General features: G+C 71.3%; 56 protein-coding genes, 4 tRNA genes and 1 other RNA gene (2 of these 61 only partly in view). 33 read left to right on the forward strand and 28 right to left on the reverse strand.

Annotation, left to right across the window (positions count from 1 at the left end; genetic code table 11):
• The 6 genes from ICC28_RS26615 to ICC28_RS26640 all read left to right on the forward strand — a co-directional run.
• On the forward strand, nt 1–45 hold the 3' end of the coding sequence (locus tag ICC28_RS26615) for a hypothetical protein (RefSeq protein WP_188291251.1). 306 nt of this gene lie to the left of the window's left edge; 45 of the gene's 351 nt are visible here — the last part of the coding sequence; its start codon lies off the left edge, out of view; the stop codon is at nt 43–45.
• Entirely contained in the window at nt 42–275 is a 234-nt protein-coding gene (locus ICC28_RS26620; RefSeq protein ID WP_188291389.1) for a hypothetical protein, read from the forward strand. Before ICC28_RS26615 ends, ICC28_RS26620 begins: the two co-directional genes overlap by 4 nt.
• 274 nt (nt 276–549) lie before the next feature.
• Complete coding sequence (gene tgmA / locus ICC28_RS26625) at nt 550–822, forward strand: putative ATP-grasp-modified RiPP (RefSeq protein ID WP_282701066.1); 273 nt, start codon at nt 550–552, stop codon at nt 820–822.
• Between the two features lie 11 nt (nt 823–833).
• Nucleotides 834–1,793: an ATP-grasp ribosomal peptide maturase gene (gene tgmB, locus ICC28_RS26630; RefSeq protein WP_188291252.1), complete on the forward strand. Its 960-nt coding sequence runs from the start codon at nt 834–836 to the stop codon at nt 1,791–1,793.
• Complete coding sequence (gene tgmC / locus ICC28_RS26635) at nt 1,786–2,907, forward strand: ATP-grasp peptide maturase system methyltransferase (RefSeq protein WP_188291253.1); 1,122 nt, start codon at nt 1,786–1,788, stop codon at nt 2,905–2,907. Before tgmB ends, tgmC begins: the two co-directional genes overlap by 8 nt.
• 126 nt (nt 2,908–3,033) lie before the next feature.
• Nucleotides 3,034–3,468 (forward strand): hypothetical protein, encoded by a 435-nt coding sequence (locus tag ICC28_RS26640; protein WP_188291254.1) that lies wholly within the window; start codon nt 3,034–3,036, stop codon nt 3,466–3,468.
• A gap of 48 nt (nt 3,469–3,516) precedes the next feature.
• Here the strand turns inward: ICC28_RS26640 and ICC28_RS26645 are convergent, their stop codons facing one another.
• A complete protein-coding gene (locus ICC28_RS26645) occupies nt 3,517–4,863 on the reverse strand; it encodes a PHB depolymerase family esterase (RefSeq protein ID WP_188291255.1) in 1,347 nt (448 codons plus the stop codon).
• 248 nt (nt 4,864–5,111) lie between these two features.
• Nucleotides 5,112–5,696, reverse strand: a complete 585-nt coding sequence (locus tag ICC28_RS26650; RefSeq protein ID WP_188291256.1) for a TerD family protein — start codon at nt 5,694–5,696, stop codon at nt 5,112–5,114.
• 234 nt (nt 5,697–5,930) lie between these two features.
• Here ICC28_RS26650 and ICC28_RS26655 point away from each other — a divergent pair, with 234 nt between their 5' ends.
• Together ICC28_RS26655 and ICC28_RS26660 are read left to right on the forward strand one after the other, a co-directional pair.
• Complete coding sequence (locus ICC28_RS26655) at nt 5,931–6,350, forward strand: ATP-binding protein (RefSeq protein ID WP_188291257.1); 420 nt, start codon at nt 5,931–5,933, stop codon at nt 6,348–6,350.
• A gap of 300 nt (nt 6,351–6,650) precedes the next feature.
• Complete coding sequence (locus ICC28_RS26660; protein WP_188291258.1) at nt 6,651–7,142, forward strand: DUF5994 family protein; 492 nt, start codon at nt 6,651–6,653, stop codon at nt 7,140–7,142.
• A gap of 27 nt (nt 7,143–7,169) precedes the next feature.
• On the opposite strand, the gene ICC28_RS26665 is transcribed toward ICC28_RS26660, so the two are convergent.
• The 3 genes from ICC28_RS26665 to ICC28_RS26675 form a co-directional block, all read right to left on the reverse strand.
• Nucleotides 7,170–7,604, reverse strand: coding sequence for a DUF5994 family protein (locus ICC28_RS26665; RefSeq protein WP_188291259.1), 435 nt, complete (start codon nt 7,602–7,604; stop codon nt 7,170–7,172).
• Nucleotides 7,605–7,833: 229 nt separating this feature from the next.
• A complete protein-coding gene (locus ICC28_RS26670; RefSeq protein ID WP_223189543.1) occupies nt 7,834–8,127 on the reverse strand; it encodes a hypothetical protein in 294 nt (97 codons plus the stop codon).
• 122 nt (nt 8,128–8,249) lie between these two features.
• A complete protein-coding gene (locus ICC28_RS26675; RefSeq protein ID WP_188291260.1) occupies nt 8,250–8,645 on the reverse strand; it encodes a DUF5994 family protein in 396 nt (131 codons plus the stop codon).
• 198 nt (nt 8,646–8,843) lie between these two features.
• On the opposite strand from ICC28_RS26675, the gene ICC28_RS26680 reads away from it, so the two are divergent.
• The 3 genes from ICC28_RS26680 (at nt 8,844) to secD (ending at nt 12,301) form a co-directional block, all read left to right on the forward strand.
• Nucleotides 8,844–9,221, forward strand: coding sequence for a hypothetical protein (locus ICC28_RS26680; protein WP_188291261.1), 378 nt, complete (start codon nt 8,844–8,846; stop codon nt 9,219–9,221).
• A gap of 198 nt (nt 9,222–9,419) precedes the next feature.
• Nucleotides 9,420–9,896, forward strand: coding sequence for a hypothetical protein (locus ICC28_RS26685; RefSeq protein ID WP_188291262.1), 477 nt, complete (start codon nt 9,420–9,422; stop codon nt 9,894–9,896).
• A 62-nt stretch (nt 9,897–9,958) separates the two neighbouring features.
• On the forward strand, nt 9,959–12,301 hold the full coding sequence (gene secD / locus ICC28_RS26690; protein ID WP_188291263.1) for a protein translocase subunit SecD: 2,343 nt from the start codon (nt 9,959–9,961) through the stop codon (nt 12,299–12,301).
• A gap of 435 nt (nt 12,302–12,736) precedes the next feature.
• On the opposite strand, the gene ICC28_RS26695 is transcribed toward secD, so the two are convergent.
• Nucleotides 12,737–13,081, reverse strand: a complete 345-nt coding sequence (locus ICC28_RS26695) for a MerR family transcriptional regulator (RefSeq protein WP_188291264.1) — start codon at nt 13,079–13,081, stop codon at nt 12,737–12,739.
• A 640-nt stretch (nt 13,082–13,721) separates the two neighbouring features.
• On the opposite strand from ICC28_RS26695, the gene ICC28_RS26700 reads away from it, so the two are divergent.
• Nucleotides 13,722–14,096, forward strand: coding sequence for a hypothetical protein (locus ICC28_RS26700; protein WP_188291265.1), 375 nt, complete (start codon nt 13,722–13,724; stop codon nt 14,094–14,096).
• Nucleotides 14,097–14,296: 200 nt separating this feature from the next.
• Here ICC28_RS26700 and ICC28_RS26705 read toward each other — a convergent pair whose 3' ends face one another.
• The 8 genes from ICC28_RS26705 to ICC28_RS26740 form a co-directional block, all read right to left on the reverse strand.
• Nucleotides 14,297–14,617 carry an SCO5918 family protein gene (locus ICC28_RS26705; protein ID WP_188291266.1) on the reverse strand — a complete coding sequence of 107 codons (321 nt, stop codon included), beginning with the start codon at nt 14,615–14,617 and terminating at the stop codon, nt 14,297–14,299.
• 74 nt (nt 14,618–14,691) lie between these two features.
• Entirely contained in the window at nt 14,692–15,045 is a 354-nt protein-coding gene (locus tag ICC28_RS26710) for a CBS domain-containing protein (protein WP_411158629.1), read from the reverse strand.
• Between the two features lie 115 nt (nt 15,046–15,160).
• Entirely contained in the window at nt 15,161–16,624 is a 1,464-nt protein-coding gene (locus ICC28_RS26715; protein WP_188291267.1) for a DEAD/DEAH box helicase, read from the reverse strand.
• A 180-nt stretch (nt 16,625–16,804) separates the two neighbouring features.
• Nucleotides 16,805–17,008: a cold-shock protein gene (locus tag ICC28_RS26720; RefSeq protein ID WP_004986771.1), complete on the reverse strand. Its 204-nt coding sequence runs from the start codon at nt 17,006–17,008 to the stop codon at nt 16,805–16,807.
• 589 nt (nt 17,009–17,597) lie between these two features.
• The gene (tatA, locus tag ICC28_RS26725) at nt 17,598–17,864 is read right to left on the reverse strand and encodes a Sec-independent protein translocase subunit TatA (RefSeq protein WP_188291268.1); all 267 of its coding nucleotides are present in this window, start codon (nt 17,862–17,864) and stop codon (nt 17,598–17,600) included.
• A gap of 36 nt (nt 17,865–17,900) precedes the next feature.
• Nucleotides 17,901–18,515, reverse strand: coding sequence for a hypothetical protein (locus ICC28_RS26730; RefSeq protein ID WP_188291269.1), 615 nt, complete (start codon nt 18,513–18,515; stop codon nt 17,901–17,903).
• Nucleotides 18,516–18,615: 100 nt separating this feature from the next.
• Complete coding sequence (locus ICC28_RS26735) at nt 18,616–19,191, reverse strand: TerD family protein (RefSeq protein WP_188291270.1); 576 nt, start codon at nt 19,189–19,191, stop codon at nt 18,616–18,618.
• Nucleotides 19,192–19,329: 138 nt separating this feature from the next.
• Nucleotides 19,330–19,596, reverse strand: a complete 267-nt coding sequence (locus tag ICC28_RS26740) for a GlsB/YeaQ/YmgE family stress response membrane protein (protein WP_188291271.1) — start codon at nt 19,594–19,596, stop codon at nt 19,330–19,332.
• Nucleotides 19,597–19,774: 178 nt separating this feature from the next.
• Between ICC28_RS26740 and ICC28_RS26745 the strand changes: the two genes are divergently transcribed.
• The 3 genes from ICC28_RS26745 to ICC28_RS26755 all read left to right on the forward strand — a co-directional run bounded on the left by ICC28_RS26745 (nt 19,775) and on the right by ICC28_RS26755 (nt 22,664).
• On the forward strand, nt 19,775–20,164 hold the full coding sequence (locus ICC28_RS26745; protein ID WP_188291272.1) for a BlaI/MecI/CopY family transcriptional regulator: 390 nt from the start codon (nt 19,775–19,777) through the stop codon (nt 20,162–20,164).
• Nucleotides 20,165–20,170: 6 nt separating this feature from the next.
• Nucleotides 20,171–21,103 carry a M56 family metallopeptidase gene (locus ICC28_RS26750; protein WP_188291273.1) on the forward strand — a complete coding sequence of 311 codons (933 nt, stop codon included), beginning with the start codon at nt 20,171–20,173 and terminating at the stop codon, nt 21,101–21,103.
• 250 nt (nt 21,104–21,353) lie between these two features.
• Complete coding sequence (locus ICC28_RS26755; RefSeq protein ID WP_223189584.1) at nt 21,354–22,664, forward strand: LCP family protein; 1,311 nt, start codon at nt 21,354–21,356, stop codon at nt 22,662–22,664.
• A gap of 83 nt (nt 22,665–22,747) precedes the next feature.
• Here ICC28_RS26755 and ICC28_RS26760 read toward each other — a convergent pair whose 3' ends face one another.
• The 3 genes from ICC28_RS26760 to ICC28_RS26770 form a co-directional block, all read right to left on the reverse strand.
• Nucleotides 22,748–23,203, reverse strand: coding sequence for a tellurite resistance TerB family protein (locus tag ICC28_RS26760; RefSeq protein ID WP_188291275.1), 456 nt, complete (start codon nt 23,201–23,203; stop codon nt 22,748–22,750).
• 233 nt (nt 23,204–23,436) lie between these two features.
• Nucleotides 23,437–24,426 (reverse strand): sporulation protein, encoded by a 990-nt coding sequence (locus ICC28_RS26765; protein WP_188291276.1) that lies wholly within the window; start codon nt 24,424–24,426, stop codon nt 23,437–23,439.
• A gap of 95 nt (nt 24,427–24,521) precedes the next feature.
• Complete coding sequence (locus ICC28_RS26770) at nt 24,522–24,740, reverse strand: hypothetical protein (RefSeq protein ID WP_188291277.1); 219 nt, start codon at nt 24,738–24,740, stop codon at nt 24,522–24,524.
• Between the two features lie 350 nt (nt 24,741–25,090).
• Here ICC28_RS26770 and ICC28_RS26775 point away from each other — a divergent pair, with 350 nt between their 5' ends.
• The 7 genes from ICC28_RS26775 to ICC28_RS26805 all read left to right on the forward strand — a co-directional run bounded on the left by ICC28_RS26775 (nt 25,091) and on the right by ICC28_RS26805 (nt 32,823).
• Nucleotides 25,091–25,963: a universal stress protein gene (locus ICC28_RS26775; RefSeq protein WP_188291278.1), complete on the forward strand. Its 873-nt coding sequence runs from the start codon at nt 25,091–25,093 to the stop codon at nt 25,961–25,963.
• A gap of 358 nt (nt 25,964–26,321) precedes the next feature.
• Nucleotides 26,322–27,656: a hemolysin family protein gene (locus tag ICC28_RS26780; RefSeq protein ID WP_188291279.1), complete on the forward strand. Its 1,335-nt coding sequence runs from the start codon at nt 26,322–26,324 to the stop codon at nt 27,654–27,656.
• Nucleotides 27,653–28,675 (forward strand): hemolysin family protein, encoded by a 1,023-nt coding sequence (locus ICC28_RS26785; protein ID WP_188291280.1) that lies wholly within the window; start codon nt 27,653–27,655, stop codon nt 28,673–28,675. Before ICC28_RS26780 ends, ICC28_RS26785 begins: the two co-directional genes overlap by 4 nt.
• Nucleotides 28,676–29,064: 389 nt before the next feature.
• Nucleotides 29,065–30,402: a hemolysin family protein gene (locus tag ICC28_RS26790; RefSeq protein WP_188291281.1), complete on the forward strand. Its 1,338-nt coding sequence runs from the start codon at nt 29,065–29,067 to the stop codon at nt 30,400–30,402.
• The gene (locus ICC28_RS26795) at nt 30,399–31,418 is read left to right on the forward strand and encodes a hemolysin family protein (RefSeq protein ID WP_188291282.1); all 1,020 of its coding nucleotides are present in this window, start codon (nt 30,399–30,401) and stop codon (nt 31,416–31,418) included. Before ICC28_RS26790 ends, ICC28_RS26795 begins: the two co-directional genes overlap by 4 nt.
• Before the next feature lie 187 nt (nt 31,419–31,605).
• Nucleotides 31,606–32,535, forward strand: a complete 930-nt coding sequence (locus tag ICC28_RS26800) for an ion transporter (protein ID WP_188291283.1) — start codon at nt 31,606–31,608, stop codon at nt 32,533–32,535.
• Nucleotides 32,536–32,559: 24 nt separating this feature from the next.
• Nucleotides 32,560–32,823, forward strand: a complete 264-nt coding sequence (locus ICC28_RS26805; RefSeq protein ID WP_188291284.1) for a GlsB/YeaQ/YmgE family stress response membrane protein — start codon at nt 32,560–32,562, stop codon at nt 32,821–32,823.
• A 318-nt stretch (nt 32,824–33,141) separates the two neighbouring features.
• Here ICC28_RS26805 and ICC28_RS26810 read toward each other — a convergent pair whose 3' ends face one another.
• Nucleotides 33,142–34,377 carry an SWIM zinc finger family protein gene (locus tag ICC28_RS26810; RefSeq protein ID WP_223189545.1) on the reverse strand — a complete coding sequence of 412 codons (1,236 nt, stop codon included), beginning with the start codon at nt 34,375–34,377 and terminating at the stop codon, nt 33,142–33,144.
• Nucleotides 34,374–37,220: an SNF2-related protein gene (locus tag ICC28_RS26815; RefSeq protein WP_188291285.1), complete on the reverse strand. Its 2,847-nt coding sequence runs from the start codon at nt 37,218–37,220 to the stop codon at nt 34,374–34,376. The genes ICC28_RS26810 and ICC28_RS26815 overlap by 4 nt, the downstream gene beginning before the upstream one ends.
• A gap of 263 nt (nt 37,221–37,483) precedes the next feature.
• On the opposite strand from ICC28_RS26815, the gene ICC28_RS26820 reads away from it, so the two are divergent.
• The gene (locus ICC28_RS26820; protein ID WP_188291286.1) at nt 37,484–37,762 is read left to right on the forward strand and encodes a hypothetical protein; all 279 of its coding nucleotides are present in this window, start codon (nt 37,484–37,486) and stop codon (nt 37,760–37,762) included.
• A 100-nt stretch (nt 37,763–37,862) separates the two neighbouring features.
• Here ICC28_RS26820 and ICC28_RS26825 read toward each other — a convergent pair.
• A tRNA-Ser gene (locus ICC28_RS26825) sits at nt 37,863–37,947 on the reverse strand.
• A 72-nt stretch (nt 37,948–38,019) separates the two neighbouring features.
• On the opposite strand from ICC28_RS26825, the gene ffs reads away from it, so the two are divergent.
• The 6 genes from ffs to ICC28_RS26855 all read left to right on the forward strand — a co-directional run bounded on the left by ffs (nt 38,020) and on the right by ICC28_RS26855 (nt 46,834).
• Nucleotides 38,020–38,118: signal recognition particle sRNA small type (gene ffs, locus ICC28_RS26830), an RNA gene on the forward strand.
• Between the two features lie 58 nt (nt 38,119–38,176).
• On the forward strand, nt 38,177–40,513 hold the full coding sequence (locus ICC28_RS26835) for a DNA polymerase III subunit gamma and tau (protein WP_188291287.1): 2,337 nt from the start codon (nt 38,177–38,179) through the stop codon (nt 40,511–40,513).
• 97 nt (nt 40,514–40,610) lie between these two features.
• Complete coding sequence (gene purD / locus ICC28_RS26840; RefSeq protein ID WP_188291288.1) at nt 40,611–41,864, forward strand: phosphoribosylamine--glycine ligase; 1,254 nt, start codon at nt 40,611–40,613, stop codon at nt 41,862–41,864.
• 355 nt (nt 41,865–42,219) lie between these two features.
• Nucleotides 42,220–44,097 carry a hypothetical protein gene (locus ICC28_RS26845; RefSeq protein WP_188291380.1) on the forward strand — a complete coding sequence of 626 codons (1,878 nt, stop codon included), beginning with the start codon at nt 42,220–42,222 and terminating at the stop codon, nt 44,095–44,097.
• 219 nt (nt 44,098–44,316) lie between these two features.
• Entirely contained in the window at nt 44,317–45,852 is a 1,536-nt protein-coding gene (locus ICC28_RS26850; protein ID WP_188291289.1) for a N,N-dimethylformamidase beta subunit family domain-containing protein, read from the forward strand.
• A gap of 82 nt (nt 45,853–45,934) precedes the next feature.
• Nucleotides 45,935–46,834 carry a phosphoribosylaminoimidazolesuccinocarboxamide synthase gene (locus ICC28_RS26855; protein ID WP_188291290.1) on the forward strand — a complete coding sequence of 300 codons (900 nt, stop codon included), beginning with the start codon at nt 45,935–45,937 and terminating at the stop codon, nt 46,832–46,834.
• Between the two features lie 45 nt (nt 46,835–46,879).
• Here the strand turns inward: ICC28_RS26855 and ICC28_RS26860 are convergent.
• The 8 genes from ICC28_RS26860 to ICC28_RS26895 form a co-directional block, all read right to left on the reverse strand.
• Nucleotides 46,880–46,952: transfer RNA gene (locus ICC28_RS26860), tRNA-Gly, on the reverse strand.
• Between the two features lie 23 nt (nt 46,953–46,975).
• Nucleotides 46,976–47,584, reverse strand: a complete 609-nt coding sequence (locus tag ICC28_RS26865; RefSeq protein ID WP_188291291.1) for a response regulator transcription factor — start codon at nt 47,582–47,584, stop codon at nt 46,976–46,978.
• A complete protein-coding gene (locus ICC28_RS26870; protein WP_188291381.1) occupies nt 47,581–48,831 on the reverse strand; it encodes a sensor histidine kinase in 1,251 nt (416 codons plus the stop codon). Before ICC28_RS26870 ends, ICC28_RS26865 begins: the two co-directional genes overlap by 4 nt.
• Complete coding sequence (locus ICC28_RS26875) at nt 48,813–49,577, reverse strand: ABC transporter permease (protein ID WP_188291292.1); 765 nt, start codon at nt 49,575–49,577, stop codon at nt 48,813–48,815. Before ICC28_RS26875 ends, ICC28_RS26870 begins: the two co-directional genes overlap by 19 nt.
• A complete protein-coding gene (locus ICC28_RS26880) occupies nt 49,574–50,521 on the reverse strand; it encodes an ABC transporter ATP-binding protein (RefSeq protein ID WP_188291293.1) in 948 nt (315 codons plus the stop codon). The genes ICC28_RS26875 and ICC28_RS26880 overlap by 4 nt, the downstream gene beginning before the upstream one ends.
• Nucleotides 50,522–50,645: 124 nt before the next feature.
• Nucleotides 50,646–50,721 (reverse strand) — tRNA-Gly (locus tag ICC28_RS26885).
• An 80-nt stretch (nt 50,722–50,801) separates the two neighbouring features.
• Nucleotides 50,802–50,873 (reverse strand) — tRNA-Gly (locus ICC28_RS26890).
• A gap of 124 nt (nt 50,874–50,997) precedes the next feature.
• A complete protein-coding gene (locus tag ICC28_RS26895) occupies nt 50,998–51,315 on the reverse strand; it encodes a histone-like nucleoid-structuring protein Lsr2 (protein WP_188291294.1) in 318 nt (105 codons plus the stop codon).
• A 279-nt stretch (nt 51,316–51,594) separates the two neighbouring features.
• On the opposite strand from ICC28_RS26895, the gene purS reads away from it, so the two are divergent.
• From purS to ICC28_RS26915, 4 genes are all read left to right on the forward strand, one after another.
• The gene (purS, locus tag ICC28_RS26900) at nt 51,595–51,858 is read left to right on the forward strand and encodes a phosphoribosylformylglycinamidine synthase subunit PurS (protein ID WP_015659417.1); all 264 of its coding nucleotides are present in this window, start codon (nt 51,595–51,597) and stop codon (nt 51,856–51,858) included.
• Nucleotides 51,855–52,535, forward strand: a complete 681-nt coding sequence (purQ, locus tag ICC28_RS26905) for a phosphoribosylformylglycinamidine synthase subunit PurQ (RefSeq protein WP_188291295.1) — start codon at nt 51,855–51,857, stop codon at nt 52,533–52,535. Before purS ends, purQ begins: the two co-directional genes overlap by 4 nt.
• Nucleotides 52,532–54,790 (forward strand): phosphoribosylformylglycinamidine synthase subunit PurL, encoded by a 2,259-nt coding sequence (gene purL / locus ICC28_RS26910; protein WP_188291296.1) that lies wholly within the window; start codon nt 52,532–52,534, stop codon nt 54,788–54,790. Before purQ ends, purL begins: the two co-directional genes overlap by 4 nt.
• Nucleotides 54,791–54,911: 121 nt before the next feature.
• A protein-coding gene (locus tag ICC28_RS26915; protein ID WP_188291297.1) for an ArsR/SmtB family transcription factor crosses the window boundary here: on the forward strand, nt 54,912–55,114 show its 5' end (the start). It continues 298 nt past the right edge of the window; 203 of the gene's 501 nt are visible here — the first part of the coding sequence; its start codon is at nt 54,912–54,914; its stop codon lies off the right edge, out of view.

A 55,114-nucleotide genomic window follows, 5' to 3' on the forward strand; every position in this document is an offset into this window, starting at 1 on the left:
GATCTCGACCGGCACATCGTCGGCGCCGAGGGGGTGTCGGCGTGAACGCGCTCCCCGAGCACCCCGAGGAGGAGTCGCGGGAGCGGCGGCCGGTGCGGATGTGTGTCCTCTGCTGCGCGATGACGGACCGGCCGGTCGTGGTCTCGGAGGTGCACGCGAACACCGGCCCCGGCTTCAACGTGTACGCCTGTCCCGGGTGCGCGCCGTCGTTCCCTCCGCTGCCGGACGTGCTGACGCTGCTTCCGCCCTCCCGCCGTGCCGGGGGTGAGCGATGAACGCCGGAACCCCGCCGGAGCCGGGCGCCTCCCGCTTAACGATCAGCACGTACCGCCTCGACGGCGACGGGCGGCCGGTCCGCGCGACCGAGCCGACCACCTACGCCCCCGGCACGGCCACGGTCCCGCCCGTGTCCCCCGGCTGGCCGCCGTGCCACTGCCCCCGCTGCCGCACCGGGTGCGGCCCGGGCGGCCGGTAGCGCCCTCTGACCGGCCGCCCACCCGCGTTAAGGGCCTGGACGACACCACAGTACGAAGCGACCAAGGAGGAGATGTGCAAACAAGCTTCGTAGGTACGGAGACCACCGCACCGGCCCCGTGGGGGCTGCGCCGTATGGCTCCGATGCGCAACGGTTCTCCCTCGCCGTGGCGTTACGCGGGCATCGACCCGGTCACGCAGACCGGCCGATGGGTCGGGGAGGACGGAGCGATGACGCCGGCCGAACTCGGCAAGCACGGAACCAGCGTGAACACCTACCCGCCCACGCAGGTCAGCAAGGACGGAAAGTTGGATACCGACTCCGGCCACGACGCGACACAGGACTAGGACGTCGAGCCATGGACGGACGCCCGGTGCTGGTCTGCACGGAGTGCGAGGACGCAACCGCTGATCTGGTCATCACGGAACTGAACCGGCGCCGGGTGCCCGTCCTCCGGTTCGATCCGGGGCGCGACTTCCCGTCGCCCGTGGTGCTCGCCGCGCACGTCGGAGTAGGAGGCTGGGGCGGACGGCTGTCGGTCGGGGAGCGTACGGCCGACCTGTCCGCCGTACGCGCCCTGTACCACCGTCGGCCAAGTCCCTACCTGACGGGTAGCGGTGAGCAGGCGGCCCGGTTCGCCGCGCAGGAGAACCGGCGCGGCCTGGGCGGCGTGCTGGGCGCGCTGCCGGGGTGCCTGTACCTGAGCCACCCGCAGGCCATCGCGCGGGCGGAGTACAAGCCCGCGCAGCTCGACGCGGCGACCCGGGTTGGGCTCACGGTTCCGCCCACCCTGATCACGAACCATCCGGTGGAGGCCAAGGCGTTCTGCGCCGCACAGCCGACCATCTACAAGCCGTTGCATGCGGCGGCCTACGAGGTCGAGGGCGAACCGGCCGGAATCTGGGCGGCCCCGGTCGAGGCGGGCGAGATCGACGGTGCGGTGAGCCACAGCGCGCACCTGTTCCAAGCGCAGGTGCCCAAGGTGGCGGACGTGCGTGCGGTCGTCGTCGGCGACCAGGTGTTCAGCGCCCGGATCACCGCGCCGCCCGGGGTCGTGGACTGGAGAGCCGAGTACCAGAGCCTCACCTATGAGCCGGTCGTCTGTCCGGAGGAGATACGCGGGGCGCTGCTGCGGTTCCTCGCCGCCTTCGGGCTGAACTTCGGCGCCTTCGACTTCGCCGTGACCGCGGACGGCGGATGGTGGTTCCTGGAGTGCAACCCCAACGGCCAATGGGCCTGGCTCGAAGACGCGGCCGGACTGCCGATCACCACCGCCATCGCAGACCTGTTGGAGAACGGAGTGAGTCAGTATGAGTGACCCCCTGCCGTCGGAACACCTACGGGCCGACCTCGCGCGGCGCCTGTCCGAGGTCGGCGCCCTGCGCAGCCCGGAATGGGAGGCGGCCGTCATGTCGGTGCCGCGCGAGGCGTTCCTCGCGCGCGGCTGGTTCGAGTACGAAGAGGGCGGCTGGTACCGGCCCGCGGCCGGAGACTTTGTGGAAGGACTCGCGCGGATCTACGAGGACGACACCCTCGTGACGCAGGTGGCCGGGGGCGTCTTCCCCGACCAGGTCGAGGGGCGCATCGCGGCGGCCCCCTCGTCGTCGTCCACTCTGCCGAGCCTGGTCGTGCGGATGCTCGAAGAGTTGCGGGTGATCGAGGGGACGCGTGTTCTGGAGATCGGCACGGGTACGGGCTACTCAACGGCGCTGCTGTGCCATGCCGTTGGCGAGGAGAACGTGACCACGGTCGAGGTCGACGCCGAGGTGTCCGCACGTGCCGGGATCGCGCTCGCGGGCGCCGGGTACTGGCCCGCCCGCGTGGTCGGTGACGGACTGGCGGGCCACAAGGAGGGCAGCCCGTACGACCGCGTGATCGCCACGTGCGGCGTGCACACCGTGCCGACCGACTGGCTCGCGCAGACCCGGCCCGGCGGTGAGGTCCTGGTCACGGTCGGCGGATGGATGCACGCATCCGAACTCGTACGGCTCACGGTCGCCGACGACGGAACGGCCGGCGGCCCGGTTCTCGGCGGACAGGTCTCGTTCATGCTGGCCCGTCCCCACCTTCCGCCCCCGCTGGGCACCCTGCCCAACGTCAGCGAGGGCGACGCGGTGCCCGCGGAGCTGGGCGCGGATGCGCTCGACGACTGGACCGCCCGTTTCGTCGCACAGTTCGCCGCGCCGCGCGCGCAGTGGCTCACGCTGGAACGGGACAGCCGGACGGAACACGTCCTGATCGACGTGGACGCCGAGGCGTGGGCGGTCGTCTTCCAAGATGGCGGTCAGTGGATGGTCCGGCAGGGCGGCACGGCGCGTCTGTGGGACGGAATCACCGAGCGCGTCACGCAGTGGCAGGCGGACGGGCGCCCGCCCGCCGACCGTATGCGGCTGCATGTCGACCCCGACGGGCAACGCCTCACCTGGACGTGACCGCGTCCTGACAGCTGACGCCATCCAGTCCTGATTCAGCCATCTGACCAGTACTCACACCCCCGGGCGCGAGGTGTCAGTACCGTGACAAATCGTATTTGACCCGAGCACGCGACGGAGATCTCTGTGAACCGCACCCCCCGCACCGCTGTCGTTCTCGCGCTCGGCGCTGTCCTGCTCGCCGGAGCTTCCGCGTGCAGTATCGAGAGCGCCGCGAAGGCCGACCAGATCGGAGTTGCGGAGAAACTTCCCGCAGACCCGGATCAGGGGAAGTCGGAGGAGAACGCCCGAGAGTTCCGTTCCTGGGTCGATGCGCATGGAACCGCGCAGCAGAAGGATGCGGTCGGACGCGTGCAGCGCATCATCGGTGAGTGGGACGAGAAGACGGGAAACGCCTATATCTCCACCGATATCAATGGCGGGAAGACCCAGGTGAAGGATCCCCAGGCGGCTGCCACCGCGATCGTCGAGGCGTTCGGCGACTGGAAGGACTCGGAACAGGGGTACGCGTCGCTCTATGACGTCTTCGGCAACGCGATGATCACCAACTACAAGTTCTGAGAACACACCCCAGGTCAGTGACCTGGGGTGTGTTGTGTGCCCACCGGGTCAGGCGTGGCGCCACTGTTGGTTGGGGGTGCCGGAGCAGTTCCAGAGGCCGACTGTGGTGCCGTTGGTGGTGGCGGCGCCGGTCACGTCCAGGCAGAGGCCCGACTGGGCGCTGGTGATGGTGCCGTTGGGGTTGAGGTTCCACTGCTGCTGGGCGCCGCCGTTGCAGTCCCACAGGACGACCTTGGCGCCGGGCGTGGTGCCGGCCGCGTCGAGGCACTTCGTGCCGCCGTAGACGGTGAGTTGCTTGGCCGGGGTGCGGGTCCAGGTCTGGTTGGTGCCGCCGTGGCAGTCCCAGATCTGGGTCTGGACGCCGTTGGTCTGCGAAAAGCCCGGTACGTCAAGGCACTTGTCAGCGCCGATCGCGCGGAGCGGGCCCGTGGTGGCGCCCCCGGAGCCGTCGAGGCCGAAGAAGGCGATGGCCCGGGCGGCCATGCCGGTGGCGGGCAGGGAGTGTCCGGCGCCCTGGATGCTGATCGCCTCGACCGGGGCCTGCGCGCCGGTGGAACCGTAGCGGGTGCGGGTCCAGTCGGCCTCCGGGGAGTCGGTGAAGACCGGCGTCTGGCTCACCCCGAGCACATTGGTCCACTGCTTGATCTCTTCACCGAAGTTCGGGTAGCGCAGCGCGTCGTCCTCGGTGCCGTGCCACAGCTGCATCCGCGGCCGGGGGCCGGTGTATCCGGGGTAGGCGTTCCGGACGAGGTCGCCCCACTCCTGCGGGGTCTTGGAGATCTGGCCGGTGGCGCAGGCGGTGTTCCAGCCGGAGCCGTCGGTGGTGGCGAAGCAGCCGAACGGCACGCCCATGAACGCCGCCCCGGCCTTGAACACGTCCGGGTAGGCGCCCAGCAGGACGTTGGTCGTCATCGCGCCGGACGAGGCGCCGGTGACGTAGACCCGGTCGGCGTCGGCGTTCATGTTCTGCACGGTGTACCGGACCATCTGGGCGATGCTCATGGGGTCGCTGCCCCCGTCGTGCCTGAGCGCCTGGGGCGAGGAGACGTCGAAGCACTGGCCGCTGACGTTCGCGTCCGGGTAGATGACGATGAACCCGTGCTGGTCGGCCAGGCGGGCGAACTCCGTGTTGTTGTAGAAGGTCGGCCCCGTGCCGGTGCAGTAGTGCACCGCCACCAGCACCGCCGGGCGTGCCGGTGCGCTGTCGGGCTTGTAGACGTACATCCGCAGGTTGCCGGGGTTGCTGCCGAAGCCGGTCACCTCGGCCAGGGACGCGGCCGACGCGGTGGCGGCCGAGGCACCGGTCAGTACGAGCGCCCCGAACAGCGGCGAGATCGCCATCAGCAGGGCCACGAGTACGTCTCTGACGCTTCTCTTCTTGGACTTCCGGGACATTGACGGTGCCCTTTCTGGAATCCGGCGTGACCGAGTGAGTGATCGTTGGTGAAGCGCTTCGACGCTCCCATCAGTCCAGACAGGGTGTCAATCCCTCGTACCAAGCAAGGTCAGATCGGCTTCGGGTCCTTTGTTTTGCCGGATATTTCGTCGCCGCTTGGCCTTTCATGCGAAGCGCTTCAACAACGGGGCACCGAGAGCCCCCGCGCCGGGCCCACGGGGCGGGCGCGAACGGCTTCGGTGGAGTGCTACTTGCTGACCGCGAAGCGCATCAGGGCGTGTTCGTCGCCCTGCTTGATCTTGCCGGTCGTGTTGATCACTTCGAGCTTCCAGCTTGCGCCCACGCGGACGGCCTTCGCCACGGCGCACCCGTTGTCCTGGGAGAGCAGGCTCGGCCAGATGTCGGCCACCTGCTGGGTGCTGCCGCCGGTCGCGTCGTAGACCTTGAAGCTGATGTTGCGCGCCTTCTGGAAGGAGCTGCCCTTCTTGTAGGCGGCGGCCACGAAGACGATCGACGTGATCTGGGACGGGAGCTTGGCGAACTCGACGGTGACCGTCTCGTCGTCGCCGTCGCCGTGGCCGGTCTGGTTGTCGCCGCTGTGGACCAACGAGCCGTTGCCCATCGGGTCGAGCGAGTCGAGGCCCGCGAGGCGCACCGGGTCCCCGCCCTGGAGGGCGATGGCGATCAGGTCGAGGTCGGTGCCGGACTTGCGGCGCAGCTTGCCCAGCACTCCGCCGCTGCTGCCGGCGGTGGGGTCCCAGGAGACGCCTATGGACAGGTGGGTCACTCCGTCCAGGTCCGCCGGGCCGTCTTCCTTGGTGAGCGTGATCATGTGGGTCGCATCCTCGTGTCGACAGGGACTACACAACACGCAGAGTCTGCCTGGCGGCTTTCCGGTTCCCTGTGACGGGTCCGCCGAGCACCGCCGCAGCCGTCGTTCCCGGTTGCCGATCAGCCACCGCGGGCATGACCCGGGGACGGGACCGTTCGCGCCGGTCGGGGACACGGCGCAGGCAGGGACGCTCAGCCGAGCGCACCGGACGCCCCACGGAGGAGAGTGAGACTCATGCGTGCCCACACGGGTGCCGCGGCGCAGACCGCACGCGCCGAGTACACGCTGCCGTGCACCGTCACCTCCGCCGGGCGGGCCCGCAGACTGACGTCCTCCTTCCTCGCCCGGCCGCGCTCCCGCATCGCCCCCGTCGGAGCCGAGCAGGTGGCAGCCGCCACGCTGATCGCGTCCGAGCTGGTCGCCAACGCGGTACGGCACGGTCGCACCGGCTGTCGGCTACGGCTGCGGGTGGGCGCGGGCCACGTGACCGTGGAGGTGCGCGACGACGCGCCGGGGCGGCCACGCACACGTGCCGGGCGTGCCGAGGACGAGAGCGGGCGGGGCCTGGCCATCGTGCGGATACTCAGCGAGCGCTTCGACATCGTGGTGCCCGTGACCGGCGGCAAGACCGTCCGGGCGGTGCTGGCTGTCTGAGCGGTTGCCGGCCCTGCCCGAGCGGTGTCGCCCCGTCCGGGCAGCGTTGGCCCCGTCCGAGCGGTGGCGGCTGTCTGAGCGGTGGCGGCTTGAGCAGTTGTCGGCCCCGTCCCAGCGGTGGCGACCGTCCGAGCGGTGCCCGCCGTCCGATCCGATCCGGTGCGCGCACCGCGCCGCGCCTCGCCGCCCCCGCCGCGTACGCCGTGGCGGCGAGGAACGGCGTACGGTGGAAGGGCGAGTCCTTCGCCCCCTGTAGGTCCCGCATCCCCCCGATCCCGGCGCCCGAAGGCGATGACCATCATGAGCGAGCCCGCGGAGCGGCCGGCCGACAAGCTCCTGCCGGACTCGGTCCGCCAGGCCGTGAGGCCGGGCACCGCACTGTTGCGGCTGACCACCTCGCGCTCCCGGTCGGGGCTGCTCGACGGCGCGTGGTGGCCGAGGTCCCGTGACGCCCGTGCCGAACTGCCCGAACTGATCGAGGCGTTGACGGTCCATCTCGGCTCGGTCCAGCGGGTCGGGCTGGACGCCACCGCCTGGGACGACGCGCCCACGTCCTTGGTCGTCGAGGGACGGCGGGTGCGGGTCGACTGGTCCTCGGTGGCCGACGACACGGTCCTGATCACGCGTGGTGACCAGGACCATTTCCTGCTGCTCGTCGTACCCCCGGGCGCCACCGTGGAGACGGCGCACGCTGCCATGGCGCAGGCCGCCGTCCCGGACAACACAGAGGGCGGACAGCAGATCCTGATCACCGTCGGCATCGGTACGGGCGAGGGCGGCCCGGGGACCTGATCGTCGTCCGGCCACCGCCACCGGGACTCAGGCCGCTCGTCCCCCACCGTCTCCCGCAATGGTCCCCCTGGCGGCCTCGTCCATGAGCCGTCCGGCCTCCCGCCGCGCGCTGTCGGGGGCGACCACCAGCAGATCCCACCGGCCGCGGCCGGGCGCGAGCAGGCAGATGGTCGGCGGGGCCTGCGGATGGTTCGTCAGATGCAGGCGTACGACCTGGTTGGCGACGAGCATCCGCCCGGGGCACGCGGACCACGAGGCTCCGTTCACGGTGACGCTGCCGATCTGTCCCCAGGCGGGCGGCAGCCCGGCCAGCAGCCCGGGGAGCTCGGCCGTCAGGTCGTAGGAGCGGGGCCACCAGGCTCCGTCGATGAGCCGGGGGAGGCGGCCGTGCGACGGCTGGGCCGCGAGACTCAGCCGGACGGCGGTCGAGGAATCGGGCGGGGGCGGCGGGGCGGGGGACATGGGAACTCCTGGGTGGGGTGCGGCAGCGGGGGCGTCGGGTGGGAGGCGCGCTGTCCCGTCCCACGCCTGCGCGAGGCCGTCGGACGGTGAGCGAACGGTGAGCGAAGAGGACTGACGGACAGGCGGCGCAGGCCGGCCGGCACGGGGCCCTGGACCGCAGCACGAGCGGTGCGGCCGGGATCAGAGGCTGCGCCTCTTCGGTGGTGGTGCGGTGAGGGACGGCGGACCGTCAGGCGGTCTCGTCCGGGTGCGCCTGGTCGGCCGGGGGCCTGCTGGTGTCGAGCCAGGAGCGGAGCGGGCCCGCGACGTGAGAGGCGTCGAGCGTCAGGTGCAGCCGCGTTCCGCTCCCCGGGCTCGCGGGGTAGCTCCGTTGCTCACCGCCGGCGAACAGCGCGCGGAGCGCGTCCGCGACACGCCTGGCGGCCTCCGGGTCCTCGGCGACGATGCGGACCTCCACCCGGTCCCGTGCGGTCGGGGGGTTGTGGGGGTGATGCGTGGCGTCGGTTGCCGTACTGCGTGCCATGGCGGGACCTGCCCCGGACCTGAGCGGCCCGTGTCGCGGTGCGGCCGGGGACGAGACCGGTTCGGACACCGGTGTACGACATGCCCTCGGCCCTTCCACCATACTCCGTGCCCAGGACCTGTTCAGAGGCCGTACGACGCCACGGCCGCCATCAGGTACTCGGCGTCCGCCGCCGCCGTCTGCGGCGGAACGACCAGCAGGTCCCGTCCGCCCTGGTCCGCGTCGAGCAGGCACGCCGTGTACCGACGCCGCCATACGGACTCCCTGCGCAGTCGTACGACGTGGTGGCCGACGAGGATCCGGCCCGGCGACTCCGCCCACATCTGCGCGTTCACGGTGACGCAGACGATCTTTCCCCACTCCGGGGGCAAGGCGCCGATCAGCGGCGGGAGTTCGGTCAGCAGATTGCGGCAGCGGGGCCACCACGCCCCGTCGACGTGCAGCGACACCGCACCGCGCGGCGCCAGCCGCAGACGGGCCACCGGCGAGGAGGGCGGGGGCTGGAGGACGGCGGCCATGCGAGGCGCTCCTGTCTGGGCAGCGGCCGGTGGACGCCGCCCGGATGTCCGCGGCGGACCACGGGACGAGAGGACGGCCCTGCGTACGACATGCCCTCGGCTTCCACCGTAACTCTCCCCGTTGGGAAAGGAGCCGTCGTCGGCGGGCGGATGTCCGCAGCGGCGCCGCGGGCCCTCCTCCCCAGGCGGAAGCCGGTGTTGGCGAGCTCGGACGCTGCCCCCGCGCACCGACCGTCCCTTCCGCCCCGGCGCGAGGCCGGACTCGCGCCCGGAGCCGTCCGCACCCGCAGCGGCCGACGCTTCCCCGCCGAACGCGCCGACCTCGCCGGACGCGCCGACCTCGCCGGACGCGCCGACCTCGCCGGACGCGCCGGACGCGCCGGACGCCCCGACCTCGCCGAACTCGACGACGCCCGGCGCGCGGAAGCCGGACGCGCCCCGGTGTCCCCCCTCGCGGCGGCGACCACCCGCCCGGAACGGACCGGTACCACGGGCTTGGGCGGCACCCCGGATCCTGATCTCCACGGTCGCTTTCGGATCGGCCCGGCCACGCGGCACCTGGCGGCCGGTGCGTAGCGCCGCGTACCGTGTGGCCGGACCACCGGTGGCTCCGGTCGCCTGCGGTCCGGCCGCGTGATACTTCTGCGGCGCATCGGGAACCTCCGGCCGCCCGGCGGCGTTCGTGTCACTGACGGCCGGACGATCCGGGCCGTCGGCTCAGGGTGCCCAACTGCAGATTTCCGTACGACGACTTGACCGGGGGGAGCAAGAGGCGTGCAGCAGCACCGCGCACAGCCCCCGCGCCCGGCCGCCGTCGTACTCTCCGCTCTGCTCGCGGTCCTGACCTTCCTACTGCCGGTGTCGGCCAAGTCGACGCCGGCGTCCCGCCCGTCCTCGGCAGGAACGGCCACGACGGGCACCTCCACCACAGGCGCCTCCACCACAGGCACGCCCGCGACGGCCAGAGTCGCCAGGGCAACCGCGCCGACGCCGACGCCGTCGACAGCCGACGCGCAGCGAGCCGTCACCGTGGCGCACCCCGTGCTCGGTCACGCCGACTCCGTGCCGCACCCGAGCCCGTACCCCGGCTTCGTGGGCCCCGCCGCCGGGGACACCGCCCCGCACCGCGCCGTCGGCGGCCCCGCCGTTGCCGTGGCGGCCGCGGAAGCGGAAGCGGGCCGCGGCACCGATCCGCGTCGCCCGCGCGGCCCGCCCTCCCCAGGGAGCACCGAAGTCCGTATCGACGCCTGACCGTTCGCCTCCGCGCCCGGCGCAGACGTCGACTCCGTCTGCCTGCCCCTCGTGGAGAACCCATGTCTCGTGCGCCCCTGTGGCGGGCGATCGTCGCCCTAGGTGTGATCGCCGCCTCGCTCTTCTTCGCCCTCACCCAGTCCGCCCGCCTCGGCCTCGACCTGCGCGGCGGTACCCAGATCGTCCTGGAGACCAAGGACTCGCCCGTCGTCAAGGCCGATTCCGAGTCGACCGAGCGGGCCCTCGAAGTGCTCCGCCAGCGGGTCGACGCGCTCGGCGTGGCCGAACCGAGCCTGTACCGGTCCGGAGAGAAGCGGATCTTCGTCGAGCTGCCCGGCGTGCAGGATCCGCGCGAGGCCGCCGAAGTCATCGGCCGGACCGCGCAGTTGACCGTCCACCCGGTGCAGGGGGTGACGGACAAGCAGGACAAGAACAAGGGGGAGCCGGCCAAGGACGGCTCGCGCGTCCTCGCCGACCCCGACCAGCCGGGGGCGTTCCTCAAGCTCGGGCCCACCGCGCTCACCGGCGACGGCGTCAAGGACGCGGAGGCGTCGTTCGACCAGCAGGCACTGGCGGGCTGGACGGTCAACCTCACCTTCCGCGGGCAGGCGGGCAAGGACTGGGCCCGGGTCACCGGGGCGGCGGCCTGTGCCCCGCAGGACGCCCCCGAGCGGCGCGTCGCCATCGTCCTGGACGGCAAGATCCTCTCGGCACCCGGCGTCAACGCGAACGTGGCGTGCGAGGTCGGCATCACCGGCGGCTCCACGCAGATCACCGGCGGCTTCGACCGGGAAGAGGCCCGCGAGCTGGCCGCGCTCGTCAAGGGCGGGGCGCTGCCGGTGCCCGTGGAGGTCGTGGAGCAGCGCACCATCGGCCCCACGCTCGGCGCGGACGCCATCGCCGCCAGCACCCAGGCCGCGATCATTGGACTCGCCCTGACGGGTCTCTTCATCCTCGTCGTCTACCGGCTGCTCGGCTTCCTGGCCACGATCGCGCTCGCGCTGTACGGGCTGATCTCCTACGCCGCACTGGTCGCCCTGGGCGCGACCCTGACGCTGCCCGGGCTCGCCGGTTTCGTCCTGGCGATCGGCATGGCGGTGGACGCGAACGTGCTGGTCTTCGAACGGGCCCGTGAGGAGTATCTGGGGGCCCGCGCCCTGAAGTCGGCCTCGGCGCGGCTGGACAAGCCGCTGCGGACCGGCTTCGCCAAGGCCTGGAGCGCGGTCGTCGACTCCAACGTGACCACGCTGCTCGCGGCCGGTCTGCTCTTCTTCTTCGCCACCGGGCCCGTCAAGGGCTTCGGCGTCACGCTCTCCATCGGTGTCCTCGCCTCGATGATCTCGGCCCTGGTGATCACCCGGGTCCTCGCCGACTTCGCGATCCGGCGCCGCTTCGTGCGCAAGCGGCCCGGCCTGACCGGGATCACCTCCACCGGCCGGGTGCGGGCCTGGCTCGCGCGCCGCGAACCCCGGCTGGTGCACCACCGTCGCCGCTGGCTCGGTATCAGTGCGCTGCTGATCATGATCGCCGTCGCCGGAGTCGGCGTGCGCGGCCTGGACTTCGGGGTGGAGTTCACCGGCGGGCGCCTGGTGGAGTACAGCACCAGCAAGCCCGTGGACGTGGACGTGGCGCGCGAGGCGGTCGCGGACGCCGGGTTCCCGCGCGCGGTGGTGCAGGAGTCGGGGGACGGGGACATCTCCGTACGCAGTGAGGAGCTGACCAACGACGAGCAGCACGCGATCAAGACGGCGCTGGCGAAGGAGGGCGGCGAGGTCACCGTCGAGCGGGACGAGTTGATCGGGCCGAGCCTCGGGGAAGAACTGCGCCGGCACGCCCTCATCGCGCTCGGCATCGCCGTCGCGGCCCAGATGATCTACCTCAGCGTGCGGTACCGGTGGACGTTCGCGGCGGCGGCGGTGTTGGCCATGGCACACGACGTGCTGCTCGTGGTGGGCCTGTTCGCCTGGCTCGGCAAGCCTGTCGACAGCGTCTTCCTGGCGGCGCTGCTCACGGTCATCGGGTACTCCGTCAACGACACCGTCGTCGTCTTCGACCGGGTACGCGAGGCGCGTCGCCGCGATCCGGCGGCGGACCTGGAGTCCACGGCCAACAAGGCCGTCATCCAGACCCTGCCGCGCACGGTCAACACCGGTATGGGCGCGCTGTTCATCCTGGCCGCCCTGGCGGTCCTCGGTGGCGACTCGCTCGCGGACTTCTCCGTGGCCCTGATCGCCGGCGTGGTCGTCGGCATGGCGTCGACGGTCTTCACCGCCGTACCCATCGCCGTACAACTGGAGACCAACCGCCCGGCCCCGCCGCCCCGCCCCGCCCGCGGCGAGGACAGCGGCGCGCGCAGCCCCCTGGAACGACGCAGCCGGGCACGGGACTCGGGCGCGGTGGTCTGAGGGCGCGCGGGGCTCAAGCGCCGGTCACGGTCCGTCCGGGGCATCGGTTGCGTCTCCATGGATGACGTGCCCATGGGAGTGGAGGAGCCATGGACGACTCCCTCCCATACGTCGGCTCGGACTTCCGGTGAGTTCCCCGTAAGCGCCGAGTCTTGGATCACCGTGGTCTCTACGCGAACTCCCGGCCGCCACCGGGAACCGGAAGACAGAACGCCCCGACTCCTTACAGGGACCCCTCCGGCGGGGCGTTTCCGCGGCCTGCGCACGACGGCGGCGACCCGCACGGCCGTGCCGGACGCGGACGGGATGCGCTTCCCGGGGCGTGGGCGGGGGCGGGGGTGGCTGTCGGTTCTGCGATAGCGGACCGGCGGCCTTCCGAGCCGTGCTCTCCTTCGGCCGCAGGACGGCAGTCCGGATCCGTATGCGCCCGCAGGGTCAGGCGGAGCCGGCGCGGCCCGCCGATTCGCCGGCGGCACGACGGTACTCGGCGTTGATGCGCTGCGCTTCCTCGAGCTGGTCCTCGAGGATGACGATGCGGCACGCCGCCTCGATCGGAGTCCCCTTGTCGACGAGCTCCCGGGCGCGCGCGGCGATCCGCAGTTGGTAGCGGGAGTACCGGCGGTGTCCCCCCTCCGAACGGAGCGGAGTGATCAGACGAGCCTCCCCGAGGGCTCGGAGGAACGCCGGGGTGGCGCCGAGCATCTCGGCTGCCCGGCCCATCGTGTACGCGGGGTAGTCGTCGTCGTCCAGACGATCATTCAGGGGGTTGTCCGATGTCATGTCACCTCGCTGTGCAACGCGTCGAGGGGCCCTGGTGCCGTACGGCACCAGGGCCCCGAAGGAAATTGAACACCATCTGTCGGCCCTACTGCTGTGCCGACCTTCTGTTTCCGCTACCCGGCCCGGCAGAGGGGGGTGCGGGGGGATCGCAGCTGCTTGACCGGGGACCACCATCCATTCCGGGGTCTTGCGGTACCCGGGCCGAGCGCTCGTCGGGCCGGGCGATCCTGATGGCGTCTGCTCCTCCGTTCTTCCTTGAACCAACCACTGATGGAACCGGTACTGCTGTGGGCAGCTCCTCGATGTGCGAGCCGCCCAGTGCGGCTCCCAGTCCCGTCACCGTTCTGGGAACACTCTGGCTTCGAGCCCCGAGAGCCGCACTGACCTGCGTACTTCGTTTTCACCCACCCGCCAGTTCGTGTCTGGCGGGTCTTGTCGACCTTGTCTACGAGAAGAATCGTACCCGTCGCAGGAACGAAAATCTACTCCAGCAAGAGAAGATTTCTCTCTTCTACTGGAGGAAGAACCCTGCCGTGACCGGCTCGCACCGGTGAGCGGAGGCCGCCCGCTCGCCACGCGCGCCACCACTTCGACCCCGCGGGGGGCCCGGGTACGGGTGGGGCGCATAAGCTCTGCTGTCATGTCGAACCCTGATGAGCTGCTCGTCGCCATCTCCGCCGCTGTGGAGTCCGAGCGAAGCAATCAGATGTCGCTGACCGTGGTCGTCGGCGGCGCCGTCATCACCGGCCGGCTGGCCCCGGAGGCGGTGTGGAGAGAGCGGGTGGCGGAGGTCCTGAAGGACTCGGACCGTCTCGGCCCGTTCTCGGAGGTCTTCGCGCGCAGCCCGGGCGAGACCCGGCCCGGTCGCGGCGAGGCGCCCACGCATCTGCACTTCCATCTCGCCCGGATCCTGCAGGGCAGCCTCGGCATTCCGGAGACGGGTGGCATGTACCGAGTCGCCATCAAGGACGTCAGCGCGTGGACCGTAGGGGATCTCATCCACTTCGACCGGTGAGCCGCGGCTTCTTCCGCGCCGTGAGCCGCGGCCTTCTCCGCTCCGTCGCCGTGAGCCGCGGCCGTCTCCACCCCGTCGCCCGGCCGGCGCATTCCTGACGGATCGCGGACGGCGGACGGCACGACACAACGGTGGGGGCCCTGCCGACGCGCGTCGGCAGGGCCCCCACCGGGATCCCTGGGGCGGTCTCCCGCCCGTCCTCACACCGCCACGGGGCCCCCGCCACCGGGCAGCGCGGACGCGGCTCGGAGGACAGCGGGTCCGTCCTTGCCCACGGGCGCGCCCTCGGGGCTGCCGTGGCAGGTGAAGCCGAGCCGCGTCATGGCCCGGCTGACTTCGCGGGCGGTGAAGTCGCGCGGGTCCTGTCGCGTGATGACCCGGCCCACCTGCTTGACGGGGTAGCGACGGCGGCCGATGGTCACGGACTCACCCGTGACGAGCTCGGGCCTGATGCCCTTCATCGAGGCCAGCACCCCGGCCTTGGTCAGGTCGAACGGGTACCGGGCGATGACACAGCGCATGATGCCTCACAGGGGAGAAGCCGCAGGGAGAGGGATACCGGGCCGCCCGGCGCAGGACGGATCAGTAGTACGGATCAGTACGGGAGGGTGAGTACGCCCGGAACCCGCCCGTACTCACCGGCGCCGCCCGAGCGGCCGCCGGGCGAGACCAGCGATCCGTCGAGGACGTCCCGCAGACTGATCCGGTCCGTGTACGTGGAACTGTCGCGGAGAACGGCGAGCCGGCCCAGGGTGACCAGAGCCGTGCTCCGGTCGTCCCCGTCGCACACGGTCAGGTACTCGACCCGGGCACTCGCCATGACGGCCAGAGCCACCTCGACGGTCATGTCGTCACATACGCGAGGCCCGCGCCCCTCGACCTCCTCGACCACGGGCGTGGTCGCGGGGGCGGGGTGCGGCATGCGGTACTGCGTCCGCGCTGGCGTCAAGGGTGTCTCCTCCACAGGTAAGGGATGGTCGGCACGGTGGTCCTCGCGACCCCGCAGGCCACCGCGTCCCCCGAGAGGCCAGAGGGTTGGCAGGGCCGTCGGGGGCTGCGCAGGCCTAGGCGGCCGCGTTGCCGGCGGGCCGCGGCTGCGCCCTGCGGCGCCTCCCCGCCCCGGCGGGCCGGCCCTGGCCGGTACGGCCCTGGCGGCCCCGGGACGGTGAAGACGCGCGTCGGGGGCGTTCCACGACCGGCGCGGTGATGACCACGGGGATCCCGGAGGGCGCCTGGGCACCGGTGATACGGCTCAGCTCCGCCTCGCCCGAGCGGACCGGGGTGACGCGCGGACTGATGCCGGCCATGGCCATCAGCCGGGTCATGCCGCGGCGTTGGCCGGGGGTCACCAGCGTGACGACGCTGCCGGACTCCCCGGCGCGGGCCGTACGGCCACCGCGGTGCAGATAGTCCTTGTGGTCGCTGGGCGGATCCACGTTGACGACCAGGTCGAGGCTGTCGACGTGGATGCCACGGGCCGCGACGTTGGTGGCCACCAGGACGGTGACGTGACCGTCCTTGAACTGCGCGAGTGTCCGGGTGCGCTGGGGCTGGGACCGGCCGCCGTGCAGGGCGGCGGCCCGAACACCGCTGCTCAGCAGGTGCTTCGTCAGCCGGTCCACGGCGTGCTTCGTGTCCAGGAACATGATGACCCGGCCGTCCCGGGCCGCGATCTCGGTGGTCGTACGGTGCTTGTCCGCGTCGTGCACGTGGAGCACGTGGTGTTCCATCGTGGTGACGGCACCGGCCGACGGGTCGACGGAGTGCACCACCGGGTCGGTCAGGTAGCGGCGGACCAGCAGGTCGACGTTGCGGTCCAGGGTGGCCGAGAACAGCATCCGCTGACCCTCGGGGCGCACCTGGTCGAGCAGCGCGGTGACCTGGGGCATGAACCCCATGTCCGTCATCTGGTCCGCCTCGTCGAGCACCGTGATGCCGACGTCGTCGAGTCGGCAGTCGCCCCGGTCGATGAGGTCCTTGAGGCGACCGGGCGTGGCGACGACCACCTCCGCGCCGGCCCGCAGCGCGCCGGCCTGCCTGCCGATGGACATACCGCCGACGACGGTGGCGAGCCGCAGGCTCACGGAGCGGGCATAGGGAGCGAGCGCGTCGGTGACCTGCTGGGCCAGCTCACGGGTGGGGACGAGGATCAGGGCCAGCGGCCGACGCGGCTCGGCGCGCCGGCCCGCCGTACGGGCCAGCACCGCGAGGCCGAAGGCGAGGGTCTTGCCCGACCCGGTGCGGCCGCGCCCGAGCACGTCGCGGCCGGCCAGGGAGTTGGGCAGGGTCGCCGCCTGGATCGGGAACGGTGCCGTCACGCCTTCATGGCCGAGCGTGGCCAGCAACAGAGCCGGCATGGCGAGATCGGCGAACGACTCGACAGCGGGCAACGGAGGCGTGACCGACTTCGGCAGGGCGAACTCGCCCCGCACCGACGGCCGGTTTCCGTAACCGCTGGAGCGGCGCGGAACCCCGGAGCGGTCATATGTGCGATTGGTGCGTGTGTGAGTGGTACGTGTGCGGTTCACGCGGAACCTTCCTCGATGCGGGCACGTATCAAGGAATTTCCGCAGCAGAATGAGCGGCGCAGAGAATCGCGAGAACGAGCCGAGAAAAGACAGGGAGAATCACCCTGGGAATGAAGCGAGCTGGGGCCCGCACCCCAAGGTGCGGGCCCCAGCTGCGAAGTATGCGTCAGTGCCGGTGCGTCAGGCGGGAACGATGTTCTCGGCCGTCGGGCCCTTCTGGCCCTGCGCGATGTCGAACGACACCTTCTGGCCCTCCAGCAGCTCACGGAAGCCCTGGGCAGCGATGTTCGAGTAGTGGGCGAAGACGTCGGCGCCGCCGCCGTCCTGCTCGATGAAGCCGAAGCCCTTTTCCGCGTTGAACCACTTCACAGTGCCAGTAGCCATTTGTTTCTCCTTCGGAGGCGGTGTACGGGAATACGCCCTGTGCGCATTCCGTGTCGCCGTGATGATCGGCCGTAGGAAAAACCTTCTGGCAACCACACCTGCAACTGAGTTCGACAGTAGCACGGTGCGAAGGGCCGTGCGCGACGGAAAACTCCGATCCGCCGGCCTGTCGAAGAATACTCGCCGTACCCCGCACCTAATTCTCATTTCGCGAGCACAGATATTGCCCTCCGCGGGCACGGATTTCCTGCCCCGCCCTCCACCGGCAGCCCTCTGACCTGCTTCGACGGGACATGCCCCGTACCACCGCCACCGGCACGCCCGGGCCGTGACCGGGATCACCACGACCAGAACACGCCGACCGGTGTGCGCCGACGCTTCGGTGGCCCCGGCCCGTGTCACGGGACCGTGACGGCGCCGTCCTGGGTCAACGACCGAGGCATCCGCCCGGCTCCCGGCCCCCTCCTGATGATCGAACGCGCACTGAGGAACCGAACACATCTCAGCGCCAACCAACCGACCAAACAGGGGACTTGACCCGAACTGCAACCAGAGGTCGGGCGGATTCCTGCTGGTCAGGTGTCCTGGGCTATCGGTTGGAGCGTTCGGAGCCGGGAGAAGGAGGCTGGCCCGGGTCGGTGGGCGAGTTGGTGCCGGGGGTGATGGTTTCGCCCTGGACCATCCGGGGTGCGGTGTCTGCGTCGGTCCCAGTCTGTTCGTCCTTCATGGCCTTCGCTTCGGCCTTGAGGATGCGGGCCGACTTGCCGGCGGAGCGTGCCAGGTCGGGAAGCTTTTTGGCGCCGATCACGAGTATGACGACGATGAGGATGACGGCGAGTTCGCTCAGTCCGAACATGCGAGTCCTGTCTTCTTCGGGCCGGCCCGGTGGGCGCTAGTCGGCGGTCGGTGTGGGCGGCGCGGGACGGAGGGAAGGGTCTTCGCCGATGCGCCGGCGCAGGTAGGGCAGCATGCCGCGGGTCAGCAGGGCCTGCTGCCACTCCAGCCGTGCCTGTTCCAGTCGGGCGGGGTGCGTGGATCGGCCGCGCCCGCGTATCGCGGTGGTCAGCAGTGCGCCGAAGGCGGTGAGCGCGCTCGCCGCGGCGACGAGGGTCAGGATCCAGCCGGCGGTGATGAGCGATCCGGGCAGTGTCCCTTGAACGCCGGCCAGTTGGAGGACGTAACCGAGCACGAGCAGGACCGTGGCCGATGAGCCGGCCACGAGCGGTGTGAGTACGGCCACCGCCGGCAACACGTTGCCCTCGGCGGGGTGACCCTGTGTGTGCTCCCGGGCGGATGCGGCCAGGGCGAGGTACTGGCGGTACTCGTCCTGTGCGGCGACGTTGATCTCGTCGGCGTCCGCGAGCACCCGGATACGGAGGTGTACGGGGGCCCGGCCGGTCGGGTCGGCGCGCATGGCGCTTCGGATGTCCGGGGTGTTCAGTGCCAGATGCAGAACGGCCTCGAAGTCCGCCCGGTCCTCGGGGCGGACGCGGAGCGGGTCGGACACTGGATCTCCTGGGGGATAGGGGTTTCTGCGTCTGTGGAGGAAACAGGCCCCGGCCGGCCCGCCTCCGAAGAGCAGGCCCGCCGGGGCTGTCCGACTCGGGTCAGACGTTGACCCCGAAGTCGGAGGCGATCCCGGACAGCCCGGACGCGTAACCCTGGCCCACCGCGCGGAACTTCCACTCCGCCCCGTGCCGGTACAGCTCACCGAAGACCATCGCTGTCTCGGTCGAGGCGTCCTCGGACAGGTCGTAGCGGGCGAGTTCGGCACCGCCTGCCTGGTTCACGATCCGGATGAAGGCGTTGCGGACCTGGCCGAAGCTCTGGCCGCGGTTCTCGGCGTCATGGATGGAGACCGGGAACACGATCTTGTCGACCTCGGCGGGCACCGCGGCGAGGTTCACCTTGATGCTCTCGTCGTCGCCCTCGCCCTCACCGGTGAGGTTGTCGCCGGTGTGCTCCACCGAACCGTCGGGGCTGGTCAGGTTGTTGTAGAAGACGAAGTGCCGGTCCGACAGCACCTTGCCGGAGGAGTCCAGCAGGAGGGCGGAGGCGTCGAGGTCGTAGTCGGTGCCGGTGGTCGTGCGGACGTCCCAGCCCAGGCCGACCAGGACGGCGGTCAGGCCCGGCGCCTCCTTGCTGAGCGAGACGTTGCCGCCCTTGGACAGGGAAACTCCCACTGCGTGCTCCTTCTCGATACATCGGATCAGGGCCTCGGGGCCCAGATCAGAAACTACAGGACTGTAGAGACCGGGGGAGGGGGGTGCAGGAGTCGGATCACGTGTAGCTGAGAGCTTGCGGCCTCCCGAAACCGCCGATCAGTCGCGGGAGTTGCCGAAGAGGATGCGATAGCCGATCAGCAGAACCAGTGCGCCCGCGATGGCGGAGCCCCAGGTCGCCGCGTCGAAGAACTCCCGCTCCACCGGCCGGTCCAGGAACGTCGCCGACAGCCAACCGCCCAGGAACGCACCCGCGATGCCGATGAGCGTCGTACCTGTGAGCCCGCCGGGATCGCGCCCGGGCAGGACGGCCTTGGCGATCGCCCCGGCGAGCAGCCCCAGTACCAGCCATGCGATGACACCCATGTCTCTTGCGCTCCTCATTTCTTCGCGGTGTGTCCGCCAGGGACGCGTGTGCCGCGGAAGCCTACCTTCTACAATTCTGTAGACGCAGTGACGGTGGGCTGAGGAACATGGGGACGGCTGTCAGTTCCCCTACGATGAACCGCTCGCGAACTCAGAGCCATGGGAAGGGAGACAGGGCGTGACGGAACACCGGCAGGGTTCCCGGCGACGGGGGCAGGGAGAGCTGGAGGCGCTCGTCCTGTCGGCGCTGCGGGAGGCGGACGGGCCGGCGACGGCGGGCTGGGTGCAGGAGCGGCTCGGCGGAAATCTCGCCTATACGACGGTGATCACGATCCTGACCCGCCTGCTGGCCAAGGGGGCCGTGACGCGGGAGCGGGGAGGCCGGTCCTTCGCATGGACGCCGGCCTCCGACCAGGCCGGTCTGGCCGCGCACAAGATGCGCAAGGTGCTGGACGCCGAGAGCGACCGGGGGGCGGTGCTGGCCAGCTTTGTCACCGGCCTTGGCCCGGACGACGAACGGCTGCTGCGTGAACTGCTGCGTCAGCCCAGGAGTGAAGGGGAAGACTGAAGCCTCATGGGGGTGTTCGTCTTTCTGCCGCTGGTCCTGCCGTTGAGCGCCTGGCCCATCGCCCGGCTGGCCGAACAGCGGCTGCATCCGCGGACCGCGACCCGACTGCTGACCGGGGTGGCCGCTGTCATGGCGGTGTGCAGCACGGTGTGCCTGGGGTTGGTGATGGTGGTCGGCACTGCCCAGCTGCCCGGCAACCCGTTGCCCGACGGCTGGTCGGACCCCGAGGTGCGCGAGGCGGTGCCGTACGACGAGGTGGCCGGCAAGGCGGCCATCCCGGCGCTCTGCCTGGTGCTGGTGGCCTGTGGCCGGACGCTGTGGCGGCACGGCCGGGTGCGTCGCCGTGCCCACCGGGCGCTGGCCGGGCTGCCCGACACGGAGGTGGCGGTCCTGCCCGACGAGGTTCCGTATGCGTACGCGCTGCCCGGGCGTCGGCGGAACCGGGTCGTGGTGACCACCGCCCTGCTGGACTGCCTCGAAGTGTCCGAGCGACGCGCCCTGTTCGCTCATGAGCGGGCCCATCTCGCCGCCCGGCACCACCGCTACCTGCTCGCCGTGCAACTGGCCGCGCGCGCCAACCCGTTCCTGCGCCCGCTGCGCACGACGGTGTCCTTCGTGGCCGAGCGGTGGGCGGACGAGGAGGCGGCCGAAGTGATCGGCAGCCGCCGGACGGTGGCGTGCGCGATCGGCAAGGCGGCGCTCGTGTCCAGGGGCACCCCTGTGGTGACGCTGGCGGGTCTCGCGGCACCGGGGCCGGTGCCCCGCCGGGTGGCGGCCCTGCTCGGCCCGGCGCCCGCGGTGCGCAGTTGGCCGTCGGTGTTCACCTCGGTGGGGCTGGCGGTGTGGGGTGCGGCCGTGGGGACGGCGGTGTCCGCGATGTCGTCGGCGAACTCGGCGGTGACGATGGTCCTCATCCTGCACGCGGCGACGCCCCTCTGAGTTCGGGGCCCGGCCGGTCGGTGCAGCCCGCGGGGCGGCGAGGCCGGTGCGAGCCTGCGCACCCCCGCTCGTATATCTACATGCATGTAGAGTTCCGCCATTCGGTGAGTGCGGATTCGAGCGCTCGTGTGCGGCCGGCCGGTCGGGGGCGGCCCAAGGGGAGGGGTGCGCGCCGGTGAGCGGTACGCGGAGACGGCGACCGGCTCCGGCCGGCGACCGGTCAGCCAGGCTGACGCGGCGGGGGCGGGTGCTGACGTGGACGGCCGGGGCGTTCGCCGTGGTCATTCTGGGCGTCGCAGGGGTCGGCGCCTGGGTGTACCAGGACCTGGACGGCAACATCCAGGGCGCCGACGTGGACAACAAGCTCGGCGGGAACCGGCCCGAGAACCTCAGCCCGGGCTCGAAGAACATCCTGGTCGTCGGCTCCGACAGCCGGGACGGTGACAACGCCGAGTACGGCAAGGGTCTGACCACCATGCAGTCGGACACCCTGATGGTGATGCACATACCGGCGAACCGGGAGTGGGCGACGGTGGTGTCCCTCCCGCGCGACTCATGGGTGGAGATACCCGAGTGCGACAAGGGTGACGGTACTGCCTCCGATCCGCACCACTTCAAGATCAACGAGGCGTTCGCGATCGGCGGCACCAGTGGCGAGGTCGCCGGGGCCGCCGCCTGCACCATCAAGACGGTCGAGGCGAACACGGGCCTGCGCATCGACCACTTCATGTCCGTCGACTTCCAGGGCTTCAAGGGCATGGTCAACGCCCTGGACGGCATCGAGGTCTGCCCCGAAGAGGCCATACACGACGAGAAGGCCCACCTGGACCTGGAGGCCGGCTGCCAGACCGTCAGGGACGAGGAGGCGCTCGGCTACGTACGCGCCCGCTACAGCATCGGCGACGGCTCCGACACCGGGCGCATCGGCCGCCAGCAGGAGTTCATGGACGCTCTCGCCAAGAAGGCGCAGTCCAAGCTGACCAGCCCGAACGCGCTGTACGGCTTCCTGCGGTCCGCCACCAAGTCCCTGACCACGGACTCCGATCTGGCAGGCATCAAGCCGCTGTACGGCCTCGCCTCCGAGATCCAGGGCATACCCGGTGAGCGGCTCACGTTCCTCACCGTTCCCAACTACCCGCGTGAGGCCGATGTGGCCACCGACAAGGCCAACATCGTGTGGCAGTATCCGCAGGCCGCCGACCTGTTCACTTCCCTGGCCCAGGACAAGGAGGTCGACAAGAAGCGACTGGAGGCCGGCGCGAAGGATCCCGTGTACGCCTCCTCCGTGCGCGTCCAGGTCCTCAACGGCACCGGCGTCTCCGGGCGGGCCGCGGCCGTGGCCGAGAAGCTGCGCGAGGCCGGCCTCACCGTCGTCGGCACGGGGAACGCTCCTGAGAACACCCGTACGACCGCGGTCACTTACCCACAGGGCCTGGACAGGCAGGCCGAGGTGCTCGCGGCGCGGCTGCCCGACGCGAGGGCAGGGCAGGATCAGGGAGCCGCCGCGGGCGTGGTGACCCTCGTCGTCGGAACCGATCTCGACCCCGACGACATCCGGTGACGTGGGCGCTGTCTCCCGGGTGACGACGGCGTGCCGGGCCGACGCCTTCGGCGCCCGCCCGGCACGAGCGCCGTGTGGCGATATCAGAGATCGAACTCGTGCGGCGGCAGGTCGAGGGTGAAGCACGCCTCGCGGACGATGGCCTGCTCGGTCTGGTCGAAGTCGCCGTCCGCACCGCCGATCACGATGCCGATCTGGATGACGGCACGCGCCTCGGCGGGCTTCTTCTTCGCCTTGGCGATCTCCTGCAGGACGCTGACCTTGCCGAAGTCGAAGTCGGCGGTCAGCTTGTCGAGGTTCTCGTCGAAGCGGCGCTGGAGGTCGGTCGCGTCGAAGTTCTGCAGCACCTCGTTGGTGGCGATCAGCTGAGCCACGCGGCGTCGCTCCGACGGATCGATGGTGCCGTCGGCCGCGGCGACCAGCGCGCACATCGCCATGCTGGCGTCACGGAAGGCGCCGCTCTTGAGGTCGTTCTTCTTCGCCACGAGCTGCGTCTGCATCTGCGTGGCGGAATCCTTGATGCGGTCCCACAGGGCCATGAGAGCTCCATCCTCAATAAGATCTACAGCAACGTAGAAACTATCGGCCCGACCGGTAAGTTCCGGCGATTTCCCAAAGGCCACACCTGATGTCGGGGCGAGAGCCGTCGATGAGGTTCTCGTCGGCGACGGAAAGGGACCGCAGGTCGGCCGACTGGGCGGGCCGGGAGGGCACCGATCACCTTCCGCTCACCGTCAGCGGCTGATCCATCTCCCGGACCCGCCCCCGTGTCTCAGCCCTCTTCTTCCTCGTCGCCCTCGAAGAAGTCACCGACCTCGTCGACCACTTCGGCCGCGACCATGCCGCCGACGACACCGACCGCGAGCCCGGCCGCGCCCGCGGCGACGACGGTGCCCATGCCGGGGCCGGAGCGGTGGCCCTCGTGGTGGTGATCGTCGTGGCCGTAGTGCCCGTGGTGGCCGTCGTGCCCGTACGAGGAGTGGGAGCCGTACGACGCCCGGTGCTCGACCAGCTGCCGGATCCAGCCGTCGACCTCGGTGTTCCAGTCCCGGGAGTCGTGCAGTCCGACGGTGAACCGGGTGAGCGCGTCGTGCCCTTCGGAGAAGAAGCCGCCGCGCTTGTCGGCCTCCAGGACGACCTCCATGCCGCCGGGGCCGGCCAGGAAGGTCAACTCGATCTCGTTGACCTGGTGGGCGTACTGCGGGGCCGGGGCGAGTTCGATCTCCTGGTAGAAGGGCAGCTGCTGGCCGGTACCGCCGATGCGCCCGTACTCCAGGTCGGCGGACTTGAAGCCGAAGCCGAGCTGGCCCAGGGCCTCCAGGATCGCCTCCTGGACGGGCAGCGGGGCCACCGCGAGCTGGTCCAGGTCGCCCTTGTCCTTCGCGCCGGCCACCGCCAGTTCGGTCCGTACGCCGAGGACGATGCCCAGGCCCTGGCCGTACAGCTCGGTGATGGGCGTCTCCCAGGGCAGCATCAGAGTGAAGGGGACGCTGTGCGGCTCGCCCGCCGCGAGACGGAAGCCGCCACCGACGGTGAACCGCTCGAAGGCGACGACGCCCTCGCTCTCCCCGCCGTCGTGCTCGGCCTCGACCCGCGCCACCAGCTCCAGCGTGATGTGCTCGATGTCGAAGTCGGCGTCCCCGCCCTTGAGGTGGACCTGGCCGGTCAGTGCGCCGCCGGGCCGGGCCGCGCCCGGGTCGAGGACCGTGTCGACCGTGGGGCCGCCCACACCGAGCGAGCCGAGCAGTCGTTTGAACACCATCGTGGCGTCCACTCCTTCTACGTGCGTGTGTTTCGTGAGAGAGCGGTGCCGCACACCGGGGCGGGCGCACGGCACCACGGCTTTGCGCGAGCGGGCTACTTGGTCGTGTCCAACGCGGCGAGGGCCTGCGCCCAGCGGACGTACTTCAACTCGGCCAGGTCGGCTATGGTCTTGACCCCGAACGCCTCCAGAAGCAGCTCGCCGTCACGGTCGGAGACCCCCTTGAGCGCGCCCACCGGGGCGGCCAGGATCTCGGGCAGGCTCTTGTCCGCCCACGCCTTGTCGAGCACCTTGTCCAGGTCGATCGAAGCCATGCGTGTCCTCTCCCGGATACGTGCGAGGCGCTGCCCCGTCACGGTCTTTCTACAAGTACGTAGAAGCATAAGGCTGTTGAGGGCCGGGAGGGGCGTGGTCCGTGCGGGCACGCCAAGAAAGGCCAAAAACGGCTTCTTGCGCTGCCGTGTCGAAGGGTTGGGCCGGGACGCCGGCGCGTGCCGGTGTTTCGGCGGGCAAGCACGCAAGGCGCTCGCTCGTGGACTGCTCCGGCACGGCGTGAGAGGGGCCCGGATGGCCCTGCCAGTGGTCGCTCCGTCCCCTCGCAGTGGTGTGAGGTCGGCGTGATGCTGGATGCAAGAGGTCTGGTATCCGGGTTCCGGGAGGCAGGGTGGCCGGTCGGGTGGTCGTAGGAGTGGACGGGTCGGCGTCGGGTCTGGCGGCGGTGGAGGTGGCCGCGCGGGAGGCGCGGCTGCGCGAGGCGGAGCTGCGGGTGGTGCATGCCTTCCTGTGGCCCGCGATGCATCCGCCCCCGGCCTCCTCGCCGCTGGGCCCGCCGGAGGGCGGTGTCCGGAGCATGGTCGAGCGGCTGCTGGCCGAGGCGGCCGAGCGCGCCAGGAGCGTGGCCCCGGAGGTGGAGGTGTCGTGCGCTGTGGTGACGGGTGAGCCGCTGACGGTGCTGGAGGCCCAGTCGCATGCTGCCGAGCTGGTGGTGGTCGGGTCCCGGGGGATGGGCGGGTTCGTCGGACTGCTGGCGGGCTCGACGGCGGTGCATCTGGCGGCGCACGGCCGGTGCCCGGTGCTCGTGGTGCGGGAGGAGCCACGTGCGGATGGGCCGGTCGTGGTGGGCGTCGACGGCTCCGTGGCGGGAGAGCAGGCGGTGGACTTCGCCTTCGCCGAGGCCGCTCTGCACGCGACCGACCTGGTGGCCCTGCACGCCTGGACCATCCGGAACGCGCCGATGCCCACCGTGCGGTACGTGGACGGGGCGGCCGGTCTCGCGGGGGCGGAGGAACGCCTCCTGTCCGAGGCACTCGCCGGCCATCGGGAGCAGTACCCGGACGTGTCCGTACGGCACGAGGTGGTGCACGGCGGGACGCGCGAGGCGTTGATCGAGGCGAGCCGCTCGGCCCGGCTGATGGTGGTCGGCGCCCGGGGGCGCGGCGGTTTCGCCGGGCTGCTCCTGGGGTCGGTCAGCCAGGCCCTGCTGCATCACGCGCACTGCCCGGTCGCGGTGGTGCGGGGGACGAACGAGCGTCACTGACGCGCGGCGGACGCCGGTCCCGGTCCCGGGGCGGGCAAGCCGCGGGGCGGGTGCGGGAAACGGGTGAGGACGGGACAGCAGACGGCCTGGAGCACGGCGACGACACGGCCGCGATTCCGTCGGTCGCGCTGATCCGTGCCTACCGGGCGCTCACGCAGATGTCGGGGGACCAGGTGACATGTTTTGCGCCTCCTTTACAGTTGGTGTAGAGGCAGGGCATCCTGCTTCGCCCCACTGTCTTCGTGCACGTCTCGTGCGTTTCGAGAAGGAGCGACGGTCCCCCGATGGGTGAGCCTCCCAGTACCAGCCGCGCCACGTCCCGCCGGCACTGTGCGACCGAGCGAGCGGGGGTGTCGCGGTGACCGAGATCCTGCTGCTCCTGCTGGCCCTTCTCCTCACGCTGGCCTGCGCGTTGTTCGTCGCGGCCGAGTTCTCGCTGACCACCGTCGAGCGCGGGGAGCTGGAGCGAGCCACCGAGGCCGGCGAGCGCGGCGCGGACGGCGCGCTGAAGGCCGTACGGTCGCTGACGCTCCAGTTGTCCGGGGCCCAGCTGGGCATCACCGTCACCTCACTGGTCATCGGCATGCTTGCCGAGCCCTCCCTCGCGGCGCTCCTGAAGGGACCGCTGGAGGCGATCGGGCTCGGTGGCGCTGCCTCCGCGGTGGCGACCGTGCTGGGCGTGGCCGTCTCCACCGTCGTGCTGATGGTGGTGGGTGAGCTGGTGCCGAAGAACTGGGCGATCTCCCGGCCGCTGGCCGTCGCGAAGGTGGTGGCCGGACCGCAGCGCGGCTTCACGGCCGCCTTCGGACCCTTCATTCGGCACCTCAACAACACCGCGAACCGTTTCGTACGGCGCTTCGGTCTGGAGCCCACCGAGGAGCTGGCCTCCGCCCGCTCGGCGGAGGAGCTGGTGGCGCTGGCCCGGCACTCGGCGGCGGAGGGGGCCCTGGAGGCGGACTCCGCCGAGCTGTTCGTGCGCACCCTGCACCTGGGCGAGCTGACCGCCGAGAACGTGATGACCCCGCGGGTCGACGTCCAGGCCCTCGAAGCACACGCGACGGCGGCTGACGCGGCCAACCTCACCCACGCCACCGGTCTGTCCCGCTTCCCGGTCTACCGAGACAGCCTGGACGAGGTGATCGGCACCGTCCACATCCGCGACGTTCTCGCCCTGGATCCCGAGAAGCGCCTGCTCACGCCTGTCACCGACCTGGCCACCGAGCCCCTGCTGGTCCCCGACAGCCTGACGGCCGACCGGCTGCTGGAGCGCCTGCGCGCCACCCGCACCATGGCCGTCGTCATCGACGAGTACGGCGGTACGGCCGGCGTGGCGACGATGGAGGACATCGTCGAGGAGGTCGTCGGCGAGGTCCGCGACGAGCACGATCCCCTCGAAAAGCCCGATCTGCTGCCCGCCCCGCGCACCGAGGACGGGCGCGCGGTGTGGGAGGCGGACGGCGGGGTCCGCCTCGACGAGCTGGCCCGGATAGGACTGACCGCTCCGGAGGGCCCGTACGAGACGGTCGCCGGCCTCATCGCCACCCGTCTCGCCCGCATCCCGGCCCACGGCGACACCGTTCTCCTCGACGGCTGGCGGCTGGACGTCGTCGACGTGGACCACCACCGCGCCGATCGCGTACGTATCACCGAACCCGCGTCCGTCCTGCGGGAGCTGGCGGAGGAGTCCCGATGACCGTCCTGCAGCTCGCCATCGGCGCTCTCACCCTGTTGACCAACGCGTTCTTCGTCGGCGCCGAGTTCGCTCTGATCTCGGTGCGCCGCAGCCAGATCGAACCCCGCGCCCGGGAGGGCAACACCCGGGCCCGCATGACGCTGTGGGGACTTCAGCACCTGTCCGCGATGATGGCCACCGCCCAACTCGGCATCACCGTCTCCTCGCTGGTCCTCGGCGCGGTTGCCGAGCCCGCCATCGCGCATCTGCTGGAGCCCGGCTTCGAGGCGGCCCACATCCCGCACGGCCTCGTACATCCGATCGCGTTCGTGATCGCGCTGACGCTCGCCACGTATCTGCACATGCTGATCGGCGAGATGGTGCCGAAGAACATCGCCCTCGCGGCACCCGTGCCCACCGCGCTGCTGCTGGGCCCGCCGCTGGTGGCGCTCACCCGGGCGCTCAGGCCGGTGGTGTTCGGCATCAACGCCTTCGCCAACACCCTGCTGAAGCTGCTGCGCGTCGAGCCGAAGGACGAGGTCGAGGCCGTCTTCACCGACGACCAGCTGGCCCGCATGGTCGTCGACTCCAGCGAGGCCGGGCTGCTGTCCGCGGCCGACGGGGAGCGGCTGCGGGACGCGCTGGAGCTGGGGACGCGTCCGGTGGGCGAGATCCTGGTCCCGGCGCAGAAGATGCGGACGGTCGACGCCTCGGTCACTCCGGCCCGGCTGGAGCGGGTCGCCGCCGAGGCGGGCTACTCCCGTTTCCCGGTCACCGGTCCGGAGGGCGCCCTCCTCGGGTACCTGCACATCAAGGACACCCTCGGCGTCGCCGACCGCGACCGTCCCTTCCCGGGTGAGGCGCTGCACCCGGTCACCCGGGTCCGCATCGACACCCCGCTGGACGACACCCTCACCGCGCTGCGTGCCGAGGGCAGCCATCTGGCCGCCGTGCTCGGCGAGGGCGGCAAGGTGATCGGGTTCGTGACGATGGACGACGTCCTGTCCGAGCTGGTCGGCCCAGCTCCGGCCGACGCGTGACCGCCGGGCGTCCTGTCCACGATGATCCGCCTGCCGCTCAGTACGGGCTCGCGGTGCATGCCTCGGTCCCGGCACGGGTCCCGCGGCTCGCGCTGATCGAGGCCGGGTCGGTCACGGCTCTGGTCACGTACGGCTCGACGCATCGTCGGATCGCCCTTGACCTCGCTGTTCCGCCATGGACAGGCAGTGGGCATTCCGTGAGGCCGGCCGCGGCGCCACGGTGACGTGCACGGATCGGGAACCCGGTTTCGGCCACAATCGTTGTCCGAAATGCACACCTAGATGAGGAGCCACCTGTTGTCCGCCAGATCGACGGACCCCTCGGGGCACAGTCCCCGACCATCCCGCCAGGTCTTTCCTGAGCACGGCACGTGGCGGGGTGGTGTTCGGTGAGTGCCGTGGAAGCCTGGCTCGGCCTGCTGGCCGTCCTCGTCCTGACGGCCGGCACCGGCTACTTCGTCGCCCAGGAATTCGCCTACGTCTCCGCCGACCGGCTCGCCCTCGCGCGTGAGGCCGAAGCCGGGGACCGGAAGGCCGCTCGCGCCCTGAAGGTGCTGGAGCGGCTGTCGTTCATGCTGTCCGGCGCCCAGCTCGGCATCACCGTGACCGGTCTGGTCGTCGGCTTCATCGCCGAGCCGTCCGTGTCCGCGCTGCTCGAACCCGCGCTGTCCGGCCTGGGCATCCCCGACGCCGCCGTCAGCACCATCTCCGTCGTGCTCGCCTTCGTCGGCGCGACCGTCGTCCAGATGGTGCTGGGCGAGCTGGCCCCGAAGAACCTCGCCATCGCCGTGCCCGAGCGGCTGGCCAAGACCCTGGCCGGATCCACCCTCGCGTACCTGAAGGTCGTCGGCCCCGTCGTGCACGTCTTCGACGCCACGGCGAACAGGCTGCTGCGCAAGGTGGGCATCGAGCCCGTCGAGGAACTGCACCACGGAGCCACGCTGGAGGAGCTCGGTCACCTCATCGGCGAGTCCCACGAGCAGGGCCAGCTGCCCAGGGACACCGCCGAACTGCTCGACCACGCCCTGGAGTTCTCCGACCGGACGCTGGACGAGGTGATGGTGCCGCGCGTGGACGCCGTCTTCGTCCGCAAGGACGCCACCGCCGCGGAGGCGATCGACCTCATCGGCAGGCACGGCCACTCCAACTACCCGGTCCTCGGCGACCACCCCGACGACATGACCGGCGTCCTCGGGGTCCGGGAGCTGATGCGGCTGCCCGCCGACCGGATGACCGTGACGACCGCGGGCGCGCTGGCCCGGCGCCCGCTGCTGCTGCCGGACACCCTGCCGCTGCCGGACGCGGTCGAGCAGATGCGTTCGTCCGGCGACGAGTTCGCCGTGGTCCTGGACGAGCACGGGGGCGTGGCCGGAATCGTCACCTACGAGGACATCGCCGAGGAACTGGTCGGCGACATCGCCGACGAGTCCGACACCGTGACCGAGGTCGCGGTCCCGGACGGGCAGGGCTGGCTGGTGGACGCCGGCCGTCGCCTGGACGAAGTGGCCGAAGCCACCGGCATCGAGCTGCCCGAGGAGGAGGACTACGACACCGTGGCGGGCCTGATCGTCGACCGGCTCGGCCGCTTCCCGACCGTCGGGGACCGGCTCACGGTCACGTTGTCCGACGGCGCCGACGTGGCGATCGACGTCCGGACCCTTGACCGGCATGTGCCGGAGCGCGTCCGCCTGGAGCGGCTGGTCGACATGGCGGAGGAGCAGGCATGAGTTTCCCGATGGCACTCTTCGTCACCGTCCTGCTGCTGATCGGCAGTGGCTTCTTCGTCGCCGCCGAGTTCGCGCTGGTCGCCGCCAAGCGGCACCGCATGGAGAAGGCCGCGGCCGAAGGCCGGCGCGGCGCCGGGGCCGCACTGGCCGGCATGCGCGAGCTGTCGCTGATGCTGGCCGGCGCCCAGCTCGGCATCACCGTGTGCACGCTGGGCCTGGGCTCGGTGTCCAAGCCCGCGATCTCCCACGAACTCGATCCTCTGCTGCACAGGCTGGGGCTGCCCAGCGCGCTCAGCTACGGCATCGCGTTCGCCGTCGCCATGATCGTGGTCGTGTTCCTGCACATGGTGGTCGGCGAGATGGCCCCCAAGTCGTGGGCCATCGCCCACCCCGAGCGCTCCGCCATGCTGCTCTCCCCGCCCTTCCGGGGCGTGGTGAAGCTGGTACGTCCGCTGATCTGGGTCCTCAACAAGGTGAGCAACGGCCTGGTACGGCTGTGCCGGGTCACCCCGCGCGACGAGCTGGCCTCGGTCCACAACCGTGAGCAACTCACGCACCTGGTCGAGGAGTCCGAGCGGCTCGGCCTGATCAGCAAGGACGACTCCGAGCTGATCACCAACTCGCTCACCGCGCCCCAGACGCCGGTGGGAGAGCTGCAGATCCCGGCCGCCGAGATCACCTCGATCCAGTCCGAGGCCGACCTCGACACCATCCTCGCCACCACGGCCGAGCACGACCGAAGCCGCCTCCTGGTCCGCGACGGGCCGCTGGTCGTCGGCTCCCTCCACGTGCGCGACGCGCTGATCGCCCGCGGTCGCGGGCGCGCCGTCACCGCACGGGAACTAGCCCGCCCGGTACCGGAGCTGGCCATGAACGACACCGTGAGCCACGCCATCGAGCAACTGCGTCGGCGCCGCGCCTCCCTCGCCGTCGTGCGCGACGCCGGCGGGCAGCTCACCGGCATGGTCACACTGGACGACCTGCTGGCCCGCCTGCTGCACCGGCAGGAGGCGTAAGGCCCCTTGTCCGCCCCCCTGTCCGGCAGCCGCCGGAGGGGGGCGGACAAGGAACCCCGTCGATGGTCAACGGCCGTCCCACAACCGGAGTTCACGCGGCAGCCACCGATCAGAGGTGCGCCCTCGTTAAGATCCACTTCTGGCAGGACGCCGTACGACATGCCGGTGAGGGAGCGGGGCACACCCGATGACGCACGACGGGACCACCCGCTTAGCCACCGCCCGCCGGAGCACGGCCCATCACTGCCGGGCCGTGACCGAGAGCCGCTGGTTCGCCGTCGGTGTCTTCGCGCTCATCCTCGCCAACGCGGTCGTCCTCGGAGTGGAGACGTACGACGGCGTCGTCCACCGGTGGCACGACGAGCTGAAACTGATCGAGTACGGCTTCCTGGCCGCCTTCACGGTCGAGATACTTCTGCGCGTCGGCGCCCACGCCGACCGGCCGAAGGACTTCCTCCGCGACCCGTGGAACCTGTTCGACCTCGCCGTCGTCCTGTCCGCCTTCCTGCCCGTCGTCCGTGAGAACGCCACCGTCCTGCGGCTGTTGCGGCTGGCCCGCGTCCTGCGCGCGGCCCGCTTCCTGCCCCAACTGCGCATCGTGCTCGCCGCGGTGGCCCGCAGCCTGCCCGGCACGGTGAGCTTCCTGCTGGTCGGCGCACTGCTGCTGTACGTGTACGCCATGGTCGGCTGGGTCTTCTTCGCCGACAACGCCCCCGAGCACTACGGCTCCATCGGGCGCGCCGTCCTCACCCTCTTCCTCCTGATGACCCTGGACGGGCTGGGCGACGCGGTCCGCGACGGCTTGGAGATCTCCCGCTGGAGCATCGCCTACTACGCCTCGTACGTCCTGCTGGCTTCCTTCGTCCTCGTCAACGTCCTCATAGGGGTGGTCATCACCTCCCTCGACGAAGCCCGCGAGCTGGAGCGGGAGAACACGCCCGACCCGGCGACCGCCACGGACGCCCATGAGCAGGAGCTGCGCGCCCGTATTACGGAGGCACGCCTGGCCCTGGACAGGCTGGAGGAGAGTCTGAGCCCGGAACGCCTCCCCACGCCCCGCGCGAACACGGCGGAGAGAAGTGCCCCATCTCCCCTCGGGAGAGGCACACTTGACTGAAGAGGCTCGCAAAAGGGGGCTGGCATGGAGATCTCGGGCATCATCAGCGCCGTCGTGATCGGCATCGTCATCGGCGTCCTGGGCCGTCTCGTCGTACCGGGCCGCCAGCGCATCGGCGTGCTGTGGACGATCCTGGTCGGCATCGCGGCCGCGCTCGTCGGCACGGGCATCGCCGCCGGGTTCGACGTCGCCGAGACCAAGGGCATCGACTGGATCGAGCTGGCCATCCAGATCGGCCTGGCGGCCCTGGGCGTGGCGGGGCTGGACCGGTTCAAGGCCCGCCGCTGACCCGGGCTATGACCGCCACATCGTCCCGGAACGATGGACAGATCCGCGTCGATCCGCCGAGAACCAGAGTCGCCGCAGGCCAACCCGTGATCGGCGAACAAGGCGTCGCCGGATGCAGGGGTATGACCGCGGCCGGTATCAAAGCTCGTCAGGGTCTGCGCCCGTCGCCCTGCAGGACCTGAGCTTGCGCCTTTCCTGTTTGGCGATGTGTCCCAAATGTCGTCCGTAAATGCAACCGAAACTGCAACCACGGAAGTGGAGCGGCGTGAGTGTGTCCGGCTTCTGCTCGCGGTTCCTGGTCAGCGGGGAGCCGCCTCCTTACTCCCTGTTCTGCGACCAGGCCGCAGTGAGCGCGGTGACCGGGTCACTGTCTGCCGGTGCCGCGGGCCACCATTCGCCGTCGTCGTCCTGGAGGTAGGGGTACCAGCGGGCGTCGGGACCCAGACGCAGTTGGACGCCGTGGTCGGTGAGGGTGAGGCGGTTGCGCCAGGCTCTGAGGTGTGTGGAGGAGTCGGTCATCTCGGAGAGGGCCGTGTCCAGGGCTGTGCGGGTGGCCTTCATCACCGTCGGGTCAGGGGTGTAGGGCTGTTCGGCGACGGTGATGCCCGTGGGGCCGCCGTGGCGCCAGGCGCGGGTAAGGCGTGCGAAAGCAGAGGGGTTGGTGCCGGTGTTCTGGATCAGGTGGTGGAACCACTCGGGTCCGGGATTGCCTGCGGCGATGCGGACGGCGTCCTGGTGCTGGGTCAGGTGCAGGTCGGAGGTGTCGCCCGCGAGGAGCCGGGCGGCGCGCGTGGCGGCGTCGGCCATGAGGCGTTCCAGGTCCGCGGCGGCGAGGCCGCTGGTGGGTGGCGGGGCTACGGGCAGTGCTGTGGTGTGGGCGGCGGGTTCCGGGAGTTCGGGCAGTTGGGTGGGCTCTTCGGCCCAGTGGGCGTACGCGGCAGCGGCCGGGATGCCGGCCGGTGCCGGTGGGGCGTCGGTGTCCTGCGCTGCCGTACGGAGCGCGCGCAGCTGGGCGAAGACCTCCTCGCGACCGCGGCCGCGCAGTGCGAAGAGCACGAATGGATCGGTGTCGATGGTGGCGGCGATGGCGTAGCAGAGCGCGGCGGCGTGCTTGCAGGGGTGTCCCCAGTCGGGGCAGGAGCACTCCGGATCGAGCTCGGTGGGCAGCGGGAGCAGTGGGACGCCTGCGTGCCGGGCGTCGTCCACGAGCTCGGCGGGCATCTCGTCGTCGAGAAGCGCTGCGAGATGTCCGGCGCGGGCCGCGATCGTGTCGAGCAGGGTGTCCCACTGAGGGTCGGTGAGGACGGGCAGGTGCACTGAGGAGCGGTACGGGCGCGGGCGGCTGCCCTGGACAGCGGCGTTGACCCGGCCCGGAGCGACGGTGACCGGGCCGACCATGCCTTTGCGGGCGTAGGTCCGTCCGCGCGAGAGCCGTCCGGCGTCCAGGGTGGAGTCCTCCAGGGCGGCCACCCATGCCTGGCCCCACCAGGTCGCGGCGAAGGCTCGCTTGCCGCGGGCGGGCGCACGACGCGGGCCGGGGACGACGGGGCTCATGGCTGCCTTCCCAGGGCGACGAGTTCGGCGAGGTCGGCGTCGGACAGTTCGGTCAGGGCCGCCTCGCCGGAGCCGACGACGGCGTCGGCGAGGGCGCGCTTGGCTTCGAGCAGCTTCGCCACCTTGTCCTCCACGGTTCCCTCCGCGAGGAGCTTGTGCACCTGGACGGGTTTGTCCTGGCCGATGCGGTAGGCGCGGTCAGTGGCCTGGTCCTCGACGGCCGGGTTCCACCAGCGGTCGTAGTGCACGACGTGGCTGGCGCGGGTGAGGTTGAGTCCGGTGCCCGCCGCCTTCAACGACAGCAGGAACACCGGCACTTCACCGCGCTGGAAGCGGTCCACCATCTCCTCGCGCCGCGCGACGGGGGTGGCACCGTGCAGGAAGAGAGTGGGGACGCCGCGCTCGGCGAGATGCTTCTCCAGCAGAGCCGCCATCTGTTTGTACTGCGTGAAGATCAGCACGGATTCGCCTTCGGCGGTGATGGTGTCGAGAAGTTCGTCGAGCAGGTCCAGCTTGCCGGAGCGGCCCCGCAGGGGGGCGGACTGGCGCAGGCCGTGCTCTTTCAAATACTGGGCGGGGTGGTTGCAGATCTGCTTCAGCGCGGTGAGCAGCTTGAGTACCAGACCGCGTCGGGCGATGCCCTCCGACTCCGCGATCTTCGCCATGGTCTCGCGGACCACCGCCTCGTACAGGCTCGTCTGCTCAGCCGTCAGCGGGACGACGTGGTCGGTCTCGGTCTTGGGCGGCAGTTCGGGTGCGATGCCGGGGTCGGACTTCTTTCGGCGCAGCAGGAAGGGACGTACGAGACGGGACAGGCGCTCGGCTGCCTCGGGATCCTCACCCGCCTCGATGGCGCGGGCATGCCGGTCACGGAAGGCGGTGAGTGAGCCGAGAAGCCCGGGGGTGGTCCAGTCGAGCAGTGCCCACAGCTCGGAGAGGTTGTTCTCCACGGGGGTGCCGGTGAGAGCGACGCGGGCGCGGGCGGGCAGGGCACGCAGTTCGCGGGCGGTGACGGCGTAGGGGTTCTTGACGTGCTGGGCCTCGTCGGCGGCCACCAGCGACCAGGCTGTCTCGGCAAGCACTTCGCGGTCGCGTCGCAGTACCCCGTAGGTGACCAGGACGATCTCGTCGCCGGCCAGGTCCCCCAGGTGGCGGTCGCCGCCGTGGTAGCGGCGTACGGGGGTGAGCGGTGCGAATCTGGCGGCCTCGCGCTGCCAGTTGCCGAGCAGGGAGGCCGGGCAGACGACCAGGGTGGGGCCCGCGGTGGTGGGGTCGCTCTGGCGGTGCAGGTGCAGAGCGAGCAAGGTGATGGTCTTGCCCAGGCCCATGTCGTCCGCGAGACAGCCGCCGAGGCCGAGTGCGCACATCTCGGCCAGCCAGGTCAGGCCCCGCCTCTGGTACTCGCGCAGCGTGGCCTTGAGGGCGGCGGGCTGGGGCACGGGGGTGCGGGACTCGGGATCGCGGATACGAGCGACCAGGTCGCCGAACGCACCGACCGCCGTACAGGGGACCCGGTCACCGTCCCTCCCCCAGCCTCCGGCCGGGGGGACCCCCATCTCGCTTCGCTCGGCCTCGCCGGTCAGCGCGGCGCTCAACGCCTCCATGGGGGTGAGCGGTTCCATCCGGCGGCGCCTGGCGCGGGCCACCAGCTTCGGGTCGGCGACCACCCACTGATCGCGAAGCCGGACGAGGGGACGGCGTGACTCGGCGAGAGCGTCCATCTCGGCCTCGGTGAGCGGCTCGCCGCCGAGGGACACCTGCCAGCGGAAGTCGAGGAGGGTCTCGGTGTCCAGCAGGCCGCCCGCGGTGGAACCGGGGGCGGTGCGCTGCCCGATCTCCGCGGTCGCGGTGAGCGCCTTGACCAAGTCACGCGGCCAGTGCACGTCGACGCCGGCCGCGCGCAGCGCGTCCGTGGCGTCCCCGAGGAGATCGAAGGCTTCGTCGTCGGTCAACCGGAGTTGATCGGGAGCGGCATCGTCCAGCAGCCTCCGCAGCGGGGGCCAGGCGCGGGCGCCGCGGCGCAGGGCGAGCAGCGTTTCGGTCTCGGCACGTGGGCCGAGCACCCGCTCCACTTCGGCCGGCTCGCTCCACAGCCGCGCCGCCTCGATGACGAGTGCCGGGTCCGCCGCGGTGTGCAGTTGCAGGACGGCCCGGAACCGCCGTCGACGTCCTTCGGGTACGTCGACGCGCAGGGAGACACTGACCTCGGCGGTGAGCGCCGCCTCGGTCTCCTCGGCCCATTCACGCAGGGTGGGCACGGCGCGGGCCTCGCGCCAGGCGTACGGCAGCGCTCCCATGGCGAGCGGCGCGGCCGGCGTACGGACCAGATCATCGGCGACCGCGTCGCAGAACTGGCGTACCAGCGCAGCCGGTTCGGCGATCCGTACCGGAGCCGGGCCAGGCTCGGGCAGGCAGTGGGCGTGTGGCGGGAAGGCGGCGGCCAGGGCGTCCAGCGTCTGGCGCTGGGCGGCGGTCAAGGGACCCACCTGCCAGGTGTCGTAACCGGCGGGGGTGAGTGCCGGGTGGAAGCGGCCGTCGGCGAGCAGCCGCAGCGCGAAGCGAGTGGCGGCCTGCCAGGCGGCGCCGGAGGGATGCGTCGGTTCCGCATCGGCCAGGGCGGAGACTGCGACGGCGACAGGCAGCGCGTAACCCTCGACCCTGCGCCGCCTGACCGAGCGGCCGTGCGGCAGGACCAGCTCCACCGCCTCGGTCTCAAGGCCGGCGGGCGCCATGCCGTCTCCGGCCGCTGCCCCGGTCGGCTTCCACAGCAGCAGCCGCCCGAGGCGCGCGGGCTCACCGGGCAGGAACACCGCCGCCCAGTCGGAGCCGAGCAGCTCCCTCACGAAGGCGGATGTTTCCTGCCGGGCCAGCGGCGGTGCGCTCCTCGCGCCCGTACTCGGCTCTCGTACAAGGACTCGTGCCACTCTCTTCCGCCCTGTCGCTCGCCGGACCCTCCCCTGGGCCGCTCACTACCGAACCCCACCAGGCAACGTCACCCGCTGGCAACCGCGAGCCTCGGCTTGACTGCCGGCGACGGCGCCACGGCGGATACGCCGCTGCTGAACACACCGGTCCTCACCGTACGGTGCAGCGCTACGGTCAGGCCATGAGCACCTGGGGCCCAGCCGCGCTGGAGGCGTTGATCGAAGAGGCCACCGTCGACGCCTACGGTGAGGACGAGCAGCTCACCGACTTCTTCACGATGATCGAGGAAAGTCTTGCCGTGCCGTTCACCATGACTGTTCTCGGCGTCGAGGTGAGCGTGGTCGGTGTCGACCTGACCGAGGACGGGGGCGTGGCCGCACGCTGCGCCCGGGGCACGGTCCGACAGGACATCGGCATTCTGGACCTGAGCGTGCGCCTTCCTGCTCGAGGCGTCTCCTAAATGTCGCCTATAAATGCAACCCAAACTGCGACCAGGGCATGCCGAAGAGCCGGACCGCAGTGAGCGGTCCGGCTCTCCGTTTCGCCTGTTCAGGCGGCTGCGGAGGATACGAGATTCGAACTCGTGAGGGGTTGCCCCCAACACGCTTTCCAAGCGTGCGCCCTAGGCCTCTAGGCGAATCCTCCGCCGGAAACATTACATGACCGAGAAGGGTGCTCGCGAACTCGTTCCCACCTGCTGGCGTCGGGTACTCTGTGCGGAGCCCCTCACGCGGCGCTATCTGACTGAACTCCCCCAGGGCCGGAAGGCAGCAAGGGTAGGTTGGCTCTGGCGGGTGCGTGGGGGGCGCTTGCGTTTGCGGGGCGTCGTTCCCGTGGGTCCGGGTTGTCAGTGGGCGCCTATAACCTCGTAGGCGTGTCGTCTCTCGCGCTGTACCGCCGCTATCGCCCGGAGTCGTTCGCCGAGGTCATCGGGCAGGAGCATGTCACTGACCCGCTGCAGCAGGCGCTGCGGAACAACCGGGTCAATCACGCGTACCTGTTTAGCGGGCCGCGTGGGTGCGGGAAGACCACCAGCGCGCGGATTCTCGCCCGGTGCCTGAACTGCGAGCAGGGGCCCACGCCCACTCCGTGCGGCGAGTGCCAGTCCTGCCGGGACCTCGCGCGCAACGGCCCCGGATCCATCGACGTCATCGAGATCGACGCCGCGTCCCACGGTGGTGTGGACGACGCCCGTGAGCTGCGGGAGAAGGCCTTCTTCGGGCCTGCCTCCAGCCGCTACAAGATCTACATCATCGACGAGGCCCACATGGTCACGTCGGCGGGCTTCAACGCGTTGCTCAAGGTCGTCGAGGAGCCCCCGGAGCATCTGAAGTTCATCTTCGCGACCACCGAGCCCGAGAAGGTCATCGGGACGATTCGGTCGCGGACCCATCACTACCCCTTCCGGCTCGTGCCGCCCGGCACCCTGCGGGAGTACCTCGGCGAGGTGTGCGGGCGCGAGAACATCCCCGTCGAGGACGGCGTTCTGCCGCTCGTCGTGCGCGCCGGTGCCGGGTCCGTGCGTGACTCCATGTCCGTCATGGACCAGCTCCTCGCCGGTGCGGGCGACGACGGTGTGACGTATGCCATGGCCACCTCCCTCCTCGGCTACACCGACGGCTCGCTGCTCGACTCCGTCGTCGAGGCCTTCGCCACCGGTGACGGCGCCGCCGCCTTCGAAGTCGTCGACCGCATCATCGAGGGCGGCAACGATCCCCGACGGTTCGTCGCCGATCTGCTGGAGCGGCTGCGGGATCTTGTGATCCTCGCCGCCGTGCCCGACGCCACCGAGAAGGGGCTCATCGACGCCCCCGCCGACGTCCTGGAGCGCATGCAGGCCCAGGCCGGCACCTTCGGCGCCGCCGAGCTGAGCCGTGCCGCCGACCTCGTCAACGAGGGCCTGACCGAGATGCGCGGCGCCAATTCGCCCCGCCTCCAGCTCGAACTCATCTGCGCGCGCGTGATGCTGCCCGCCGCCTACGGGGACGAGCGTTCCGTCATGGCCCGGCTGGACCGGCTGGAGCGCGGCGTGCACTTCTCCGCGGGCGGCGGCGCACCCGCGATGGGGTACGTCCCCGGGCCGGAGGCCCACGCGCCCGTACCCACGTCCGCGTCCGTGCCCGCTCCCGCTCCCGTGATTCCGCCGGGTGGCGGTGCGGCAGCGGCCCGCGCGGCGGTTCGGGCTCCGGGGGGCGGGGGAGCAGCCCCGGGAGGCGAGGCACCGGCCCCGGCCCCTGTGCAGGCCCCGGCCCACGCCCAGCCACCCGCACAAGGTGCACCGGCAGCCCAGCCCGCCCCGGCCCCGGCAGCCGCCGCCATGCCGCCCGCCGCCCCTCCCGCCCACCAGCCCCCGAGCCCCGCGCAGCCCTCGGCCCCCGCCCCGGGCGCCTGGCCCACCGCCACCACCGCGGGCAGCGGCCGCCGCCCCGGCGGCTGGCCCACCGCCACGCCCGCCGGCGCCGGAGGCCGCCCCCCGGCGGCACCACCGAGCGCACCGGCACCGGCTTCCGCGCCGGCACCGGCTCCCGCACCTCAGCCCGCAGCGCCCACCCCCGCGCCCACCCCCGCGCCCGCCCCGACCGGCGGCCTCGACCCCCGCATGCTCTGGCCGAACATCCTGGAGTCGGTCAAGAACCGCCGCCGTTTCACCTGGATCCTGCTCAGCCAGAACGCCCAGGTTGCCGGCTTCGACGGCACGACCCTCCAGCTCGGCTTCGTCAACGCCGGCGCCCGCGACAACTTCGTGAGCAGCGGCAGCGAGGACGTGCTGAAGCAGGCGCTCTTCGAGCAGTTCAACGTCGAGTGGAAGATCGAGGCGATCGTCGACCCGTCGGGCGGCGCCGGCGCGGCACCTCCGCAGACGGGCGGTCCCTCCGGCTACGGCGGTGGCGGTCCCTCCGGCTACGGCGGCGCCCCGGCCGCTCCCCAGCGTCCGGCGTCCGCCCGGCCCGCGCCCGCCCCCGCCTCCGCCCCCACGACACCGACACCCGCCGGCCCTGCTCACGCTCCGGCTCCGGCCCCCGCACCCCAGCCCGCTGCCCAACCCCAACCCCAACCCCAGGAACCCCCGCCACCGCCCCCCGTCGCCCCCGAGGACGACATCCCGGAGGACGACGACCCGGACCTCAACGAGTCGGCGCTCTCCGGCTACGACCTCATCGTCCGGGAGCTGGGAGCGACGGTGGTGGAGGAGATCATGAACAACGAGTGAGCCCCACAGCCGCTTGTGTGAACCCACAAACCCCCGCCACCCGTCCCCTCGGAAGCCCGCACAAACCCGCCACCCCGGCTCCGGTTAGGCTGACCCTGTGAAGGTCCTCGTCATCGGCAGCGGTGCCCGCGAACACGCCCTGTGCCGTTCCCTGTCCCTCGACCCCGACGTCACGGCGCTGCACTGCGCCCCCGGCAACGCCGGTATCGCCGAGGTCGCCGAACTGCACCGGGTCGACGCCCTGGACGGCGCCGCCGTGGCCGCGCTGGCCACGGAACTCGGCGCCGACCTGGTCGTCGTAGGACCGGAGGCACCCCTCGTCGCGGGAGTCGCCGACGCCGTGCGCGAGGCGGGCATCCCGGTCTTCGGCCCCTCCAAGGAGGCCGCGCAGATCGAGGGCTCCAAGGCCTTCGCCAAGGACGTGATGGCGGGAGCCGGCGTCCCGACCGCGCGGTCCTACGTCTGTACGACGCCCGAGGAGGTCGACGAGGCCCTCGACGCCTTCGGCCCCCCCTACGTCGTCAAGGACGACGGTCTCGCCGCCGGCAAGGGCGTCGTCGTGACCGCCGACATCGAGGCCGCGCGGGCGCACGCGAACGCCTGCGATCGGGTCGTCATCGAGGAGTTCCTCGACGGCCCCGAGGTCTCCCTCTTCGCCATCACCGACGGCGAGACGGTCCTGCCCCTCCAGCCCGCCCAGGACTTCAAGCGCGCACTGGACGGCGACGAGGGCCCGAACACCGGCGGCATGGGCGCGTACTCCCCGCTGCCCTGGGCCGACCCGAAGCTGGTGGAGGAGGTCCTGCAGACCGTTCTCCAGCCCACCGTCGACGAGATGCGGCGCCGCGGCACCCCGTTCTCCGGCCTGCTCTACGCCGGTCTCGCCATCACCTCCCGCGGGGTGCGCGTGATCGAGTTCAACGCCCGCTTCGGCGACCCCGAGACCCAGGTGGTCCTGGCCCGCCTGAAGACCCCGCTCGCCGGTGTCCTGCTGGCCGCGGCCAAGGGTGACCTCGCCGACCTGGAGCCGCTGCGCTGGAGCGCCGACGCCGCGGTCACCGTGGTCGTCGCCTCGCACAACTACCCCGGCACCCCGCGCACCGGCGACCCGATCACCGGGCTCGACGAGGTCGCCGCCGAGGACGCCCCGCACGCCTACGTCCTGCACGCCGGCACCAGGCGCGAGGGTGACGCCGTGGTCAGCGCGGGCGGCCGCGTGCTGTCCGTCACGGCGGCCGGGAAGGACCTGGCCGAGGCCCGCGAGCGCGCCTACCGGGCCGTCGGCCGCATCCGGCTGGACGGCTCCCAGCACCGTACGGACATCGCGGCGAAGGCGGCGGCCGGAGAGTAGCCCGCACCGCTCCCCGATGAACCCCTCGGGCCCCGGATCCGTCTCAGGAACCGGGGCCTGATGCATGCCGGAACGCTGCCGGAACCGGGTGGGGGTTGGTTGCTGTGGGGCATACACCTTTCCCCAAAGCCATTCCATCGAGTGACCGATCCCCCATCCGGCTGACGGAGGGCGGGGCCCCAACTATGGTGCGGCGCAAGCGTTCCGGCACTTGGCCCACCGGCATTGCGATGTCGGTGGCGGATGCCACAGTGGGGGAGTGAGCAACGCCAGGACACGCACAGCAGACAGGGCAGCCGGGACATGCCGGGCCGCCCGTGCCTCGGGGAGGGGGTGAGGTCCGGTCGTGACCGGTATGGGTGTGGAGGCGGGCGCGCAGGCCGCGCGCTCCCGGGCGCTGGCCGTGCTGAGGATCCGCAGCAGGGCACTGGCGGTCGCTCTGTTGCCCGCGGCGGTCGCCGTGGTGCTGTTGGCCGGTGCTTCCACCGGCCACCTCGTGGGGCCCGGCTGGCAGGCCGCCCGCTGGACGGTGATCCCGGTCGCCGTGCTCGTTCTGCTTGCGGCCGGCGGCATCGCCCTGGTCGTCGCCCGTTCCCGCCCGGCCGTCAGCCCGACGGTCCCGATCACGGAGGAGTCCGCCCCCGACCTGTACCGGCTGGTGCGCGACCTCGCCGACCGCCTGGACGTGCCCGCGCCCTCCGCGATAGCGCTCACCCCGGACTGCGACAGCTGGCTGGAGGACCGCACGCACCCGGCCCACGGTCCGCCCCCGCCCGAGGGCCGCGACGAGATCGCGGGCGGCCGCCGCGGCTCCCATCGCCGTACGGCGGCGGCTCCGGTCCTCGTCATCGGCTCCCCGTTCCTGTGGTGGATGCGCGTCGGCGAGCTCCGCGCCGTCCTCGCCCCGGTCGTCGCCGGTACGGGCCCCTCGGCGCACCCGGACATAGCCGCTGCCCGCCGTTTCGTACGGGGCCTGGACGCGGCGGTGGCCGTCGCCTCGGCGCCGGACCGCGGACCGGTGAGCCGGGCCGTGCTGTCCGCCGTCGGCCGGGTGGCCCGGCTGCTCCTGCACAGCTGCCGGGAGCACGCGGCCGAGATGGAGCGCGGTGTGGCGGCAGCGGCCGCCGAGCGTGCACAGGCTGTGGACTACGGTCTGCGGATCGTCGCCCAGGAGCAGGTCGGCCTGGCCTACGCGGGCTGGGACCGTCTGCTGACGCGCGTGGCGCTGCCGGCCTGGCGTATGGGCCGCTGGCCCTCCCGGCTGGACGCGGGCGTGGTGGCAGCCCTCACCGAACTCTCCCGGCGCGACCGGCTGGCCGAGGGCTTCGCCTCCCGCCTGGGCGAACGCCCCGCGTGCGACCTCCTGGAGGAACCCGGTGCGGTGGACGAGGCCGCCTCCCTCCTGGCCGCCCGCCTCTTCCACGGCGGTCCCGCCGAGACCGGCCCGGACTGGGCGCCGGTGGACTGGCAGGAGTACCCGGACGAGGTCGTCGACCGCAAATGGCGCACCGACGCGGCCCGGCTCCACCGAGTCCTGGACGCCCTCGGCATCCGCCGCACGGCCCCCCACTCCGCGGGCCCCACCCTCGCCCGGGTCCTGGACCACCTCGCAGCACCACAACAGCCGGACGCAGAGCGACAGCCGTCTCCCACCACCAACACCACCCCCACCCCCGAGGCCCCCGAGGCCGCCAAGACCTCCGAGGCCTCCGAGGCCGCCGACGGTGAGACACCCCCGCAGGGACCACCCGCCCCCGACAGCGAACGCCGCACCGGCGGCGCGGGTGGGGACGCATACGGCGCCGAAGGCGAGTCGGACGAGCCCGAGAACGCCCGCACCGCGGCCCTGGCCGCCGGCCTCACCGCCGAACTGGCCCGGGAAGAGGCCGCGGCCACGCACGACCGGAACCCGGCACAGGGTTCCCCCACCCCCGACACCGTCCTGTGGGACGCCGGCACTCTCCCTCTCTTCCCCCTCCAGCCGCCCCGCACCGCCCGCGAGCTGCTCGCGGACCACGTCACCGCGATGGTCTGCTGCGCGGCGATGGACACCGCCGGTGCCACCCCCGGCCTGGACTGGCTCGACGGCCCCACCCTCCTCATCAACGGCGAGCGGGCCACCGACCTGACCCCCAGGGTCCTCAGCCTCATCGAGGAGGGCGACCCGGCCCCCCTGCAGGCCTGGCTGGTCGAATCAGGCATACGCCCGGAAAAGCCGGTACGCCTGGTCTGAACCCCGGCCCCGACGTACCGACGGACCGGCGCCCCACCCCGTACCCCCACTCGGCCCCCACCCACACCCCCACCGCGCCACCCCCGCCCGGAACCACAAATTCCACTTTCGGCCAATTCGCAACGAGTAGTGACCACATGGGTGCGCAATGTGATGTGCTGGGACCGATCGCGCACATGGCAAGGGCTTGTGACGGGGGCACGAGGGAGGGGAGCGAGCATGACACCGGAGCGGATCCGCCGCTGGGAGTCGGGAGCACTCGCGCACGCCGTCAACGACCCCTTCGGCCAGGGCCCCGTCCCCTGGCTCCGCGGCACGGAGACCTACTTCGACGACACGGGCCAGGTGGTCCCCTGGTACGTGGACCCGGCGGACGCACACGGCGAGGACCTCCGCATCCCCTCCCCCCGCACCTCGCCCGGAGCGGCGACCCGCACCCCGGGCCGAGCACCCCGCGCGGCCGACCCGGGCCCCCGCTCCGCCGACGACGTCCACCGCCAGATCAAGGGCTTCGTCTCCACCGGCGCGGTCGCCCCGGGCGAGGCCGTCGACTTCCACATCACCGTCGACCCGCCGCAGGAGTTCAGCGTCGACGTCTACCGCATCGGCCACTACGGCGGCGACGGCGCGGCGAAGATCACCACCAGCCCCCGCCTCTCCGGCATCGTCCAGCCGCCGCCCCTCGCCGCCGACCGCACGGTCTCCTGCCACCACTGGTGGCTCTCCTGGCGCCTCCAGATCCCCTCCTACTGGAGCATCGGCGCCTACGTCGCGGTCCTCACCACCGCCGACGGCTACCGCTCCCACATCCCGTTCACCGTCCGCGACAACCACCCGGCGGACCTGCTCCTGGTCCTCCCCGACGTCACCTGGCAGGCGTACAACCTCTACCCGGAGGACGGCCGCACCGGCGCGAGCCTCTACCACGCCTGGGACGAGGACGGCCGGCTGCTCGGCGAGGCCGACGCGGCGACGACGGTCTCCTTCGACCGCCCGTACGCCGGCGCGGGCCTCCCGCTCCACGTGGGCCACGCCTACGACGTCATCCGCTTCGCCGAGCGCTACGGCTACGACCTCGCCTACGCCGACGCCCGCGACCTGCACGCCGGCCACCTCGACCCCACGCGCTACCGCGGCCTGGTCTTCCCCGGCCACGACGAGTACTGGTCGGCGAACATGCGCCGCACCGTGGAGCTGGCCCGCGAGCACGGCACCTCGCTGGTCTTCCTCTCCGCCAACACCATGTACTGGCAGGTGGAGTTGGGCCCGTCCCCGTCCGGCGTCCCGGACCGGCTGCTCACCTGCCGCAAGCGCAGAGGGCCGGGCCGCCCGGTGCTGTGGCGCGAGATCGACCGCCCCGAGCAGCAACTGATGGGCATCCAGTACGCGGGCCCGGTCCCCGAGCCCCAGCCGCTGATCGTCCGCAACGCCGACCACTGGCTGTGGGACGCCACGGGCGCGCACGAGGGCGAGGAGATCCCCGGCCTGGTCGCGGGCGAGGCCGACCGCTACTTCCCGCGCACCGCCCTGCCCCCGCACGAGGAGCGCATCCTGCTGGCCCACTCCCCCTACACCGACGCCCACGGGGTACTCCGCCACCAGGACACGTCCCTGTACCGCGCCCCTTCCGGCGCCCTGGTCTTCGCCTCGGGAACGTTCGCCTGGTCCCCGGCACTGGACCGCCCGGGCCATGTCGACCCCCGCGTCCAGCGCGCCACCGCCAACCTCCTGGACCGCATCTGCAAGCGTGACTGAGCTCCTTCAGCACACCCCAAGTCCAAGGTCAGCGGCCTGTGCGGGACAATCGACCCGTTGGACATAACCACGGGGAGGAACCGTGTCCGGATTCGTAGAAAAGCCCGAGCCGCTTCAGGTTCCGGGCCTGGTGCACCTGCACACCGGCAAGGTGCGCGACCTGTACCAGAACGAGGCGGGCGACCTCGTGATGGTCGCCAGCGACCGTATGTCGGCGTACGACTGGGTGCTCCCCACCGAGATCCCCGACAAGGGGCGCATCCTCACCCAGCTCTCCCTGTGGTGGTTCGACCAGCTGGCCGACCTGGTGCCGAACCACGTCCTGAGCACCGACCTCCCGGCCGGCGCCCCCGCCGACTGGGCGGGCCGCACCCTGGTCTGCAAGTCGCTGAAGATGGTCCCCGTGGAGTGCGTGGCCCGCGGCTATCTCACCGGCTCCGGCCTGGTCGAGTACAACGACTCCCGCACGGTCTGCGGCCTCGCCCTCCCCGAGGGCCTGGTCGACGGCAGCGAGCTGCCTGCCCCGATCTTCACCCCGGCCACCAAGGCGGCGGTCGGCGAGCACGACGAGAACGTCTCCTACGAGGAGGTCGCCCGCCAGGTCGGCGCCGACACCGCGGCGCAACTGCGCCAGGCGACCCTCGCCGTCTACACCCGCGGCCGGGACATCGCCCGCGACCGGGGCATCATCCTCGCGGACACCAAGTTCGAGTTCGGCTTCGACGGCGACACGCTCGTCATCGCCGACGAGGTCCTCACCCCGGACTCCTCCCGCTTCTGGCCGGCCGACGAGTGGGAGCCGGGCCGCGCGCAGCCGTCGTACGACAAGCAGTACGTCCGCGACTGGCTGACCTCCGCCGCCTCCGGCTGGGACCGCAGGAGCGAGCAGCCCCCGCCGGCGCTGCCGCAGGAGGTCGTGGACGCGACCCGCGCCAAGTACGTCGAGGCGTACGAGCGCCTGACGGGCACGAGCTGGACGTAACGGAAGAAGCCCCCCGGCGACAACCGGGGGGCTTCTGTTACGGAGAGCGGACGACGAGGCTCGAACTCGCGACCTCAACCTTGGCAAGGTTGCGCTCTACCAACTGAGCTACGTCCGCACTGCGCCGTGGCGCGAGAGCAACTATACCCAACCTCGCTCCCGGGCGAGCCGCACCGCCGTATGACGGTTCTCCGCACCGAGCTTCGAGACGGCCGAGGAGAGGTAGTTGCGCACGGTCCCCTGGGACAGCGCGGCCCGCTCCGCGATCTCCGCGACGGGCGCTCCGTCGGCGGCCAGTTCCAGCACCTCGGCCTCCCGCGCGGTCAGCGGCGAGTCCCCGGCGGAGATCGCGTCGGCGGCCAACTCGGGGTCCACGTAACGGTTTCCGGCGCGGACCGTGCGGATGATCTCCGCGAGCCGCTGGGCGCTGACGGTCTTGGGGACGAACCCGCGCACACCCGCCGCAAGCGCCCGCTTGAGGTGCCCCGGTCGGCCGTGACTGGTCACGATCATGACCTGGCAGGACGGCAGTTCCGCCCGCAGCGATGTGGCGACCTTCACACCGTCGGCACCGGGCATCTGGAGATCCAGCACGGCCACGTCGGGTTCGTGGGCCCGCGCCATCGCCAGCGCCTCCGGCCCGGACGCCGCCTCGGCGACGACCACCAGGTCCTCCTCCAGCGAGAGCAGCGCGGCGAGCGCCCCCCGGATCAGATGCTCGTCGTCGGCGAGCAGCACGCGTACGGTCACGCCACCACCTCCTGCACCAGGGGCACCTCTGCCACCACTCGGAACGTTCCCCCCTCGGGCCCTGCCGCCAGCGTCCCGTCCACCGCGGCGAGCCGCTCCCGCAGCCCCGCGAGACCGGATCCGGCGCTCCCCGAAGCGGTCCCCGCGACCCCGTCGTTCTCCACCGTCAGCACCACACGGTCCTCCTCCACCCGCACGCACACCGCGCAGCGCTGCGCGTTGCCGTGGCGCAGTACGTTCGTGGTGGCCTCGCGGACCACCCAGCCGAGCGCCGACTGCACCTCGTCCGGCAGCCCCTCGACCGGCCCGCTCACCTCGCAGTCGATCCCGGCGGCCTTCAACACCCCGCGGGCACCGGCGAGTTCGGCTTCGAGGTCGGCCTCGCGGTAGCCGCGTACGACATCCCGGACCTCGCGCTGGGACTCCTGCGCGATGCGCTGCACCTCGATCATCTGCTCCACGGCCTCGGGCCGCTCGCGCCGGGCGAGCTGGACGGCCAGCTCGCTCTTGAGGGCGATGACGGCGAGGTTCCGGCCCATCACGTCGTGCAGATCGCGCCCGAACCGCAGCCGTTCCTCGGCGACGGCGAGCCGGGCGCGGGTCTCACGGGCGGCGTCGAGTTCGTAGACGGCGTTGAGCAGCCAGACGGAGAAGACGGAGGTGAAGGCGAGGAAGGAGGCGCCGATCAGCACCGCGAGCGACGTGGCGAGCACGGCCGGACCGGGCATGCCGAGGGGGAAGGACACCGCCGCGGCGCCGGCCGCGAAGCCGACCACGAGCGCGTACACCCGCCGCCGGTCGCGCACGCCCAGCGAGATGACCCCGGCGCCGAAGATCTGCACGACCCCGAAGATCCCGCCGGCCGCGGAGTCGACGTCCTCGCCCGCGGGGCCGTGCTCGGAGATCCAGACCGCTGTGACGGCGACCACCGCGGTGACGGCGGCGAGCGTCCACAGCAGCCGGACGGGCTGCTCACGGTGGCCGCGCGTCCAGTCCAGCGCCCGGGACGCCGTCACCCCGCACAGGGCGGCGTGCAGCACGGTCAGCGTCAGCAGCAGCACCCCGACCGCGCTGCCCAGGATCCGAAGGGTCGGAATCGCGACCGCGACCACCTCGGCCACCCCGAAGAAGTGGAACGACCAGCGCGTGTACGTCTCGACCTTCGCCGGCGTGCTCTTGCCCCGCCACCATCCCCCGGTCACGTGTGACCCCTCGCTCTCCCCGTACGTCAGTGCCGCGGCTCCCAGCGGAACCACCGCCCTACAGCAAACACCGCGATCCCGGTCCAGGCCAGCGCGGTGAGCACGGCCCCCAGCGCCTCGTACGTCGACAGCGCGCCCGTCCAGCCGCCGCGCACCAGGGTGATCATCGGGCTGAGCGGCAGCAGTTCGCAGACCGAGGCCACCCGGTCGGGCATCAGCTCCAGCGGGATGACGATCCCGGAGCCCATCATCGAGACCATCACCAGCGGCAGCGAGGTGACCTGCGCGCTCTCCACGGTCCGGGTGAAGCTCGCCGTCACGGCGGCCAGGACCGCACACAGCACCAGCCCGAACAGCAGGCCGATCACCGCGAGATGGGGCGCCTTGGGTGCCTTCATGTCCAGCAGCACCGCGGAGCCGGCCACCAGCACCAGGGACTGCACGAGACCGACCGTCACGGGCGGGAGCGAGGCCCCGGCGAGGATCTCGCGGTCCCGCAGCTCGCCGGTGCGCAGCCGCTTGAGGACGAGTTCCTCGCGCCGCCCGACGAAGACGCCGATGAGCGCCGAGTACACCGCGAACATCAGCGAGAAGCCGATCGCGCCGGGCAGCAGCACCTGGCCGACGTCGAGCCCGACCTCCTGGACGTCCATGTCCTCGACCACCGACCGCACGGTGAACGGCAGCACCAGCGGTACGAGCAGAGCCGTGACGATCATTGCCTTGCTGCGCCGGAACAGGATGAGTTCGGCCCCCGCGAGCGCCCGGACCCGGGCCACCGACGTCGTCATGCCGCCACCTCCTGCGGGTCCGCCTCGCGGGCGATCCCCAGAAACGCCTCTTCCAGTGACGCCGACCGCACGTCCAGCCGCCGCAGCTCCACCCCGGCCTCCGCGGCCCAGGTGAGCAGCCCGGTGGCCGCCCGCTGCAGTTCGAGCGTCCGCAGCCGTACGACCCGCCCGTCGACCTCGTGCCCGCTCACTCCCAGCGCGTCGAGCGGGGGCAGATCGCCGAGGAAGTACCCCTCGGGCAGTTCGAAGGAGATCCGCGAGGGCTGGGCGGCCGTCACCCCGGCCGGTGTCCCGGTGGCGGCGATGCGCCCCTCGTGCAGGATGGCGAGCCGGTCGGCGAGGTCCTCGGCCTCCTCCAGGTAGTGCGTGGTGAGCAGCACGGTGGTGCCCTGGTCGCGCAGGGCGCGCACCAGCTCCCAGGTGTCCCGGCGCCCCTCGGCGTCCAGGCCGGTGGTCGGCTCGTCGAGGAACAGCACCTCGGGCCCGCCGAGCAGCGCGAGCGCCAGGTCCAGGCGCCGCCGCTCACCCCCGGACAGCTGCTTCACCCGTACGCCGGACTTCCCGCCGAGCCCGACGAGCTCCAGCGTCTCCCCGACCGGCCGCGCCCCGCTCACGCACCCGGCCCACATCCGCGCGGTCTCGGTGACGGTCAGCTCGGACGGGAAGCCGCCCTCCTGCAGCATCACCCCGGTCCGCGGCCGTACGACGGCCCGCTCGGTGTAGGGATCGTGCCCGAGCACCCGCACCCGGCCGCCGGCCGGCTGTGCGAGCCCCTCCAGCAGTTCGACCGTCGAGGTCTTGCCGGCCCCGTTGGTCCCGAGCAGCGCGAAGACCTCCCCGCGGTCCACGGAGAAGCTGATGCCACGCACCGCCTCGAACCCGCCCCCGTACACACGTCGCAGGTCGGTGACCTCAATCACGTGTTCGTGTTCGTTCCTGTCCATGCCTTCAGCGTCCCGGTGATCCGGGCCGGTCGGCAGTGCGCGCTGTCATCACCGGACATGACAAATGTCAGACGACCGCTCGGGCATGCAAAAACCCCGGTCACCAGGACCGGGGCCTTTGAACTGGAGCGGACGACGAGGCTCGAACTCGCGACCTCAACCTTGGCAAGGTTGCGCTCTACCAACTGAGCTACGTCCGCATTGCCTCCGACCGGCTCTCACCGATCGGCGCGGGCACCAGCCTACCTGATCCACAACAGTGGTCAGACCGGCGGTGCAGAGCGGGTGACAGGAATTGCACACTGCGCCTTCCCCCTGGAAGGGGGATGTTCTACTACTGAACTACACCCGCATGTACTCCGTGAGCCGGGCCTTTCGGCCTCGCCCCTCGGCGTGCTCCAGACTCTAGCCGACCAGGTGGGGTGCAATGCAAGTCGGTTGTCCCGAGGGGCGGGTGACCGGTCGTCGGCCGTGGCTCACTGAGCCGCGGCGAAGGCCTCGTAGACCTTCTTGGGGATCCGTCCGCGTGCGGGGACGTCCATCTTGTTGGCCTGCGCCCAGGCCCGGACGGCGGCCGGGTCGGGGGCCACCTCGGTCTGCCGGTAGGCCTTGCCGGACCGCGACCGCTTCCGGCCGGCCTCCATGTACGGCTCAAGCGCCTTACGCAGTTTCTCGGCATTGGCTTGGTTCAGGTCGATCTCGTACGACTTGCCGTCGAGTCCGAAGGCGATCGTTTCCGCCGCTTCCGAGCCGTCGATGTCGTCAAACAGAGTGACCACGACTTTTTGCGCCACGAATATCGGTCCCTTCGTACGGCACGGTGCCAATTCATTTGTACAGTGCCCGACAATGCCACGTGAAGCCCGACTAAATCCTTCCGCGTGTCCGATGGCAATAGGTTTCGGGTGTCGATCTGGGATCTTTCATGGAACTTTTCGCCGACGAGCGCACTTCCCGCAAGGCGTGACGGCTGTCACGTAGCTTCCTACGAGTGACGCGCGTAGAAATTTTGGGCGGGTAGTCTGAAACCACCTTGCAGGAACCTGCTCAGCACCACACCACCGGGAGTGCACGTGGCACGCGTCGTAGTCGACGTCATGCTCAAGCCGGAGATCCTCGACCCCCAGGGCCAGGCGGTGCAGCGCGCACTGCCGCGGCTGGGTTTCGAAGGCATCTCGGACGTACGTCAGGGAAAGCGTTTCGAACTGGAAGTTGACGGACCGGTCGACGAGGCCGCGCTCGCCCGCATCCACGATCTTGCGGAATCCTTCCTCGCCAACACCGTGATCGAGGACTTCACCGTCAAGGTGGAGGAAGTCGCGGAGGCGGCGAAGTGACCGCTCGTATTGGCGTCGTCACTTTCCCGGGGAGTCTCGACGACCGGGACACCCAGCGCGCGATCCGCCTCGCGGGCGCCGAGCCGGTCGCCCTCTGGCACAAGGACAAGGACCTGCACCAGGTCGACGCGGTCGTCCTCCCCGGCGGTTTCTCCTACGGCGACTACCTGCGGGCCGGCGCCATCTCCCGCTTCTCGCCGGTGATGGAGACCGTCATCGAGCAGGCGAAGGCCGGTCTGCCGGTCCTGGGCATCTGCAACGGCTTCCAGATCCTCACCGAGGCCCACCTCCTCCCGGGCGGGATGCTCGGCAACGACCACCTGCACTTCATCTGCCGCGACCAGAAGCTGCGGGTGGAGAACACCTCCAGTGCGTGGACGGCCGACTACAGCGCGGGCCAGGAGATCCACATCCCGCTGAAGAACATGGACGGCCGTTACGTCGCCGACCAGTACACGCTGGACAAGCTGGAGGCCGAGGGCCGGGTCGCGTTCCGGTACCTCGACTTCAACCCCAACGGCTCGCTCAACGACATCGCCGGCATCACCAACGAGGCCGGCAACGTCGTGGGCCTGATGCCGCACCCGGAGCACGCCGTGGAGCCGGGCATCGGCACCGGCCGCACCGACGGCCTGCCGTTCTTCACCTCGATCCTCAAGAAGCTGGTCAACGCATGAGCCGGACGCCTCTGGACACGGTCGAGCACGCGGCCGCGACCCCCGACGTCGAGCTGCCCTGGGCCGAACTCGGCCTGAAGAAGGACGAGTACGAGAGGGTCGTGGAGATCCTCGGGCGTCGGCCCACCGGTGCCGAGCTCGCCATGTACTCGGTCATGTGGTCCGAGCACTGCTCGTACAAGTCCTCCAAGGTGCACCTGCGCCAGTTCGGCGAGAAGGCGCCCCAGTCGGACGCCCTGCTCGTCGGCATCGGCGAGAACGCGGGCGTGGTGGACGTCGGTCAGGGCTACGCCGTGACCTTCAAGGTCGAGTCGCACAACCACCCCTCGTACGTGGAGCCCTACCAGGGCGCGGCCACGGGTGTCGGCGGCATCGTCCGCGACATCATTGCCATGGGCGCCCGCCCGGTCGCCGTGGTGGACCCGCTGCGGTTCGGCGCCGCCGACCACCCCGACACCAAGCGCGTCCTGCCGGGCGTCGTCGCCGGCATCGGCGGCTACGGCAACTGCCTGGGCCTGCCCAACATCGGCGGCGAGGTCGTCTTCGACTCCTGCTACCAGGGCAACCCGCTGGTCAACGCCGGTGCCATCGGCGTGATGCGGCACGAGGACATCCACCTGGCGAAGGCGTCCGGCGCGGGCAACAAGGTCATCCTGTACGGGGCCCGGACCGGTGGCGACGGCATCGGCGGCGCCTCCATCCTCGCCTCCGAGACCTTCGACGACGCCAAGCCCTCCAAGCGCCCCGCCGTCCAGGTCGGCGACCCCTTCCAGGAGAAGCTCCTCATCGAGTGCACCCTGGAGGCCTTCAAGGAGAAGCTGGTCGTCGGCATCCAGGACCTCGGTGCGGCCGGTCTGTCCTGCGCCACCTCCGAGCTGGCCTCCAACGGCTCCGGCGGCATGCGCGTCACCCTGGACGACGTACCGCTGCGCGACTCCACGCTCTCGCCCGAGGAAATCCTCATGAGCGAGTCGCAGGAACGCATGTGCGCGGTCGTGGAGCCGGAGAAGGTCGACCGCTTCCTGGAGATCTGCGACAAGTGGGACGTCATCGCCACCGTCATCGGTGAGGTCACCGACGGCGACCGTCTGGAGATCTTCTGGCACGGCGGCAAGATCGTCGACGTCGACCCGCGCACGGTCGCGCACGACGGCCCGGTCTACGAGCGCCCCTACGCCCGCCCGTCCTGGCAGGACGAACTCCAGGCGGACGACGCGAACAAGCTGCCCCGGCCCGCGACTTCGGAGGAGCTGAAGCAGCAGGTCCTGAAGCTCGTGTCGTCCCCGAACCAGGCCTCCAAGAAGTGGATCACCTCGCAGTACGACCACTTCGTGCAGGGCAACACGGTCCTCGCCCAGCCCGAGGACTCCGGCATGATCCGCATCGACGAGGAGACCGGCCTCGGCGTCGCCATCGCGACGGACGGCAACGGCCGCTACGCCAAGCTCGACCCGTATGCGGGCGCGCAGCTGGCCCTCGCCGAGGCGTACCGCAATGTCGCCACGACCGGTGCGAAGCCGCTGGCCGTCTCCGACTGCCTGAACTTCGGTTCGCCCGAGGACCCGGCCGTCATGTGGCAGTTCGCGGAGGCCATCCGCGGTCTGGCCGACGCCTGTCAGCAGCTGGGCACCCCGGTGACCGGCGGCAACGTCTCGCTCTACAACCAGACGGGCGAGGTGGCCATCCACCCGACCCCGGTCGTGGCGGTCCTGGGCGTCATCGACGACGTGGCCCGTCGCACGCCGGTCGCCTTCCAGGAGGAGGGGCAGCTGCTCTACCTCCTCGGCGACACCCGCGAGGAGTTCGGCGGCTCGGCCTGGTCGCAGGTCGTCCACGACCACCTCGGCGGTCTGCCCCCGAAGGTCGACCTGGAGCGTGAGCGGCTGCTCGCGGAGATCCTCATCTCGGCCTCCCGCGACGGCATGATCGACTCCGCGCACGACCTGTCCGACGGCGGTCTGATTCAGGCGGTCGTGGAGTCGGCGCTGCTCGGCGGCAAGGGCGCGCGTCTGGTCGTACCGGACGGGCTGGACGCGTTCACCTACCTCTTCTCGGAGTCGGCGGGCCGCGCGGTCGTCGCCGTGCCGCGCTCCGAAGAGGTCCGCTTCAACGACATGTGCGGTGCGCGCGGTCTCCCGGTCACCCGCATCGGTGTCGTCGACGGTGATTCGGTGGAGGTCCAGGGCGAGTTCGCGCTCACCCTGGCGGAGCTGCGCGAGGCGCACGAGGGCACGATCCCGGCGCTGCTGGCGTAGTCCCGCGCTCGACCGAGAAGGCCCCCGCCCGGTTCGCCGGGCGGGGGCCTTTCGCATGCCCGGGGTCCCCCTCCCCGAAAGATCGCTTGCACGTAATTACGTAGATCCGTAATCTTGACGCATGGACCTCGAACAGCGCGTGGCCGACCTCGAACGCCGCATGGCGGCGCTGGAGGCCGCGGGCGGCTCCGCTCCCCGTATCGGCGAGGGCGACTTCTGGGCTCTGGAAGGGCTGAAGGAGCAGTTGGCCGAGGCGGGGGCCCAGGACGGCGGCGTCCTGTTCACCGGGGCCGTACGGCTGCCCACGGGCGAGCAGTACGCCTG

Origin of the sequence: Streptomyces sp. TRM68416, assembly GCF_014596915.1 — a bacterium.
Lineage (GTDB): Bacteria > Actinomycetota > Actinomycetes > Streptomycetales > Streptomycetaceae > Streptomyces.

Excerpts from the sequence above, each read along its gene's own strand:
- tgmB (WP_188291252.1), top strand. The coding sequence starts at position 834 with ATGGACGGACGCCCGGTGCTGGTCTGCACGGAGTGCGAGGACGCAACC.
- tgmC (WP_188291253.1), top strand. The coding sequence starts at position 1,786 with ATGAGTGACCCCCTGCCGTCGGAACACCTACGGGCCGACCTCGCGCGG.
- ICC28_RS26645 (WP_188291255.1), bottom strand. The coding sequence starts at position 4,863 with ATGTCCCGGAAGTCCAAGAAGAGAAGCGTCAGAGACGTACTCGTGGCC.
- ICC28_RS26650 (WP_188291256.1), bottom strand. The coding sequence starts at position 5,696 with ATGATCACGCTCACCAAGGAAGACGGCCCGGCGGACCTGGACGGAGTG.
- ICC28_RS26655 (WP_188291257.1), top strand. The coding sequence starts at position 5,931 with ATGCGTGCCCACACGGGTGCCGCGGCGCAGACCGCACGCGCCGAGTAC.
- ICC28_RS26660 (WP_188291258.1), top strand. The coding sequence starts at position 6,651 with ATGAGCGAGCCCGCGGAGCGGCCGGCCGACAAGCTCCTGCCGGACTCG.
- ICC28_RS26665 (WP_188291259.1), bottom strand. The coding sequence starts at position 7,604 with ATGTCCCCCGCCCCGCCGCCCCCGCCCGATTCCTCGACCGCCGTCCGG.
- ICC28_RS26670 (WP_223189543.1), bottom strand. The coding sequence starts at position 8,127 with ATGGCACGCAGTACGGCAACCGACGCCACGCATCACCCCCACAACCCC.
- ICC28_RS26675 (WP_188291260.1), bottom strand. The coding sequence starts at position 8,645 with ATGGCCGCCGTCCTCCAGCCCCCGCCCTCCTCGCCGGTGGCCCGTCTG.
- secD (WP_188291263.1), top strand. The coding sequence starts at position 9,959 with ATGTCTCGTGCGCCCCTGTGGCGGGCGATCGTCGCCCTAGGTGTGATC.
- ICC28_RS26695 (WP_188291264.1), bottom strand. The coding sequence starts at position 13,081 with ATGACATCGGACAACCCCCTGAATGATCGTCTGGACGACGACGACTAC.
- ICC28_RS26700 (WP_188291265.1), top strand. The coding sequence starts at position 13,722 with ATGTCGAACCCTGATGAGCTGCTCGTCGCCATCTCCGCCGCTGTGGAG.
- ICC28_RS26705 (WP_188291266.1), bottom strand. The coding sequence starts at position 14,617 with ATGCGCTGTGTCATCGCCCGGTACCCGTTCGACCTGACCAAGGCCGGG.
- ICC28_RS26720 (WP_004986771.1), bottom strand. The coding sequence starts at position 17,008 with ATGGCTACTGGCACTGTGAAGTGGTTCAACGCGGAAAAGGGCTTCGGC.
- tatA (WP_188291268.1), bottom strand. The coding sequence starts at position 17,864 with ATGTTCGGACTGAGCGAACTCGCCGTCATCCTCATCGTCGTCATACTC.
- ICC28_RS26740 (WP_188291271.1), bottom strand. The coding sequence starts at position 19,596 with ATGGGTGTCATCGCATGGCTGGTACTGGGGCTGCTCGCCGGGGCGATC.
- ICC28_RS26750 (WP_188291273.1), top strand. The coding sequence starts at position 20,171 with ATGGGGGTGTTCGTCTTTCTGCCGCTGGTCCTGCCGTTGAGCGCCTGG.
- ICC28_RS26760 (WP_188291275.1), bottom strand. The coding sequence starts at position 23,203 with ATGGCCCTGTGGGACCGCATCAAGGATTCCGCCACGCAGATGCAGACG.
- ICC28_RS26765 (WP_188291276.1), bottom strand. The coding sequence starts at position 24,426 with ATGGTGTTCAAACGACTGCTCGGCTCGCTCGGTGTGGGCGGCCCCACG.
- ICC28_RS26770 (WP_188291277.1), bottom strand. The coding sequence starts at position 24,740 with ATGGCTTCGATCGACCTGGACAAGGTGCTCGACAAGGCGTGGGCGGAC.
- ICC28_RS26785 (WP_188291280.1), top strand. The coding sequence starts at position 27,653 with ATGACCGTCCTGCAGCTCGCCATCGGCGCTCTCACCCTGTTGACCAAC.
- ICC28_RS26795 (WP_188291282.1), top strand. The coding sequence starts at position 30,399 with ATGAGTTTCCCGATGGCACTCTTCGTCACCGTCCTGCTGCTGATCGGC.
- ICC28_RS26800 (WP_188291283.1), top strand. The coding sequence starts at position 31,606 with ATGACGCACGACGGGACCACCCGCTTAGCCACCGCCCGCCGGAGCACG.
- ICC28_RS26805 (WP_188291284.1), top strand. The coding sequence starts at position 32,560 with ATGGAGATCTCGGGCATCATCAGCGCCGTCGTGATCGGCATCGTCATC.
- ICC28_RS26810 (WP_223189545.1), bottom strand. The coding sequence starts at position 34,377 with ATGAGCCCCGTCGTCCCCGGCCCGCGTCGTGCGCCCGCCCGCGGCAAG.
- ICC28_RS26820 (WP_188291286.1), top strand. The coding sequence starts at position 37,484 with ATGAGCACCTGGGGCCCAGCCGCGCTGGAGGCGTTGATCGAAGAGGCC.
- ICC28_RS26845 (WP_188291380.1), top strand. The coding sequence starts at position 42,220 with ATGGGTGTGGAGGCGGGCGCGCAGGCCGCGCGCTCCCGGGCGCTGGCC.
- ICC28_RS26850 (WP_188291289.1), top strand. The coding sequence starts at position 44,317 with ATGACACCGGAGCGGATCCGCCGCTGGGAGTCGGGAGCACTCGCGCAC.
- ICC28_RS26875 (WP_188291292.1), bottom strand. The coding sequence starts at position 49,577 with ATGACGACGTCGGTGGCCCGGGTCCGGGCGCTCGCGGGGGCCGAACTC.
- ICC28_RS26880 (WP_188291293.1), bottom strand. The coding sequence starts at position 50,521 with ATGGACAGGAACGAACACGAACACGTGATTGAGGTCACCGACCTGCGA.
- purL (WP_188291296.1), top strand. The coding sequence starts at position 52,532 with ATGAGCCGGACGCCTCTGGACACGGTCGAGCACGCGGCCGCGACCCCC.